This window comes from Coleofasciculus sp. A1-SPW-01 (assembly GCF_040217205.1).
Lineage (GTDB): Bacteria > Cyanobacteriota > Cyanobacteriia > Cyanobacteriales > Coleofasciculaceae > Coleofasciculus > Coleofasciculus chthonoplastes_A.
The window spans coordinates 57,672-115,342 of the sequence record NZ_JAVJNP010000110.1 but is presented as its reverse complement, the minus strand read 5'-3'; the positions used below and the strand labels follow the sequence as shown (position 1 = coordinate 115,342).

The 57,671-nt window shown below is 44.1% G+C and carries 46 protein-coding genes (2 of these 46 cut by a window edge); 35 read left to right on the top strand and 11 right to left on the bottom strand.

The window, feature by feature from the left end:
• Window positions 1–746: the 5' portion of a carotenoid oxygenase family protein gene (locus RH949_RS17115; protein WP_446354820.1), read on the bottom strand. Its footprint begins 640 nt before the window's first position; only the first 746 of its 1,386 coding nucleotides appear in the window; the start codon lies at window positions 744–746; its stop codon lies beyond the left edge, outside the window.
• A 306-nt stretch (window positions 747–1,052) separates the two neighbouring features.
• Between RH949_RS17115 and RH949_RS17110 the strand changes: the two genes are divergently transcribed.
• Window positions 1,053–2,225, top strand: a complete 1,173-nt coding sequence (locus tag RH949_RS17110) for a tetratricopeptide repeat protein (protein ID WP_446354789.1) — start codon at window positions 1,053–1,055, stop codon at window positions 2,223–2,225.
• Between the two features lie 267 nt (window positions 2,226–2,492).
• Here RH949_RS17110 and miaA read toward each other — a convergent pair whose 3' ends face one another.
• Window positions 2,493–3,422 (bottom strand): tRNA (adenosine(37)-N6)-dimethylallyltransferase MiaA, encoded by a 930-nt coding sequence (miaA, locus tag RH949_RS17105; RefSeq protein WP_446354787.1) that lies wholly within the window; start codon window positions 3,420–3,422, stop codon window positions 2,493–2,495.
• A gap of 253 nt (window positions 3,423–3,675) precedes the next feature.
• Between miaA and gyrB the strand changes: the two genes are divergently transcribed.
• Complete coding sequence (gyrB, locus tag RH949_RS17100) at window positions 3,676–6,246, top strand: DNA topoisomerase (ATP-hydrolyzing) subunit B (protein WP_446354785.1); 2,571 nt, start codon at window positions 3,676–3,678, stop codon at window positions 6,244–6,246.
• Window positions 6,247–6,486: 240 nt separating this feature from the next.
• Here the strand turns inward: gyrB and RH949_RS17095 are convergent, their stop codons facing one another.
• The 3 genes from RH949_RS17095 to RH949_RS17085 form a co-directional block, all read right to left on the bottom strand.
• Window positions 6,487–7,455 carry a PEP-CTERM sorting domain-containing protein gene (locus RH949_RS17095; protein ID WP_446354783.1) on the bottom strand — a complete coding sequence of 323 codons (969 nt, stop codon included), beginning with the start codon at window positions 7,453–7,455 and terminating at the stop codon, window positions 6,487–6,489.
• Window positions 7,456–8,046: 591 nt separating this feature from the next.
• Window positions 8,047–8,502 (bottom strand): hypothetical protein, encoded by a 456-nt coding sequence (locus RH949_RS17090; protein WP_446354781.1) that lies wholly within the window; start codon window positions 8,500–8,502, stop codon window positions 8,047–8,049.
• 235 nt (window positions 8,503–8,737) lie between these two features.
• Entirely contained in the window at window positions 8,738–11,293 is a 2,556-nt protein-coding gene (locus tag RH949_RS17085) for a sigma 54-interacting transcriptional regulator (RefSeq protein ID WP_446354779.1), read from the bottom strand.
• 423 nt (window positions 11,294–11,716) lie between these two features.
• On the opposite strand from RH949_RS17085, the gene RH949_RS17080 reads away from it, so the two are divergent.
• The 5 genes from RH949_RS17080 (at window position 11,717) to RH949_RS17060 (ending at window position 16,176) form a co-directional block, all read left to right on the top strand.
• Entirely contained in the window at window positions 11,717–12,070 is a 354-nt protein-coding gene (locus tag RH949_RS17080; protein ID WP_446354777.1) for a hypothetical protein, read from the top strand.
• A gap of 179 nt (window positions 12,071–12,249) precedes the next feature.
• Complete coding sequence (locus tag RH949_RS17075) at window positions 12,250–12,498, top strand: hypothetical protein (RefSeq protein WP_446344385.1); 249 nt, start codon at window positions 12,250–12,252, stop codon at window positions 12,496–12,498.
• 69 nt (window positions 12,499–12,567) lie between these two features.
• The gene (locus RH949_RS17070; RefSeq protein ID WP_446354775.1) at window positions 12,568–13,257 is read left to right on the top strand and encodes a class I SAM-dependent methyltransferase; all 690 of its coding nucleotides are present in this window, start codon (window positions 12,568–12,570) and stop codon (window positions 13,255–13,257) included.
• A gap of 263 nt (window positions 13,258–13,520) precedes the next feature.
• A complete protein-coding gene (locus tag RH949_RS17065; protein ID WP_044205480.1) occupies window positions 13,521–14,681 on the top strand; it encodes an RRXRR domain-containing protein in 1,161 nt (386 codons plus the stop codon).
• A gap of 136 nt (window positions 14,682–14,817) precedes the next feature.
• Window positions 14,818–16,176, top strand: a complete 1,359-nt coding sequence (locus RH949_RS17060; protein ID WP_446354772.1) for an alanine/glycine:cation symporter family protein — start codon at window positions 14,818–14,820, stop codon at window positions 16,174–16,176.
• Between the two features lie 296 nt (window positions 16,177–16,472).
• Here the strand turns inward: RH949_RS17060 and RH949_RS17055 are convergent, their stop codons facing one another.
• From RH949_RS17055 to RH949_RS17040, 4 genes are all read right to left on the bottom strand, one after another.
• Window positions 16,473–16,655: a hypothetical protein gene (locus tag RH949_RS17055; protein ID WP_044205476.1), complete on the bottom strand. Its 183-nt coding sequence runs from the start codon at window positions 16,653–16,655 to the stop codon at window positions 16,473–16,475.
• A 319-nt stretch (window positions 16,656–16,974) separates the two neighbouring features.
• Window positions 16,975–18,942 (bottom strand): AMP-dependent synthetase/ligase, encoded by a 1,968-nt coding sequence (locus tag RH949_RS17050; protein WP_446354770.1) that lies wholly within the window; start codon window positions 18,940–18,942, stop codon window positions 16,975–16,977.
• A gap of 462 nt (window positions 18,943–19,404) precedes the next feature.
• Entirely contained in the window at window positions 19,405–20,556 is a 1,152-nt protein-coding gene (gene tal, locus RH949_RS17045) for a transaldolase (RefSeq protein WP_446354768.1), read from the bottom strand.
• 313 nt (window positions 20,557–20,869) lie between these two features.
• On the bottom strand, window positions 20,870–21,001 hold the full coding sequence (locus RH949_RS17040; protein ID WP_446354766.1) for a hypothetical protein: 132 nt from the start codon (window positions 20,999–21,001) through the stop codon (window positions 20,870–20,872).
• Window positions 21,002–21,138: 137 nt separating this feature from the next.
• Between RH949_RS17040 and pyk the strand changes: the two genes are divergently transcribed.
• The 24 genes from pyk (at window position 21,139) to RH949_RS16920 (ending at window position 51,082) form a co-directional block, all read left to right on the top strand.
• Window positions 21,139–22,566: a pyruvate kinase gene (gene pyk, locus RH949_RS17035; RefSeq protein ID WP_006099251.1), complete on the top strand. Its 1,428-nt coding sequence runs from the start codon at window positions 21,139–21,141 to the stop codon at window positions 22,564–22,566.
• A gap of 865 nt (window positions 22,567–23,431) precedes the next feature.
• Complete coding sequence (locus RH949_RS17030; RefSeq protein WP_446354764.1) at window positions 23,432–24,559, top strand: glycosyltransferase family 2 protein; 1,128 nt, start codon at window positions 23,432–23,434, stop codon at window positions 24,557–24,559.
• Between the two features lie 42 nt (window positions 24,560–24,601).
• A complete protein-coding gene (locus RH949_RS17025; RefSeq protein WP_446354762.1) occupies window positions 24,602–26,062 on the top strand; it encodes an NAD(P)/FAD-dependent oxidoreductase in 1,461 nt (486 codons plus the stop codon).
• Window positions 26,063–26,224: 162 nt separating this feature from the next.
• Entirely contained in the window at window positions 26,225–27,148 is a 924-nt protein-coding gene (locus tag RH949_RS17020) for a glycosyltransferase (protein WP_446354760.1), read from the top strand.
• A 68-nt stretch (window positions 27,149–27,216) separates the two neighbouring features.
• Window positions 27,217–28,500 (top strand): glycosyltransferase, encoded by a 1,284-nt coding sequence (locus RH949_RS17015; protein ID WP_446354758.1) that lies wholly within the window; start codon window positions 27,217–27,219, stop codon window positions 28,498–28,500.
• A 30-nt stretch (window positions 28,501–28,530) separates the two neighbouring features.
• Window positions 28,531–29,586 carry a glycosyltransferase family 2 protein gene (locus RH949_RS17010; RefSeq protein WP_446354756.1) on the top strand — a complete coding sequence of 352 codons (1,056 nt, stop codon included), beginning with the start codon at window positions 28,531–28,533 and terminating at the stop codon, window positions 29,584–29,586.
• Window positions 29,587–29,747: 161 nt separating this feature from the next.
• Window positions 29,748–30,227 (top strand): hypothetical protein, encoded by a 480-nt coding sequence (locus tag RH949_RS17005; protein WP_446354754.1) that lies wholly within the window; start codon window positions 29,748–29,750, stop codon window positions 30,225–30,227.
• Between the two features lie 45 nt (window positions 30,228–30,272).
• Window positions 30,273–31,412, top strand: a complete 1,140-nt coding sequence (locus RH949_RS17000) for a hypothetical protein (RefSeq protein WP_446354752.1) — start codon at window positions 30,273–30,275, stop codon at window positions 31,410–31,412.
• A 129-nt stretch (window positions 31,413–31,541) separates the two neighbouring features.
• A complete protein-coding gene (locus tag RH949_RS16995; protein WP_446354749.1) occupies window positions 31,542–33,005 on the top strand; it encodes a lipopolysaccharide biosynthesis protein in 1,464 nt (487 codons plus the stop codon).
• A gap of 67 nt (window positions 33,006–33,072) precedes the next feature.
• Entirely contained in the window at window positions 33,073–34,695 is a 1,623-nt protein-coding gene (locus RH949_RS16990) for a hypothetical protein (protein WP_446354747.1), read from the top strand.
• Window positions 34,689–36,224 (top strand): hypothetical protein, encoded by a 1,536-nt coding sequence (locus RH949_RS16985; RefSeq protein WP_446354745.1) that lies wholly within the window; start codon window positions 34,689–34,691, stop codon window positions 36,222–36,224. Before RH949_RS16990 ends, RH949_RS16985 begins: the two co-directional genes overlap by 7 nt.
• A 31-nt stretch (window positions 36,225–36,255) precedes the next feature.
• Window positions 36,256–37,482, top strand: a complete 1,227-nt coding sequence (locus RH949_RS16980) for a hypothetical protein (RefSeq protein ID WP_446354743.1) — start codon at window positions 36,256–36,258, stop codon at window positions 37,480–37,482.
• 75 nt (window positions 37,483–37,557) lie between these two features.
• Window positions 37,558–38,271, top strand: coding sequence for a class I SAM-dependent methyltransferase (locus RH949_RS16975; RefSeq protein WP_446354741.1), 714 nt, complete (start codon window positions 37,558–37,560; stop codon window positions 38,269–38,271).
• Window positions 38,272–38,300: 29 nt separating this feature from the next.
• Complete coding sequence (locus RH949_RS16970; RefSeq protein ID WP_446354739.1) at window positions 38,301–39,227, top strand: glycosyltransferase family 2 protein; 927 nt, start codon at window positions 38,301–38,303, stop codon at window positions 39,225–39,227.
• A 41-nt stretch (window positions 39,228–39,268) separates the two neighbouring features.
• Window positions 39,269–39,652 (top strand): DUF4258 domain-containing protein, encoded by a 384-nt coding sequence (locus tag RH949_RS16965; RefSeq protein ID WP_446354737.1) that lies wholly within the window; start codon window positions 39,269–39,271, stop codon window positions 39,650–39,652.
• Between the two features lie 4 nt (window positions 39,653–39,656).
• Window positions 39,657–39,857, top strand: a complete 201-nt coding sequence (locus RH949_RS16960; protein WP_006099321.1) for a DUF2283 domain-containing protein — start codon at window positions 39,657–39,659, stop codon at window positions 39,855–39,857.
• A 312-nt stretch (window positions 39,858–40,169) separates the two neighbouring features.
• Window positions 40,170–41,903 (top strand): LIC_10190 family membrane protein, encoded by a 1,734-nt coding sequence (locus RH949_RS16955; RefSeq protein ID WP_446354735.1) that lies wholly within the window; start codon window positions 40,170–40,172, stop codon window positions 41,901–41,903.
• Window positions 41,904–42,135: 232 nt separating this feature from the next.
• On the top strand, window positions 42,136–43,497 hold the full coding sequence (locus RH949_RS16950; RefSeq protein WP_446354733.1) for a TMEM143 family protein: 1,362 nt from the start codon (window positions 42,136–42,138) through the stop codon (window positions 43,495–43,497).
• Window positions 43,498–43,669: 172 nt separating this feature from the next.
• Window positions 43,670–47,050, top strand: a complete 3,381-nt coding sequence (locus RH949_RS16945) for an ATP-binding protein (RefSeq protein WP_446354731.1) — start codon at window positions 43,670–43,672, stop codon at window positions 47,048–47,050.
• A gap of 247 nt (window positions 47,051–47,297) precedes the next feature.
• Window positions 47,298–47,456: a hypothetical protein gene (locus RH949_RS16940; RefSeq protein WP_446354729.1), complete on the top strand. Its 159-nt coding sequence runs from the start codon at window positions 47,298–47,300 to the stop codon at window positions 47,454–47,456.
• A 90-nt stretch (window positions 47,457–47,546) separates the two neighbouring features.
• On the top strand, window positions 47,547–48,014 hold the full coding sequence (locus tag RH949_RS16935; RefSeq protein ID WP_446354727.1) for a helix-turn-helix domain-containing protein: 468 nt from the start codon (window positions 47,547–47,549) through the stop codon (window positions 48,012–48,014).
• 128 nt (window positions 48,015–48,142) lie between these two features.
• Window positions 48,143–48,517, top strand: a complete 375-nt coding sequence (locus RH949_RS16930) for a hypothetical protein (protein WP_446354725.1) — start codon at window positions 48,143–48,145, stop codon at window positions 48,515–48,517.
• A 32-nt stretch (window positions 48,518–48,549) separates the two neighbouring features.
• Window positions 48,550–48,903, top strand: a complete 354-nt coding sequence (locus tag RH949_RS16925; RefSeq protein WP_446354723.1) for a hypothetical protein — start codon at window positions 48,550–48,552, stop codon at window positions 48,901–48,903.
• A gap of 115 nt (window positions 48,904–49,018) precedes the next feature.
• A complete protein-coding gene (locus tag RH949_RS16920) occupies window positions 49,019–51,082 on the top strand; it encodes a prolyl oligopeptidase family serine peptidase (protein WP_446354721.1) in 2,064 nt (687 codons plus the stop codon).
• Between the two features lie 38 nt (window positions 51,083–51,120).
• Here the strand turns inward: RH949_RS16920 and RH949_RS16915 are convergent, their stop codons facing one another.
• Window positions 51,121–51,471, bottom strand: a complete 351-nt coding sequence (locus RH949_RS16915) for a Mo-dependent nitrogenase C-terminal domain-containing protein (protein WP_446354719.1) — start codon at window positions 51,469–51,471, stop codon at window positions 51,121–51,123.
• 570 nt (window positions 51,472–52,041) lie between these two features.
• Here RH949_RS16915 and RH949_RS16910 point away from each other — a divergent pair.
• Together RH949_RS16910 and RH949_RS16905 are read left to right on the top strand one after the other, a co-directional pair.
• Complete coding sequence (locus tag RH949_RS16910; RefSeq protein ID WP_006099161.1) at window positions 52,042–52,665, top strand: hypothetical protein; 624 nt, start codon at window positions 52,042–52,044, stop codon at window positions 52,663–52,665.
• A 268-nt stretch (window positions 52,666–52,933) separates the two neighbouring features.
• The gene (locus RH949_RS16905) at window positions 52,934–53,317 is read left to right on the top strand and encodes a response regulator transcription factor (RefSeq protein ID WP_446354717.1); all 384 of its coding nucleotides are present in this window, start codon (window positions 52,934–52,936) and stop codon (window positions 53,315–53,317) included.
• 166 nt (window positions 53,318–53,483) lie between these two features.
• On the opposite strand, the gene RH949_RS16900 is transcribed toward RH949_RS16905, so the two are convergent.
• The gene (locus tag RH949_RS16900; RefSeq protein WP_446354715.1) at window positions 53,484–53,639 is read right to left on the bottom strand and encodes a DUF928 domain-containing protein; all 156 of its coding nucleotides are present in this window, start codon (window positions 53,637–53,639) and stop codon (window positions 53,484–53,486) included.
• Window positions 53,640–54,077: 438 nt separating this feature from the next.
• On the opposite strand from RH949_RS16900, the gene RH949_RS16895 reads away from it, so the two are divergent.
• Together RH949_RS16895 and RH949_RS16890 are read left to right on the top strand one after the other, a co-directional pair.
• Complete coding sequence (locus RH949_RS16895) at window positions 54,078–54,590, top strand: hypothetical protein (RefSeq protein WP_446354713.1); 513 nt, start codon at window positions 54,078–54,080, stop codon at window positions 54,588–54,590.
• Window positions 54,590–57,671, top strand: partial view of an NACHT and WD repeat domain-containing protein gene (locus RH949_RS16890; RefSeq protein WP_446354711.1) — the 5' portion only. The gene runs 578 nt beyond the window's last position; 3,082 of the gene's 3,660 nt are visible here — the first part of the coding sequence; it begins with the start codon at window positions 54,590–54,592; the stop codon falls past the right edge of the window. Before RH949_RS16895 ends, RH949_RS16890 begins: the two co-directional genes overlap by 1 nt.

The window sequence follows — 57,671 nt, the reverse complement described above, 5'->3', positions numbered from 1 at the left end:
ATACCGAACCGACTGGGACGTTCAGATTTAAACTGAAGCATAGCCTCTCCCTGGGGATTAAACACCATCGGCAGATCCATAAACAGGGTGTAATCTTGGGTAATGGCAAAATCATGCATCATTACAGGTTCAGGCAAGTCAATTGGCACAGTACGCACCAATTCACCCGATCGCGAAACAATGCTATAGGTTAAGAAGGGTGGCTGGGGAGAGTAGCCAAAAAACATCATTTCGCCTGTGACTGGATCAATCTTGGGATGTGCTGTGAAGGCAGAGGCTAACTTATCCTCGAAGGTATAAGCCCCAATCGTCTCTAATTCCGGAAGCTTAATCCCATAGGGTTCTCCCCCTTCGTACAGCGCCAGAAAATGATCCGAATGCCAGATAACCGAGGTATTGGCTCTATTTGTCAACGAGGGTGAGGACTCCTGATTCTGAACTGATGCGGTTAACCCCTCAAGAGCCTGACCTGTTTCTCGCTCTTTTTCAAACCTGGGAGTCCGGACATAGCGATCGCGGTAAGAGGCTTTACCATTACTAATCTGCACCCCATGTAACATCCCATCGCCGCCAAACCAGTGATAGTTCGCACTAGAGGGAAACTGAGGATTTGGACCATTGCGGACAAACATCCCTGATAAGTCCTGAGGAAGTTCACCAATCACGGTTAGTTCATCCGCTGTGATTTCATTCTGTACTGGGGCAAAGTTTCCTGCTAAAAACGGATTGACGGTTGTTGTACTCATATTGTTACCTACCATGGGAAGATTTTTTCCATCATCTTCTATTGTGTCTTGCTCCCAGAAAATCACGATGACTGATATGGCAAACGTCTCTAACTCCTCCACACCGACACAGCCGTTCGCCTATTTTCGCCGTCTGCTCCCGACGTGGCGTGGTCATATTCTGGCTTCTTCAGAACTGATTGGACGCTATGCACGTACTTAATTGGGTTAAAGTTATGGGTTTTCTCTGTTACAATCCTCTTTGGTCAAAATTTCTGCTGGAAAACTGGCACTGAACCCTTACCTATGCCTCTTGAGGATGTCCTGATGTCTAGCTCTGGTTGGCGTAAACCAAACACATTACACTCAATCGCGACGAGAAGATTAGCTGTGTCCAAGCCGACTCTATTTCTGGTGAGTAGCCTATTCATCACCGGACTGACGATAACCCTAACCCCTGTGGCTCACGCCAGTCAACCCCAGCTCGTTAGCCAGCTACAGCCGGAACAACAGCGGCTGCGTGAGTTACTCCGTCAAGCGCGAGACTTAGTGGATGCGGGAAATTATCCTCAGGCGATCGCAACCTATCAACAAGCCGCTAATCTAGATCGAGATAATGCCAAGATTTTCTCCGGAATCGGTTATCTCCAGGCGCGTCAGGGGAACTTCCGAGAAGCGGCTAGGGCGTATCAACAGGCAATTGCCCTGGAGCCGAATAATGCAGAATTTCAGTATGCTCTCGGTTACAGTTTAGCCAATGCCGAAGAGAATGCAGCAGCAGCAGAGGCTTATCGTCAAGCCCTAAGACTTGAACGCAACCATATTAACTCCTATTGGGGATTAGGCGTTGTCCTCCTGCGTCAAAAGGACTATGACGGAGCCATCCAAGTTTACCGCCAAGTCATCAGTCTTCAACCCAAGAATGCTCAGGCACACCAGTTACTCGGTACCGTTTTTCTCCAGCAGGGGCGTCCCCAAGAGGCGATTAAAGCACTCCAACAAGCTGAATCCTTAGCGCCTCTGGATAGTAATATTCAGCTTACATTGGGCATGGCTTGGTTAACTCAGGGTGATATCGACACCGCACTGAAGGTTTTTGACCGAGCGGCAAAACTAGAACCGAATAATAGTCAAGTTTATCTGCAAATTGGCAAAATCCTCCAAGCTCAAGAAGATTTTGTCGGTGCATTGAAAGCCTTTCAAAGAGCCGTGGCGGTTCAATCAGACTTAGTTGAAGCTCAAGCCGCTATTGGTGATATTTTACTCACCGAGGAAAATTACTTAGAAGCTATTGTCGCCTATCGACGCTTAATTGAAATTGCCCCCCAAGATGCCCAAGCCCACTATAATTTAGGATTAGCCTTAAAAGGACGAGAGCGCATAGCAGAAGCGATTACGGCTGTGGAAAAAGCGCGTGATCTCTTCCGGCGTCAGGACAATCGCGATGGTGTCAAGAAAGCCGAATCATTGCTGCAAGAGTTAAAGAAAGCGCGACGTTGAACTAAGTTGAATGTCACTGACTTAAGGCTGGTGGGCAATGCCCACCCTACAATAGATAAAGGGTTTTGGCGCTCCCCAAATGCTTATTTCAGTGCTATTCCACTTAATTTGATAGATTAGATTCGATTTGTAGTAAGCGATGCGGGTCCCATATTCTGTTTGGTTTCCTGTCGTCAACCCAATCTACAACTTATTGCACTATTTTAGCTGTACTACGCTAGTAATAAGTGATGCAAGCGCTGATGGCGCTAAAGCGCAACTACAAACCTAGCTTAAGTTCATTGATATATTGTCTCGAAATTCCTGTACACGTTGCCAAACTTGATCGACTAAATCTGGACGATCTGCATCAAACCATTGAATGTCTGGATACGCCCGAAACCAAGTTCGCTGACGCTTGGCAAATTGTCGCGTATGCACAACTGTTAACGCTTTTGCCTCAGATAAAGATATATCACCCGCTAAATAGTGTTTCATTTCCCGATACCCTAAGGTATCTAAAAGCGGCAAATCCCAGCTATATTTATCCACCAATGTTTTCACCTCTTCTATTAATCCGGCTGTCACCATCATTTCGGTGCGCTGGGTAATACGGCGGGTGAGGGCGTCAGCGTCTTGACATTGCAAACCAATTTGAAGAATGGGATAATTCGGCGGATTTTTCCCTTGCTGCTCGGATATGGGGCGTCCGGTGATGTAAAATACTTCTAATGCCCGTAATGTTCTCACTTGATCATGGGGATGAATTTTCTCAGCCGCAATGGGATCGACTTGTTGTAAAAAGCTATAGCATTGAGTTTGACCCAAACCAGAAAGCTGCGATCGCAAGTTTTCATTGGGGGCGACTCTGGGAATCTTTAATCCCCGGACTATGGCTTTAATATACAAGCCCGTACCCCCCACCAGTAATAGGGGCGAATGGAGAGATGTAATCAATTCCTGGGCTTGTTCCTGATAGTCGGCTACGGTTAATGTTTCGGTGGGAGCGCAAATATCAATCAAGTAATGGGGGACTAACTGTCGTTCGGCGACTGAAGGTTTAGCTGTGCCAATATCAAACTCTCGGTAAACTTGACGGGAATCCGCGCTTAAGATTACGGTATTTAATCGCTGCGCTAATTCTAACGCTAGCCCCGACTTCCCTGTCGCCGTCGCCCCACATATCACAATCAGTTGGGGATGCTTGTTATAGTTCATTGTTGATTGTTCATTGTTGATTGTTCATGGTTCATTGAAACAATTCTTCTCTCCCCTATCTCCCCCCTCTGCCTCTCTACCCCTCCGCTCCTCCGCTCCCCTGCCCAATCCCAAGCAAGGTCTATCCCCTCTATAAATATCTCTTCAGACTACTCTGTAGCCGCCTGTAACCCTTTTGTGTTAAAATTTTCGAGTGTTTTGTCATTTTAAAGCATATAAACCGCTCAAAGCGTTATACTGGAGAATCCCTGATATGACAAGTAGCTACAGTGCCGATCAGATTCAAGTCTTAGAAGGTCTCGAAGCGGTACGCAGACGTCCGGGAATGTACATCGGAACTACCGGACCACGGGGACTCCATCATCTAGTTTACGAGGTTGTAGACAATTCGATCGATGAGGCGCTGGCTGGCTATTGTACTCATATCGAAGTTGACTTCAACAGCGATGGTTCCGTTAGCGTGACTGACGATGGACGGGGTATTCCCACTGATACTCATTCTAAGACCGGTAAATCAGCCTTGGAAACCGTAATGACGGTGCTGCACGCGGGCGGTAAGTTTGGCGGCGGCGGGTATAAAGTGTCCGGCGGATTGCACGGGGTTGGGGTTTCTGTCGTCAACGCCCTGTCAGAATGGGTGGATGTTACGGTTTGGCGAGAGAAAAAGGTTCATACCCAGCGCTATGAACGCGGGATTGCCATGGGTGAGTTGGCGGTTAAACCCAGTAAAGAAAACCGCACGGGAACCTCGGTGACGTTCAAACCCGATACCCAAATCTTTACCAATGGGATCGAGTTTGACTACAGTACGGTAGCAGGGCGACTGCGAGAACTTGCCTATCTGAATGGCGGCGTGAGGATTACGTTTACGGATCACCGCATCTCTCCTGAACACCAAGACAGCTACCACTATGAGGGGGGTATCCAGGAATATGTGGGATACATGAATCGGCAGAAGGAACCCCTGCACCAAGAAATTATTTATGTTCAGGGTGAACGGAATAATGTGCAAGTGGAAGTGGCGCTGCAATGGTGCGTGGATGCTTACAGCGATAACCTGCTAGGATTTGCTAATAATATCCGCACAATTGACGGTGGAACGCACTTAGAGGGATTAAAGACAGTTCTGACTCGGACATTAAACGCGATCGCACGCAAGCGGAATAAACTAAAAGAGAGTGAGTCTAACCTGGGCGGCGAGAATGTTCGCGAAGGATTAACTGGCGTCATTTCCGTCAAAGTCCCTGAGCCAGAATTTGAAGGACAAACTAAAACCAAACTGGGGAATACCGAAGTCCGAGGTATCGTGGATTCCTTGGTGGGTGAAGTATTGACAGAGTACCTGGAATTTCGTCCTCAAGTCGCTGATTCTGTTTTAGAGAAAGCCATCCAAGCCTTTAAAGCCGCCGAAGCCGCACGTCGGGCGCGGGAGTTGGTACGGCGGAAGTCTGTATTAGAGTCGTCTCCCCTACCGGGTAAGTTAGCCGATTGTAGTTCCAGAGATCCGGCTGAATCGGAAATCTTCATCGTTGAGGGGGATAGTGCAGGGGGCTGTTTTGATGGCGATACGCTAGTGGCGTTAGCCGATGGGCGTTCTCTCAGCTTCAAAGAAATTGTGGCGGAACAGGCGATGGGGAAAGAGCATTTTTGCTACACGATTCGCCATGATGGAAAAATTGGGTTAGAACGGATTATCAACCCTCGGATCACAAAGGCGAATGCCCAAGTGATTCAGGTGACACTGGATAATGGAGAAACGCTGATTTGTACACCCGATCATCCCTTTATGGTACGAGATGGTAGCTATAAAGCCGCCGCCTTATTAACGCCAGAGGATTTCCTGATGTCCCTGAATGCCAAGCTATCAGAACGAAGCCGAGGGCAGAGGTTAGCAGAGATTGATGCGGCTGGGTTCAACACCCGCTTATCTGAAGTGGCGTTTTCTCGTGATGTCCAAGCCAATGCGGTATATCCAACAGTCGGGGCTGTAGGGACACCATCCTTGCGCCCTCCTCACTCTGGGCAAGATACTAAAGAATCATCAGTGGCTCTGTTGGTGCGTGAGGAGTCCCCATCCCGGAAAGACAATCATCGGGTTGTTGCTATCGAACGCCTAGAAAAACGGGTGGATGTTTACGATATTGAAGTTCCCCATACCCATAACTTTGCCCTAGCCAGTGGCGTTTTTGTTCACAATAGTGCCAAACAAGGACGCGATCGCCAATTTCAAGCGATTTTACCGCTGCGGGGTAAAATTCTCAATATTGAGAAAACCGATGATGCCAAAATTTACAAGAACACAGAAATTCAATCCCTGATTACCGCCCTGGGTTTGGGTATCAAAGGAGAGGAATTTGACCCCTCGAATCTGCGTTACCACCGCATCGTAATTATGACGGACGCGGATGTCGATGGCGCCCATATCCGCACCCTATTGCTGACCTTTTTCTACCGCTATCAACGGGCATTAGTGGATCAGGGATATATCCATATTGCCTGTCCGCCATTGTATAAAGTAGAACGCGGACGGAATCATTACTACTGTTATAGCGATCGCGAACTCACGAACCTGGTTCAAAATGAGTTCCCCGCTAACGCCAATTACACGATCCAACGGTTTAAAGGGTTGGGTGAAATGATGCCAGTACAACTCTGGGATACCACCATGAATCCGGAAACGCGGACGATGAAGCGGGTGGAGATCGAAGATGCGGCTGAAGCCGATCGCATCTTTACCGTTCTCATGGGCGATCGGGTTGCTCCCCGCCGGGAGTTCATTGAAACTTACGGTTCTCGACTGGATTTGACCGATCTGGATATCTAAGTTTCTGGGTAGCCAGGTTTAGATCCCCCTAAATCCCCCTTCAAAAGGGGGACTTTGATTACACGAATTAACATCCCCGATTTCTTGAAGAAGTCGGGGATCTGTGTACATCACGAACGACCAAAAACGCTGTATTTGATGGTTCCCCCCTTTTTAAGGGGGGCTAGGGGGGATCTCTTCTGGAGTAACCTACCCTGACACACCCTGATAACAAGAACCATCAATCAACAATTCAGATTATTAGTTAGCATTCTTCTGTTTTTTAGACTGTTGGCGCTTGAAGAATGCACCGAATCCTAATGCCATACCGGAACCCAGAATCGTTAGCGGTTCGGGAACCGATTCTGGTTCAGGCAAATCTCCGTCAAATCCAATATTGTGGTATTCCCCACTTCCGCTCACGGATTGAGTGATCAATTGTCCATCAATATGACCATTGTTAAAATCATAGTGAGCCATCGGAGCTAATACGCTGCCTATCCAAGAAAAACCCTCAGATGTTAGATATGTTGCGTCTGGCAAATTCCATAGGACATTACTGGCGAATGATTTATCAGCAGTTCCATCGAACATTATTTGAAAATTCTTTGCACTAATACTATCGCCAATAACATTAACTAAGATCGTTGAATCCGCATTGACATTAGTAATATTCAGACTACTAGCATTCGATAAGTCAGATGCATCCAAATTGAATACGTTCCGCCCGGAACCTACACCGCCCAGAGTAATATTGTTATATGCTACGTTAGTTTCACCGTTGGCATTTAAACCTCCCAATTGAGCTGAATAGTTCTTGTAGAATTGCTCGGCGGCATCAAAGTCAATGGATGGCTCTTCTAGTTTTAACTCACCATCTTTAATATTCAATCCGGGGCTAAGATTCGCTGTACCACCTACAATAGCATCACCGCCGGATATCTGATTACCGCTAGCATACGTTAGATCTCCACCAACAACTAAGACGTCACCTGAACCAGGAGATAGCTTGGTTCCGACCGAAAGGTCTAGAATAGCATTACCACTAACGCAAACTCTACCTTCGGCATCCGAAGAAGCTGTCATGTTTCCAAAGACGAATACATTACAACCTTGAGCTTCACCTTTCAAAGTGGCAGCTTGAGCAGGCATCGATAAGCTGAGGGCTGCGGTAGCTCCTAAAACTGTACTGGCACCGGTAACTGCGATTTTCGTTAAAGTCTTGTTCATTATTTTCCGAGTGTAGCTGCGTGAACGGTGGAAGTGGTTTACCCATTTAGCATTTGTTCTCATCATATTTTGATTCAGGAACAGTTGGGTAAAGCTTCTGTAAAGATGCCTTAGCTACTTTATGAAATTTTTGTAAAGATTCCGAATCGCTAGACTTTAAGGAATATTTATAAAGTTGACATAAAGAGTTCCCCAAATTTGATAAAGATTTGATGAAGAGACGTTTTGGTAACCAGAACTTGCCCCCCGATCGCGGTACTGGAATTACCCCGTTGTCTGATGGGCTCAACTATAGCGACGATCACCCGATGAGCTGTCCTCGCGTAATTTCACCGATTCCTAAACAGTTCTATCCCGGGTCTTGAGTTAGGGCTGAATGCTTAAATTGTTCATTTTATTAGATTCGCTTTTTTCTCTAAGACTCTTGACCAAGAGACATAGATTTGCTATTTTACTGCTCAAATACTGGCAAAAAAAATTATTTTTGATTAACTCTTTACATGGAGTCTGTAGAGTTTTCATCGAGTATTCCAGGGAGCAAGATGCTCCCACTACCCATGACCAAGGACAAATGACCAATGACAAATACCATCACTCCTCGTAAGGGTCAAAAATTACCTCAAATTCAGCCCCACGCATAAAGCGACGCAGTACCCGTTGGTGATCTTCAGCATCTTGACGGTTGTAAAATCGGGCTACTGTATAGCGACGCGCATCATTCAATAAACGGATAATCACCCAAGGACGGGTTAAGTCTATGGGTTGTTCAATGTCCAGCTTACTGTTGAGCGTTTCTAACTGTTCCTGTTTGAGCGCATTACGCACCAATAACATCAGTTGTTTTCGGGCGGGAGTTTCCTGATTGGGTAGAACTGTCCAACCTGCTACAGGTGCAGGTAAATAGGTTAATGTATGAGACTCTTCTGCTTTAGTGACATTCCAAGCCAGACGGCGAGATTGTTTGTGACAGTGGTATCCCTGCTGTCTGAGAACTGAACAAAGACGTTCACCTTCTTTGGTTAGGCGCAACCAGTCACTGTGCTTCATGGCGATTCTGAGAATAAAGATTAACTAGAGAATTTCTTCCCAATCCCCCAGGAAAACCAGAGAGATAGAGGTTTCGCTAGTTACCCTACTTAAGGTTTATTCCCAAAAACCTATTGCTATTGTTTTGACAAATGAATTTATTTATGGTAAAAATTTATCTTCAAAATTGTAGAGACGCGCCATGGCGCGTCTCTACAGGTTCAGGGGTGCTTGACGAATGACGAATGACGAATGACTAACGAACAATAATCGCCCAAAGGCTTATCCCCAAAGCGACTATCCCTAAATGTTGCATCAGGAGCGATCGCACGGGCTGGCTGGCAATTTTCTGCGTCAGAACCATACTCAGCAGCACACCAGAAATCAATGTCACTCCCTGTAAAAACGCAATCACCGCCGGATGCGCTACAAACACGGGTAATCCCTCACCACTTAACCCAAAAGTGGCAAAGGTTACAGGCAAAATCCGCCCTGCTTCCGTCAACCCCAACCGTAAATGGTGCGCCAGATTCGCCGCCAATACCAACGGTAAATATCCATACGCCAATTCAATCAGCGATCGCGGCTTGGGATTAGGTATCGTTAAATTGAGCGTCTGAATCAGTCGGTAAGTTAATTGAATTCCACCATAAGCAATTAAAGGAATCAACGCCGGGAGACTCAAAACCGCCAACGAAAACCAAGCGTGTGTGCCAAATTGACTCAAATCTAGGTGTAAATTCAGTTGCTGATTTAACTCCGGTAAGCGATGCAAAAACACACCGCCTAACAACAACAACAATAACGCCACCTCATAACTACGAGGAATATGAGTTGTCCACAACTCAATCCCTGGCGGGCGCAAATTTACCTCCACAGAACGGTGTGGACAGGCTTTTAAACACGTCATGCATAAAACACAATCCCGATTATCTTGTAACTGGGCGGGATGGGAATATAATGGACAGCCATTGGTTTCCATTCCTTCCCCTTTCTGGGGTCCACCCTTATAACATTGATAGGTGGTACATTCGGCTGAACAGGTTCCCTGCTGCGCCCGTAACTCCGTCATCGACAACTTGGCAAATAAACCATTCATCCCACCAATGGGACACAAATAGCGACACCAAAAGCGACGCTCGAAAATCGCCGAGAAAATCATCGCTCCCGCCGTAATTAATAAGAGTAAACAAGCGGAAAGATACGCCGTATTTTCTAAATCCCAGAGTTCTTCCCATAAGAAAATTAGGGCAAATAAGCCAAACAAAAACCAACCGCCCCAGGTTTCCGCTAATTGTCGCGACCACGGTTTTAACTGACGCGGAAATAGCCACAGGGATAATTTTTGGGTCACTTCCCCATAAATCATAAACGGACACACGGCACACCAAAGGCGTCCCACAAAGGGAAAGCCAATCAAGATGAGGGGCCACCACCATGCCCAAAAGAGATTTAAGGTGAAGTTTTCCTCACGGGTTTGCGGACCGATGAAGCCCATGATTACGACTAGGGCAAACAAGCTTAAGGTAAATCCATAGTTAATGCGATCGGGCCACCAATCACTTCGTAAAAATCGCCGCAGTTGGGGATAGGCATTTAAGAGATTAAAGCGGAATTGTTTTTTCTTACTCTGGGAGGGCCACAACAGTTCTTCCGTGAGTTCTTTGCCAGAGTCCGATTGAACCAGCGCCCGTTCCACTAAGTTTTTTAATTCCCTGAGATTACCGGGAAAATCATAGGCTTGTAACTGACGTAGGGCTTCGGGTGTAATTTTGGGTTTATTAATTCCTTTAGCGCGACATAAGAGACTAATGTAATAGTTCATCTGGTCGCTAATATCCGTTTTTCTCACCCGTAGTGGCGGAACTTTAATCACTTGCCCAACCAGAGGGTTAATGGTGGGGAGCGCCGTTTCGGTAATCATAATAATCCGGGCGCTGCACTGTTTCACCTGCGTCGATTGTTCTAGGGAACGGCGGACAGGTTGATACGTTCCAGTTTCTAATAGAGTTGCCAGTTGAGGCATTAAATCCTGGGGCAATTCATCCACATTATTGAGAATCAACGTCCCTGTGTTCAGGGAATCAATGAGTCCCGGTTTTCCCCCTTCCCGCCCAAACAGTTCCGCACCACTGGCTTGCACTTTACTACAATCGATTTTAATCACAGGTTCGCGGCGATAGGCTGAACCAAAGTGAATCAGCGCGGCGGTGTTGTCTTTTTCCAGTCCCGGTTCACCGAAAATGAGTACAGACTGGCGAGTATCGGCGGCTTGTTTGATTTGCTGGCGTAATCGCACCGCATAACGGCTTCTACCAATAATTCCCCGTTTGGCTTTGTTGACTAAATAGGGGCGCAGCGTCACTTGGCGTTCTTGTTCAACCTTGAGTTGAGACGACAGGTGTGCCAAGTCTTGGGCAAGTTGGGGTGAGAAGGCTTGGGATATTTCTGGATACTGGTGGATTAAGTCTCGGAATTGTTCGGCTGGGATGCGCCACAGGTGAGAGTCGCTGCGGGTGACGATGGTTCTTTGAGCCGATTGATTGAGAAGTAACTCCTGTAAATGAATCACAGCGCCAGGAAGCCAACTGACGCCCCAAATCGAACCCAGTTGGTTGGTTCGGTAGCCTTCAATACGCCCCTGTTGCAGAATGTAGAGATAGTCTACCGGGGTATCTTCGATCACCAGACGCTCCTGGGCATTTACCGCTAGCGCTTCCATTCGGGGCGCGATCGCCTGTAAAATTTCATCGGAGAGAATGCTAAAAGCTGTGCGTTCTCGCAGCCATGTCACTAGGTCGAGATAGGTCATCCTTTGTCCTCATCATCCAATTTAGTTTATAGTTTGTTTATCGATAATCAATGGATTCATTCCCGTAACCAACGGTAAAACACAACCAAATGATCGAGCTGGCGAATCTCTGGGTTCCTTTGACGCTTTTGGGCTTGATTATCCTAGCCGCGCTGTTTTTTAGTTGGGCAAGTTAGACAAGGTGTAAGTAGGTGGGGACAATTAAAGTTAACGGTAGGGATAGTCATTCGTCATACTCGAACAGCTCCCAGCAAGCTACGTCATTCGTCCTTGTCTCCTCCAGCTTCCCCAGCTTTCCCAGCTCCCCCAGCTTCCCCAGCTCCCCCAGCTCCCTCTGCTTCCGTACCCTATTGCCATCCACCATCCCATTATCTCTAGGTATAGGTAAAATATGCATCAGTGATTTTAGCCCCCTTGTTATCTATGAGCGGACATCTGCCGCCGATTAGTGATTTACGCGCTCGCCATACTGGCTGGGATAAACCAACGCCAGAACATCTTAAGGATATTGGCACGATTGAGTTTTTCTGGCGAAACCTGTTTGAGGCAATTTTCCATCCGGAGCAAGGCAACTGGCAATATCATTGGCAGCAGCTCTACAATCTGATTTTGGAGCGATGCCCCGAAAATGATGAACGCCGCACGACTATTTTCTACCTAGAGACGGTCAAAAACTGCTTGAAGATAGAGGGAGACTGGAAAAAATATTGGAAACGGATACTGATTTATATGGAAAATGCCAGAGATTGGGCGAGGAAATCGGTTATCCGAGGATGAGCCTGATTCTGGAAAGCGTGGGATGATTGATACACCTGTTATAGGAGATGAGGAAGATGTTAGCGAAGCGGGACAAAGTTGGGAAGATGAGAGAGTTGTGAGTTAACCAGCAAAGCATCCTGATCCACACCAGTAAATCCTGAACAAAGGAAAACGAAGGAATAGAGGAGCCGATCAGGATGCCTGAATATCAGTGGAAATTAACGATTATAGAGCGTAACTTGCTGTTATCGAATTGGATGAACCTAATTCCAGAAGCCCAAGAGCGTATGCTAGAAGAGGCGGACGAGTTGATGGCAATGTTACCCTTCTCCGATAGGCAACGGTTACTGGCGTCTTTGGAAATGCTTCAACCTCATACCCAAGCCGAGTTATACCAGAAGATTCAGCAGATTTTAGGGAGTCAGATGGAGTTACATGCCGCATAGGTAGGGTTTAGTCCAGCCCTCATCCCCAGCCCCTCTCCATCCCCCCTTGCCCCCCTTGGAGACTGTTTGATGTTTGAAAAACAACCCGAAGGATTACGGCAGAAAGTCAAATTATTGGCAACAGAAGCGCTAAACAAATCCGATCCCTCTGGATGGTTTGATCGCTTATATTCCCAAGCCAATCGTGATCCCGATCAAGTACCGTGGGCGCGTTTAAAACCCCATCCCTATTTCCAAGATTGGCTAAATAAAAATAAGCCCCAAGGGAATCATCGCTCGGCTTTAGTCATTGGCTGTGGATTAGGTGATGATGCGGAAGCCTTGGCTAGAGTGGGTTTCAACGTGACAGCCTTTGATATTTCTCCAACCGCGATCGCCTGGTGTCGGCAACGATTTCCCAATTCCCCAGTTAGCTATGTTGTCGCTGATTTGTTCGCGTTAGATCCAGCTTGGCGTCATCAGTTTGACTTGGTATTAGAATGCCGCAATATCCAAGCGTTACCATTAAATGTACGATCAACTGTGATTGATGCGATCGCGGCTTTGGTGGCTATAGAGGGAATCCTGTTATTAATCACGCGATTTCGCCAGACAGAGGCTGAACCTGATGGTCCACCTTGGGCGCTTTCTAATCAGGAACTTGCCCAATTTCAAGACTTAGGATTAGAGGAAGTTCAGCGGGATAGCTTTATTGAAGCTGAGAATCCTTCTGTACAACAGCTTCGGATTGAATATAGGAGAGCAAGAAAAGTAAGATAATCGCTATGTGCCTCGATAATCACCCATAGACCGCAAAGCAGTTCATGAACCGCGCCTTACTTCGTGAAGACGCGGATTGGCAGAGATAACCTGCCAGGAAATCATGAATAAGGGCATGAGTTGGTAGGGGATAATCACTTCCGAACGTTTCTCTAGTTCGGCTTAACTGTAGACTCAGGAATCTCTCTTGACTGGGTAATTCCAGGACACACCCCTACCAATGCCTTAAGAGACGTAAACATTTACACGAGTGGATTATATCTATGAATCGTGTTCCAGTAGTTAGCAAAGAAGGAAAACCGCTGATGCCTACTAAGCCCTCCAGGTCTAGACGGTGGGTCAAAGAAGGTAAAGCAGTGGGGAAATGGTCCGATTTGGGTGTCTATTATGTCCAACTCACCACACCACCATCGGCTGAGGAGATGCAGCCCATTTCTGTTGGAGTCGATCCGGGCAAATCTTATTCCGGTATCGGTGTCCAGTCAGCTAAATACACCCTGCTACAACTACACCTCATCCTCCCATTTGGGCGGGTGAAGAAACGGATGGAAACCCGCGCCATGTTACGACGGTCTCGTCGGGGACGAAGAATCAATCGGAATGTCCCGTTCAAACAGCGCAACCATCGACAATGCAGGTTCGATAACCGCAAACAATGTAAACTTCCCCCATCCATTAAAGCCTCACGACAACTGGAGTTAAGGGTAGTTAAAGAGTTGGCGGCTATTTTTCCAGTAGCGGCGATTGGTTATGAGCGGGTTAAAGCTGATATAGACCAAACCAAGCGCAAACGCGCCAAGTCTGGGAAAGCTTTCTCCCCGGTGATGGTTGGTCAGAATTGGGCAATATCCCAGATGGAGAAAATCGCCCCTGTCTATGTCCGGCGCGGTTGGCAAAAGGACGGGAATGGCACATTCCAACTCCGAACCCAACTAGGGCTAGAGAAAGATAAGACCAACAAGTCCATAGCTAAACCGGAAACCCATGCGGTTGATGGGGTGACGTTGGCTTGTGGGTATTTTGTCAAATATGTGCCATTTGTTGGTTTTAACTCCCATGGTTATGCCCACAAGGGCAGTGTTAACGTGACTTCTTCCCCATTCAAAATTATCACCCGTCCTGGTGCTGTGAAGCGGGGAAAAGAGTATGGCTTTTTCCGTCGCCAACTGCATTTTGAAGTCCCAGATAAGTCGGGAGACAGAAAGCGTAAAGGCGGGACAATCACACCATTTGGAGTAAGGATTGGCGATTTGGTCAGAGCAGAGAAAGCTGGGAAGTCTTACATTGGTTACGTCAGCGGATTCACTGATACCAAAAAGACTAAAAATATTTCCGTTTGTGACTACACCTGGAAGCGCATCGGGCAGTTTGTTCCCAGTAAAGTCGAGCTAATCAGGAGGAGTAACGGTCTATGCGTAGCGTAAAAAAATGGATGCCTCCATATCCCTCCTCGCCCTACGAGAGTTGAGGGCGAGGATTCCCGCGATTTTGTTGAAGAAGGGAGGATGCACTGTCACACTAAGAAGGACATATCATTGTATCCTGAGTGAGCAGACCACAGTGCAGTTTTTGACCCTAGGTATTTTTTCGATCAGTGTCCTTTGGCTGATTAGCGGTGCAGTTTTCTTTACCCTGCGGATGAAATTTATTAACATCCGGGGCTTTTGGCACGCAATTGAGGTGTTACGAGGAAAGTATGATGATCCGACAGAAGCCGGGGAGGTGTCTCATTTTCAAGCCCTGGCAACGGCGCTTTCGGCTACTGTGGGATTGGGTAATATTGCTGGAGTCGCGATCGCAATCAGTTTAGGGGGTCCCGGTGCGGTGGTGTGGATGACGCTGGGGGGACTGTTTGGGATGACGAGTAAGTTTGTTGAATGTACCCTGGGTCAGAAATATCGCGTGATTAAACCCGATGGTACGGTGGCTGGGGGTCCAATGTACTATTTGTCGGCGGGTTTGGCGGAAATGGGACATCAGAACTTGGGGAAGGTGTTGGCGGTTATTTTCTCGATTCTGGGTATTGGTGGCGCATTTGGCGGCGCAAGTATGTTTCAGGCGAACCAATCTTATGCGGCGATAACTACCGTTGTACCCTGGTTTGTGGGGCGCAGTTGGCTTTATGGCTTGATTCTGGTTACTTTCGTGGGAATGGTGATTATTGGTGGGATTAAACGGATTGGTCAAGTGGCGGGTGCGATTGTCCCGGCGATGTGTGTGATTTACTTTTTGGCGGCGCTGTGGATTCTGGTGACGAATTTTATGGATATTCCTGGCGCGATGCTGACGATTCTTAACGGCGCATTATCTCCAGAGGCGGTGGAGGGGGGAGTGTTTGGCGTGATGATTCAGGGATTAAGGCGTTCGGCATTTTCTAATGAAGCGGGGGTGGGTTCAGCCGCGATCGCCCATTCCGCCGCCAGAACCCAAGAACCTGTGCGGGAGGGGATTGTCGCTCTCTTAGAGCCGTTTATTGATACAGTAGTGATCTGTAATATGACGGCGTTAGTGATTGTGATTACAGGCGTCTATCGCAATCCCGAATTTGCCCAACTCAGTGGTGCAGAAGTCACCTCAGTCGCCTTTGGTACAGCGATTTCCTGGTTTCCCCTGATGCTTGCGATCGCGATTTTCTTTTTTGCTTTCTCGACGATGATTTCCTGGAGTTATTACGGCGAACGCTGTTGGGATTATTTGTTTGGGCAGAACAATTTAATCATCTATAAGGTGTTATTTATCCTGGCGGTTTTTACGGGGGCGGTTTTAAGTTCCGGTGTGGTGATTAATTTTAGCGATGGTATGTTAATCGCCATGTCGTTTCCCAATTTACTCGGCGCTTATTTTTTATCGGGTCAAGTGGCTGGGGATTTAGATAAGTATATGCGGCAATTAAATAAAGGATTGGCTACAGCGCAATAAGTGGTGATTGTTCATGGTTCATTGTTCTTAAAAATAAGGGCGGGTTTTGTTGTTTCTTTATTGGTGAAGAGGGCGGGTTTTGTTGTTTCTTTATTGGTGAGGAGGGCGGGTTTTGTTTTTCCGTTATTGGTGAGGAGGGCGGGTTTTGTTTTTCCGTTATTGGTGAGGAGGGCGGGTTTTGTTTTTCCGTTATTGGTGAAGAGGGCGGGTTTTGTTTTTCCGTTATCGGTGGATATCTGAATTGATTCCCTAAACCCGCCCCTACAATTTTCCCTAAACCCGCCCCTACAATTGATTTATGAGGTTATGTCCCACTGAATCTCATAACTCCCTCCCGCATTATCGCCTGTAATCACGACCCAGTAGTTTCCGGTTTCTTCTGCCTCAAATTTATACTCGCGATCGCGATTTGTTTCTATCCTTTTTAGCACCTCTTTATCGGGTTCGAGGATTCTGATCTCTAAATCGCCTTTCGTCACCTCCGACTGAACGTCGAGGACAACTTCATTTCCGGCATCAACCTCAATTTTCCGTCGCTCTGTCCCCGTGAATGTGTTATATCAGTTTGCTCTGCTATGCGGTACATTGTCGATCCCCCTAAATCCCCCTTAAAAAGGGGGACTTTGATCTACTGTACTTTATTACAGCGCAAAGAGCTGTATAGGAGACTGTTGTCTGAGTTGGAAGATTCCTACTGAACCAACCCACTCTCAGAGAACTAGAACAGGCAGATAGTCCAATCAAAACTAATCCGAATAGTAAGGATTGAATTCCAGATTTAATTCCCATCATCGCGGCTTAAGCAAACATCTCATCAATCAAATCTTGATACTGTTCTCTAACAACATGACGCTTAACTTTTAGCGTCTGAGTTAACATGCCATTTTCTTGAGAAAAGGGTTCTGAAATCAGACGAAATACACCAATTCTGTCATTGGGATTATAACCAGGACGGTTTTTCGCTTCTCGATTGATTTCTTGGCGGAAAAATTCCTGAACAGGTTTGCTATTTAAGTCAATCGTTTCCTCACCGGAAGCAGATTCCCCATCCGGGAGTTGCAGGTGATACTGATTCTGTGCCGCCCACCCCTGTAAGTTATCGAAATTTGGTACAATTAAAGCGCCTAGCGATCGCTGATCTTGACCCACCACCACCATCTGATCAATATAACGACTCCGCATACAGGCATTTTCAATCGGTTTCGGTTCGACATTCTCACCATTACTGAGGACAATTGTATCCTTTGCCCGTCCGGTTAAAACTAAGTCCTCTTGAACCGTTAACCAGCCTAAGTCTTCGGTATTAAACCATCCTTGGGCATCAATTACTTTATCCGTGGCTTCTGGGTTGCGATAATAACCTTGCATGATTTGAGATCCCCGCGCCCAAACTAATCCTTTTTCTCCTTGGAGAAGGGTTTCTCTGGTGTCTGGATCAACAATACGAATTTCTGTCTCTAGAATCGGTTTACCCGCAGAACCCCGGAGGTTATGCCAAGAACGACGGGCGGTGAGAACGGGCGAGGTTTCAGTTAAACCATAGCCTTCGAGTACCTCAATACCAATTATTTCATAAAAATCATCTAATTTCTGGGCAAGTGCGCCGCCTCCACAGATGGTTTGCTTTAAGTTTGCACCGATTTGTTCGCGGATTTTCTGATAGATGAATCGGTCTGCTAATGCATGAATTAGAACCAATGTCAACCATTGCAGTCTAGCCCAGAGGCGTTGGAATCCAGAGGGCTGCTGATGTTCTAAACTTAAGCCATGGACAAGGCGACGGGCTTTAATAAAGCGATCGCTAATCGAGAATAGGGCATTAACTAGGCGCTGTTTTCCGGCAGATTCTTTACTTAGCTGCTTTTGCACCGTCTCATAAATCGATTCCAATAAACGGGGAACCGAGACAAAATAGTTCGGGTGTTGGGCATTCAGATCCCGCTTAACATGGCGCAGCGTGGTATAAATCAGGGTACAGCCTTGGGAGAGGGCAAAGTATTCAATGGCGCGTTCATAGACATGCCAAGTGGGGAGAATACTCAAGACGCGATCGCCTGCTTCTAACTGTACAATTGCACCCAAGCTGGTAACTTGATGTAACAGGTTGCCATGACTGAGCATAACGCCCTTGGGTTTCCCGGTGGTGCCAGACGTGTAAACTAGGGTAGCGAGGGTGTCAGGGGTTTGTTCAATCGGTTGGAATGTGTGATTGTTTCCCTGTTCCAACACCTGGGGAAAATTGAGGATATTCAACTCCGACTCAGCGTCGGGTTCCTGATCCGATAATAAAATAACCAGTTGAATCGGCAAATCATGCAAATGCTGATCCAGCTTAGTTAAGGTATCCTGATTTTCCACAACTAAGGCAGTCGCTTCGCTATCTTTAAGGATATAGAGAAGTTCCTCTTGTTCAGCTTGAGAACTCCGCACCACATCAACCGCCCCAGTGGTCATAATACCTTGGTCAGCAATAAACCAGCGGGAACTATTTTCCGAAAACAAAGCTACCCGATCGCCCGCCGAGACGCCTAATGCTTGTAATCCAGCCGCAAACTGCTGAATTTGCTGCCACATCTGGGCAAAGGTTAGCTTGACTTCGGGTTTGGCGTAAGGGTTTTCTAAGGCGACAGTATCCCCAAATCGCTGGGCGGCTAACGACCAAACTTGGGGTAATGCTGATATGGTGTTGTAATCGGCTTGGTGTTCCAGATTTTGGCGTTCTGGGGGTGTGGGTTTAGACGCGATCGCAATAGCTGGGGCATTCATAGGAATTTTGATTGTGTAGGGGTGGGTTTAGGGACATTGGTGTCAACTTAAGACTTTGTATAACTAGGGCTCAAAGTTTAGATCCCCCTAAATCCCCCTTCAAAAGGGGGACTTTGATTAATTTCTGGTTCCCCCCATGGAACAAAAAGCGAAGCATCCTTTGGTCTCCCCCTTTTTAAGGGGGACGGAAGGGGGATCAAAAAGGGGGGCTAGGGGGGATCTCTTATTAAGTAAGGGTTCCAGCCTTAAGTTGATACGGATGGTTTAGGGACTAATATTAATTGTCTTTCCTAGCTTGGTTGCAAAACCCGCCCTTTGTTTAAGTTTGACGTTTGAATTTGTAGGGGCGGGTTTAGGGACTAATATTAATTGTCCTTCCTAGCTTAGTTGCAAAACCCGCCCTTTGTTTAAGTTTGACGTTTGAATTTGTAGAGGCGGGTTTCACAGTTAGCCAGCGTTTCATCAAACTGGCGTAAGCTGTTCAGCTTTCTCTTCAATCGATTTCATCAACGAATCAAAGGGTTTCGCAAACTTTTCAATCCCTTCCTCAACCAGTTCTGCCATAACTTGGTCATAGTCGATCTGAATATCAGGTTCACCCAGACTTTCCAGCGTCTTCTGCGCTTTATCAGCCTCAGTTTCTACCCGATTGGGTGCGACATCAGCATGATCCTCACAAGCTTCAATTGTATCCGGGGGTAGAGTATTTATCGTGTTTTGACCAATCAACTCATTCACATACATGACATCACTGTAGTCCGGATTTTTAGTGCTGGTACTTGCCCAGAGCACCCGTTGTATATTTGCTCCTTGTTCAGCTAGGGCTTTAAAGCGATCGCTCTCGATAATTTCCTTGAACCGTTGATAGGCAACCTTAGCATTCGCGATCGCGACTTTTCCTTTCAGTTCCCGTAAGCGGGCTTCTTCATTCAATTCCTCTGTACCAATCCGCTTGAGTCTCTCATCAATGCGATTATCAACCTTAGTATCGATGCGACTGAGGAAGAAACTCGCTACTGACGCAATATTCTCAATCGGTTTACCAGCAGCAACTCGTGCTTCTAAGCCACGAACATAAGCCCAAGCCGATTCCACGTAACTCTCCACGGAAAACAGGAGAGTGATATTAACGTTAATCCCTTCAGAAATTGCCTGTTCAATCGCCGGGAATCCTTCTTTCGTTCCCGGAATTTTAATAAACACATTATCCCGGTCAATGGCGCGGAAAAAGCGTCGAGCTTCTTCAACCGTGCGTTGGGTATCCCGCGCTAAGTGAGGGGAGACTTCAATACTGACAAAGCCGTCGGTTCCGCCAGACTCATCGTAGATAGGGCGGAAGATGTCGCAGGCGTTGCGGATATCTTCAAAGATCAGGGATTCGTAAATCTCTGATGTAGATTTTCCGCCTTTGATCCCCGCTTCGATATCGCTATCGTAAACTCGGTTATTCGACACCGCCTTAGCAAAGGACTTGGGATTTGAAGTAATCCCGCTGATTCCACGAGTCTCAATCTTGTTTTTCAATTCACCGGATTCGATTAGCTGGCGATCCAGATAATCCATCCAGATACTTTGACCGTATTCTTTAATTTTGAAAATTGGATTATTAGCCATTATGATTTTATATTCTCCTTAATTACTTGAGCTACTTACAGTTATTCAAGACAAGCAAGATGCCAAGTGTTTGATATTGGCAATTTATATAACTTGATGCTCGTTAGGTTTTAAAACAAGGGTTTAGCGCCTCACTAACCCACCTCAGATGTCTGAGAGGACGGGAAAATGCTGGACACTCAATAACAAGCCTACTAATTTTTAGCAGAGGATTACTTCTACCGGAAGTCAGGGTTAAGGGAAGGGTAGCTGATTAGGATTGCCGGAAAAATCTGCCCATAGTTGTAACTGGTCATTCGTCATTGGTCATTCGTCATTCGTTTACTCCCTCATCTCCCTCATCTTCCCCAGCTCCCCCAGCTCCCTCTGCTCCCCCAGCTCTCCCAGCTTCCCCAGCTCCCCACACCCGACACCCCCTTTTCCAGAAAGTTGATCTATTCTTCATGACAGGTGTTCTCCTGCGCCATCCCGGATCACAAATCATCCGGTTAGGCGAACGTTCAATTGGTAGGGGTGTGTAGACCCTGAAAATTAAACGCTACAGAGAACATCTGTTCTATTACCGTTATGACCCAGTATCTTATGCGTCGCACTAAAATTATCTGTACCATTGGACCGGCTACCGCCTCACCCGAACGCCTCGATGCCTTAATCGAAGCGGGGATGGATGTTTCCCGGTTAAACTTTTCCCACGGTTCCCATGAGTTTCACGGACAGACGATTCAGCAACTCCGAGCAATTAGTAGCCAACATCGCAAACCCCTCGCCTTGCTGCAAGATTTATGCGGACCGAAAATTCGTCTGGGAAAACTGCCTCCCGATGGGATTAAGGTGCAAACGGGTGATGAAGTAACCTTTGTGTTAAATGAGGAAGGCAACAACCCGGATGAGATTCCCTTACCCATTCCCACCCTGTTTGCTATGGTGCGCGTGGGTGAACCGATTTCAATTAATGATGGTCGAGTCAAGCTGATAGTCACGGAACGGGATACAGATAGTATTCGGGCATTGGTGAAAATTGGTGGACTCTTGTCTTCTAAAAAGGGGGTTAACTTACCTGAAACCTATTTACCTGTCACCTCCGTCACCGAAAAAGACATGACCGATTTACGGTTTGGGTTGCAATCGGGTATCGACTGGGTGGCGGTGTCTTTTGTGCGAAGCGCCAGTGATTTAGAACCCGTGCGGCGGATGATTGAAGCCGCAGGCGCGAAAACCCGTGTGATTGCCAAAATTGAAAAACGGGAAGCGGTGGAAAACTTAGAGGAAATCCTCCAGGTTGCGGATGGAATTATGATTGCTCGCGGTGACTTGGGGGTAGAGACGCCATTGGATCGGGTACCTTTAATTCAAAAAGAAATTACTCGTCGCTGCAACCAACTCGGTAAACCTGTGATTACAGCCACCCAGATGCTAGAGTCAATGATCAACGCTCCTGATCCGACGCGGGCTGAAGCCACAGATGTCGCCAACTCAATTTTAGATGGGACGGATGCGGTAATGCTTTCGGGTGAAACCGCCGTGGGAGAATATCCCATCGCTGCTGTGGAAATGATGAACAATATAGCTATCCAGACGGAAAAAGCCCTAGCCGAAGGATTGCAAACCGCGTCAGAGTTTCCCAGTTGCAGTATTAGCACCACCGAATCCGTAGCCGAAGCCGCTTGTCATATTGCCAGTCAATTAGGCGCACGGGGAATTATGTGCAACACCTCATCCGGCGGTTCCGCCCGACTGGTGTCTAAGTATCGCCCCAAAACCCCGATTATTGCCTTTACGCCAGAAGAAAGTACCTATCGTCAGTTGGCTTTGTCTTGGGGAGTGCAACCTTATCTGATTACCCCTGTATACAATGCCGAACAGATGTTAACTAATGTGGTAAATGCTGCGGTGGAGATGGAGTTAGCCGAATACGGGGACAAAGTGGTAATTACCTCCGGTGTTCCCATTGGTACGCCAGGAACCACGAGTCTGATCAAAGTCCACAAGATTGGACAGGCGATCGCCTAAAATGTGACTGGTCATTGGTCTTATGTCATGTAGAGGCGACCCACACCGCATCAATGTCCATGTAGGGGCGACCCGCCTGCATTAATTCACAACGGTAGTTCACTCAATAGGCTCGGGTCGCCCTGCGCCCACAGGTTTAAGCGATCGCCTAAAATGTGACTGGTCATTGGTGATTGGTCATTGGTCTTATGTCATGTAGAGGCGACCCACACCGCGTCAATATCCATGTAGGGGCGACCCGCCTGCATTAATTCACAACGGTAGTCCACTCAATAGGCTCGGGTCGCCCTGCGCCCACAGGTTTAAGCGATCGCGTAAAATGTCATCGGTCATTGGTGATTGGTGATTGGTCTTATGTCATGTAGGGGCGATCCACACCGCGTCAATGCCCATGTAGGGGCGACCCGCCTCCATTAATTCACAACGGTAGTCCTATCCAAAAACTCGGGTCGCCCTCTGATCCATTGGTATTGGTATCGACTGGAGATAAACCCCTCCCTAACCCTCCCCTTGACAAGGGGAGGGAATAAGACCGTTTCCCAGAAATAACCAGATTTGAATACTCTGAACGCTTAAGTTATTTTAAGTTTTATTTCCGTATCAGACGTTACATTCGAGCAACCTTCACGAAAACTTCATACAATCACCCCAAATACGCGAATTTTGTGAAGATTCCGTAAAGAAAATCAATAGGAGCGATCGCTCACCCCAAAGCTTGATTAAGATTTGAGAAGTATATCTTCAGGATTTCTGACATATAGCTTGACTAGAATACCAGCAACACTGTCTATCTAACCCCAGATGGATGCTGTCAGCAAAGCTAACTATTAAGCTAGCCCCAACAAGCCCCACGACTATGAGCCAGATGACACGTTCTACCGCAACACCGACAATATCGGTAATCATCCCAGTCTATAACGGTGGTGAAGCCTTTCGTCGTTGTCTTTCCAGTCTAGCGAAAGCCTCACCCCAGCCCTTGGAAGTGATTGTCGTCGCTGACGGGGATACTGACGGCTCTGGGCAGTTCGCTCAAGACTTCGGTGCTAAAGTAATTCAAGTTCCCACCTCTGGCGGACCGGCGAAAGCTCGCAACTTAGGCGCTAGAGCAGCTAGTGGTGATATCCTTTTCTTCGTCGATGCCGATGTCGAAGTTCATGACAACACCATTGGTAAAGTCGCGACAACCTTCAGTCAGGAATCTGAACTCGCCGCCCTAATTGGCTCCTACGATGATCAGCCGGGTGCGCCTAATTTCTTATCTCAGTATAAAAATTTATTTCATCACTACACCCACCAAACCGGATCAGAAGACGCTTCAACCTTCTGGGGCGCTTGTGGTGCAATCCGGCGGGATATTTTCTTAGCTGTCGGCGGCTTTGATCAGAGTTACCGTCTCCCTTGTGTAGAAGATATTGAATTAGGCAATAGACTCAAAAGCAGAGGGTATCAAATTGGCTTGCGAAAGACTATCCAAGTCAAACATCTGAAATGCTGGAGAACCTACTCCCTGCTGAGAGCGGATATCTTTTATCGGGCAATCCCTTGGACAGCGATCATATTACGCGATCGCGAAATGGTCAATGACTTAAATCTCAACCTCTCCAACCGCATCAGTGTAGTCTTGGTATATACCTTATTAGCGGCACTAATCGCCGTTTGGTGGATACCGACTGCATGGGTTGGCATCGCGGGATTGAGTCTAGGGCTATTGGCAATCAACGCCTCCGTCTATCAATTCTTTTATCAAAAACGCGGTTTCCTCTTCGCCCTGCAAACCGTACCCTGGCACTGGCTGTACTATTTTTATAGCGGATTAGCCTTTGCGATCGGTCTAGTTCGTCACCATTGGCAAACTTATCAACCAACTATCTCAACCTGGAAAACAGTCCCCGGCAACTTGTTAGCGATTGAACAACGAATCTTTGCGTCAATTTCTCGTGAATTAGTCGGTGCCTCAATTTTAGTTTCTCTAGTAATCGGCAACTCTTTCTAATCCTCTAAATATCTAAACCCTAAAAAATTAGGAGGAAAATCCTTGACCCATTATCCAGTTGTCATTATTGGAGGCGGTCCTGCTGGCTTGACGGCGGGTTACGAACTGCTCAAGAAGGGAATTAAACCCATTGTCCTAGAAAAAGCCGATAAAGTCGGTGGAATTTCCCGCACAGAGACGTACAAAGACTATCGCTTTGACATTGGCGGTCATCGCTTTTTCACTAAAGTTGGTGAAGTCGATCGGTTTTGGCATGAAATTCTAGAAGACGAATTTATCCAAGTCCCGCGTCTTTCCCGCATTTACTATCAGGGCAAGTTTTACAACTATCCCCTTTCTCTATTCAACGCCCTATCCAATCTTGGCATCATTCAAAGTTTCCTAATTCTGGTGAGTTACTTAAGAGCAAAACTCAGAGCTAAACTAAACCCGGATTTTGAACCGGAAACGTTTGAAGAGTGGGTAATTGACTGCTTTGGGCGTCGCCTTTATCGAATCTTCTTCAAGACTTATACCGAGAAAGTGTGGGGAATTCCTTGTACTCAAATTCGCGCTGACTGGGCAGCACAGCGCATTCAAAATATGTCTCTCAAACGAGCGGTAATCAACGCCGTTTTCAAAAGTCAAAATGCCAAAAGCTTAATTAAAGAATTTAAGTATCCGATTTTGGGACCGGGAATGATGTGGGAACGTTGCCAGGAAAAGCTAGAGAGTCAAGGTGCTCCGGTGTATCTGCATACAACCGTGACTCGCATCGAACGGGAAGGCACTCGGATTAAGAGGATCACGGCAAAACAAGGGGATGAAACACTCCAATTTACAGGCGACCATTTCATTTCTAGTATGCCTGTAACTGCCCTTCTGTATCGACTCGACCCCCCGCCCCCTGACTATGTATTAGAAGCGGCAAAGGGTCTCAAGTATCGGGATTTTCTGATTGTCTCCCTGATTGTAAATCAGCCCGACCTATTTCCCGACAACTGGATTTATATTCATAGCCCAGAATTCCAAGTTGGACGCATTCAAAACTTCAAGAATTGGAGTCCGGCGATGGTGCCTGATCCGAGTAAAACCTGCTTGGGGATGGAATATTTTTGTAGCGAAGGTGATCCACTTTGGGAATTGTCGGATGTTGAGCTGATTGAGTTAGCCAGTCGTGAGGCGATTGATCTAAATATAGGTGTTAATCAGGGTGATGTTGAAGACGGCGTGGTTATCCGTCAACATAAAGCCTATCCCGTTTATGACGGCGAATACCGTAAACATCTTCAAGTCATTCAAGAGTATATCCAGACCTTTGAAAATCTGCAAACCGTGGGTCGCAATGGTATGCACCGATACAACAATCAAGACCACTCCATGCTAACAGCAATGCTAGCCGTGAAAAACATCCTCGGCGAAAATCACGATTTGTGGAATGTCAATGTTGAGCGGTCTTACCACGAGGAGTTTACTACAGAGGAGTCGCCCAAAAAGCCCCAGCAACAGCTTGTGGCAAAGTAAACAAACTTTCGAGTTTTGAGTCTGTAGGGGCGCGTTTCACCACTATCTTTTCGGTTGCACCCAGATGGGACTAAACCCGCCCCGATGCAGATTTCTAGACTATAAACCGCCTGTCCCTATAGAGTTGATTGAATAAAAAATCACCGCTTTCTCGCCAAGGAAATGGAATCTAATTCTCATCCATTTGTGTCCGTCATCATTCCCGTCTATAATGACGCAGAGCGTCTAAAACTCTGTTTAGACGCTCTGGAAAATCAGACCTATACCAAAACAGGATATGAAGTGATTGTTGTCGATAATGCATCCGATGAAGCCACAGATATTAAAGGGGTAGTCGCTCAATTTGGGCAAGCGATCGCGGCTTATGAAAGTACGCCGGGTTCTTATGCGGCTCGGAACAAAGGGATATCCTTGGCGAAAGGTGAGGTGATTGCTTTTACCGATGCTGACTGTATTCCAGCATCGGATTGGATTGAAAAAGGTGTAAGTAACTTTCTACAAGATCCAAACAGGGGTTTAGTTGCTGGCAAAATTGAAATTTTCTTCAAAGATTCCAACCAAATAACCGCAATTGAACTTTATGAGAGCATTACAGCATTTCCCCAAAAGGAACTCCTAGAAAAGTATCAGTACGGTGCAGCAGCAAATATTTTTACATCTAGATATGTGCTTGAACGAGTAGGACTTTTTGACGAACGATTCAAATCAAATGGCGATGTGGAGTGGGGTAGGCGCGTTTTCTCTCAGGGGTATAAGCCGATTTATGCAGATGACACTTGTGTAGCTCATCCAGCCAGACATTCTCTTCGGCAACTGTATAAAAGAACAATTAGATTGGCTGGTGGACTCTACGCTCTACAGAAAAAGAGTCAGGAGAAGGGATTAAAATGGAAAGTAAAATTCATAATATTTTTAATCAAAAATTTAATTCCACCCATTCAATTTTGTGGCAATACATTTTTAGACAAAAGATTAAAAAGATTTGATTGTAAACTTAAAGTTTGCCTGGTGATGTTCATCGTCAGGTATCTTAGTGGTTTTGAAATTTTAAGATTGAGTATGGGAGGTGTGGCGGCAAGAGAATAGGATGTAATAAAAATGAGGTATTATGTATACCAAGCAAGATGAGTCAGTCAAAAGTCAAAAAATATTTTATGAAAATTGCGTTCATTGTTGATAAATTCCCCAGTCTTTCACAAACATTTATTTTAAATCAAGTTACGGGTTTACTTGATCGCGGACATGAGGTTGATATTTATGCCAGTGAACGAGGAAGTACATCTAAAGTTCATCCGGCTGTGGAAAACTACCATCTCTGTGATCGCACCTACTATTTGCCCCAAATTCCTGAAAATTTGTTAGGGCGCGTTTTCAAAGGAATTGGATTGCTGCTCGCCAATGGCTATAAAGACCCGGGGTGTTTGTTAAAGGCGTTCAATGTGTTCAAGTATGGTAAGCAAGCTATGTCATTATGGTTACTCTACACAGTGATACCGTCATTCAAAAAATCTTATGACATCATTCATTGTCAGTTTGGAACCCAAAGTTACCGGGGTATGTCGTTTCGTAATATCAATACTCCAGACGCTAAACTAATAACTACATTTCGCGGAGACGATATTAGCCGATTTGTTCGAGAAAAAGGAACAGAAATTTATAATGAATTATTTAAGACAGGAGACTTTTTTATGGTAAATTGTGATTTTTTTAGACAACGAGCGATCGCGCTGGGCTGTGATGGGAATAAGATAGTCGTGCATCGGTCTGGACTCGACTGTAGTCGGTTTCCGTTCCGTCCACGCCATTTGCCTGCTGATGGTCAAATTCGGATTACCACCATAGGTCGCTTGGTGGAAAAGAAAGGGATAGAATATAGCATTCGCGCCGTAGCCAAACAGGTAAGAGTAACGCCAAATCTAGAATACAATATTCTGGGGGACGGATGTTTGCGGGAAAGCTTACAAGAATTAATTGATCATCTAAACGTCGGTAATGTTATCCACTTACTGGGATGGAAAACTGAACAAGAGATTATTGAAATTATCAATAACTCTCAGATTTTTATTGCTCCTAGCGTAACGGCTAAAGATGGCAACCAAGACGCACCGATTAATGTTTTAAAAGAAGCTATGGCGATGGGGTTACCTGTTATTAGTACCTATCACGGGGGTATCCCGGAATTGGTCGAAGATGGAGTTTCAGGTTTCTTGGTTCCCGAACGCGATGCTGATGCGTTAGCAGAAAAGTTAGGCTATCTCATTGACCATCCAGAAATTTGGTCGGAGATGGGAAAAGCCGGACAAGCTTGTGTAAAAGCCCACTATGATTTAGACAAGCTCAATGATAGGCTGGTTGAAATCTATCAGCAACTATTAGCAACAAGTAAAGGAAACGGACAGCCAAGGGAGCAAGCTCAACTCGTAAGTCCAACACTATAAGCATATCGTAAATTGCCGGAGGAATTAGACATGGAATTGTCACCTACAGTAGCCGAGACAAAAGTCACCATTATTGTTGTTCCGCGCGAACGTTTTAGCTGTACTCGCCAGTCATTAGAAAGCATCTATGAATACACCCAGATTCCTTTTAACTTAGTCTACGTGGATGGAAATTCTCCAGCGAAGGTGCGGCATTATCTAGAGAAACAGGCGCAGGAGAAAGGCTTTGAAATAATTCGGACAGACTACTACCTTTCGCCAAATCAAGCCAGAAACCTGGGTCTGAGTTACGCAAAAACCAAGTATCTGGTCTTTTTTGATAACGATGTCATCGTCTCTCCCGGTTGGCTACATCAGTTAGTCCAATGTGCTGAACAAACCAACGCTACAGTCGTTGGACCTTTAATGTGTCAAGAGCAACCCTTGCACGAAATCGTTCACTGTGCTGGCGGGGAATCCCACGTTTGGGTTGATAAAACGGGTAAGCGGCGTTTTCGGGAGAAGATGTATTTGCAAGGGAAACGGGTAGAAGATGTGCGCGATCGCTTGCAACGGACACAAACGGAACTGGCAGAGTTTCACTGTGTACTGGTTCGCCGGGACATTTTTGAGAAAATTGGTTGGCTTGATCAGGCGATGCTTAATACCAAGGAACACTTAGATTTCTGTATGAGTGTTGTTCAAGCTGGGGGTACTGTGTACTTCGAGCCTGACTGTATTGTCACCTACGTACCGGGTCCTCCTTTGGATTTAACAGACTTACACTACTATATGTTGCGTTGGAGTGATGACTGGACATTAAATAGCCTCAATCGCTTACGACAGAAGTGGAACCTATCCGAGGATAGCTACTTTACCTGTAAATACAAAAAACTGGGATGGCGGCGCTACGGAACAATTATCGATCCCTTGGCTCGCCGTCTAACCCTCGGTTTGGGGAGTAATCTGGTGGCAAGAGCGATCGCCTATTTCGAGCATTTCTTTAACCGCTATCTCACAGACCACCATGCTAACCAACAACTTCAACTGGAGAAAACTCAACCCCCAATTCATCCATCTCAACCCACTGTCAGTACGCAAAGTTAATCTTTCCTAATTATGTGGAAAAAACATAAGCATCACCAAACGACGTGCAATTTATTGAGGGGCAGCTACTCTAGCAACAGCAGGTGTAGTGGGATGGCTTCGTCATCGCACTACCCTCAAATTTCGTGCTGATATTGGGGGCATAATTTAAAGATTTTATTATGAATGTTATTGAAAAAAGAAAGCTATTACTTGTAAAAATATTACTCTTATTGATTTTACTAAGTATGGCGATAGTGGGTAAGCGTATTAGATTATGGCCAATAGTAACTTGGTCAGTATATAGCACATATTCCGAAGAATTTCCCGCATCTAATGTATCTACTATTGAATTGCGAGTTATTAGTTCAACAGGCAAAACTTATACCTTTTCTCCTCCTCAGTTATCATCTATGGAAAGAGATAATGTGGCTAAAAAAATTATCGAAAAAGCTTTTGATGATACAGATTTAGACCAAGAACAATCTCGTACTGCTTTAGTAAGTATGGTACAAAATAAGTTATTCAATATAGATATTAAAAGAATTGAAAAATGGCAAATAGTATGGGATAATGTTGAGCCTTTAAAAGTTCCTCCATTAAATCGGAATTACCCAACACAGGAATTGATTTTAGGAAGTTTTGACACTCTACCTAGATAAAAAAATAACTTGTTATTAATCATAAGTTAAACTATTAGATTGCCAATGTTAAAGATTGCTCAAAAAATTAATACAAGACTGGATCGGTGGTTTACTAAATCTGAGCCTAATGCCGCAGGAAGACTAGGTTTATTCAGAGTCATTTATTCTTTGTTTTATTTATGGTATTTAAGTGAACACCATTTTTTTTTATTAGGTAAAATACCAGATAGTTACTACATTCATAAAATACTATTGATAGAATTATTGCCACAGCCTTTACCTCCGTTTTTTTTGACATTTATAGAATCTGCTTTAGTTACTGGAATAATATTATTAATGTTTGGTGTAAAGGCGAGATTTGCCACAGTAATAGTATTAATTTTAGGGTGTTTTCGTGAAGCCATTTACTCCAGTATAGATTATGAAAAAGGAATTGTATTTTTAGTATTCTACATACCTTTATTTATGTTAATCAACGGTCGATGGGGTGAAACTTATTCCTTAGATTCAGTATTAAAAAACAGAAAAAATAATCTAGATCTGGTTAAAAATTCAGATTCATCATGGGATTATTTCCTAGTTCCTAGATGTATTTTGATAATTTTGTCTGCTTTATTTTTATCATCTGCTATTTTCAAAATATTGGGTACATGGCTGTCTTATTCAGAGCTAATTGCTAATTTTATGTTACATCAAAGTATTAAAGCAACTATCTATTCTCTACCGTCAAATTCTTTAGTACCATTTTTGTCACAACAACCTCTAATTTATAATTCTATACGTTTATTTATATTAGTATTTGAATTTTGCTTTTTTGTGAGCTTATTTAACAGAAATACGAGGAATTTGTTTGTGGCAATGGCTTTAATTTTTCATGCGACAAATGCATTATGGTTTGTTGTAACTTTTACTCCTGTATTGATTGTTTATTTACTTTATGTTGATTTACAATCAATCAAAGAAAAGGTTTTGCCTAGAGAAAATAACTGGTTTAACAATATAGAATCTAATTATTTAATTATTGCTGCAATTGCGGTGGCAGTAACTATAGGGATTTTTTGGAATGCTCATTTAGGAATCCGTTCCATAATCAACCTAGGAGGGTTTCTAAACTGGCGTACTATTTGGTATCCGGTTTTTCCTTTATCTATAATTTGGTTTGTGATGAGTTTGATTAACCTCTTTAAAGTGAATCGCTTTTAGGGTCTTTAATATAGCAGTAAATCAGGGAAACTTTTTCATTATATTTCATCATGTAAATTTATCTAGTAAATTGTTGTAGTTTTCCCATTCTGTGGTAAGGCAACTATTGCGATAATTTTAACTTCAGATATGAGTATCAAACAAAAAGCGATCAAAAGTGTAGTCTGGTCAGCAATTCAAAATTGGGGAACTCAAGCTATTTCCCTTGTTGTTTTTTTTGTTTTAGCGCGTGTCCTGCAACCCGAAGATTTTGGTTTGGTTGCACTGGCGAATGTATTTTTAGCATTCATGCAGATATTTTTAGAACAAGGGTTTGCTCAAGCATTAGTTCAACGGGAACCACTTGAACCAGAACATCTAGATACTGCTTTTTGGACAAATTTAGGAATAGGGGTAATTTTAACTGTTCTTGGTGTGATTAGTGCCAGTTTTGTTGCCGATAGATTTTCTGAACCTGAACTCACCCCTATCCTAAAATGCTTCTCACTCTTGTTCATCATTTCTGCTTTGTCTAAAGTGCAGCAAGCTATTTTAGAACGTAATTTTGCTTTCAAAGCGATTGCTGCCCGTTGGTTACTAGGGACAATCATAGGTGGCTGTGTTGGGGTAACTATGGCGGTGAATGGCTTTGGAGTTTGGAGTCTTGTCGCACAGCAAATTTTCCATGAATTCGTTGGTACTGTAGTTTTGTGGCTATCAAGTGACTGGCGACCTAAGTTTCGGTTTTCCAATTCTCATTTTCAGCAGTTATTTGGGTTTGGTATCAATATATTAGGCTTTAATTTTTTGAATTTTTTTAATAATAGAATTAACGATTTTTTGATTGGTTATTTTATCTCTCCTGTAGCATTAGGTTATTATACTATTGCTTACCGAGTGTTGCGGGTAATGACTCAATTATTAGTAAAAACCACTAAGGACGTTAGTTTCCCAACTTTCTCACGGTTACAGTCGGATATCGAGCGGTTTCAGAAGGCATTTTATCAAGCAACTCAATTAACTAGCTTAGTCGCTTTTCCCTGTTTTTTGGGAATGGCAACTCTCGCACCAGAATTAGTGCAACTGTTATTTGGGGAACAATGGCTGCCTGCTATTCCCTTAATGCAAATATTGGCGTTTATGGGAATTTTACGTTCCGTTTCTTTCTTTAAAAGCTCGGTTTTTTTAGCAATGGGAAAACCTTCCTGGTGGTTTTGGTTAAGTATTCTTAATGCAGTGTCAAATTTTGTGGCATTTGCCATCGCTATCCCCTGGGGCATGATGGCAGTTGTTTCGGCTTATGTAATTCGCGGTTATCTAGTGTTTCCTGTGGGACAGTGGGCAGTAAGTCTTTTAATTAAAACTCCATTACTGACTTATCTTGGTCAGTTTGTAGCCCCATTAGTCAGTTCATTAATCATGGCGATCGCTATTCTGGGCACTAAACAATTACTCATTCCACAACTAACGCCCTTTTTAATTATAGTAGTTTGTTCAATACTTGGTATCATAGTTTATGGAACAGGTATCCGTTTGTTTGCCCCTCAACTGTTTAATCAGTTACTAGAACTTACTCATCTAGCCCTATCAAAACCCCCTCAAACAAAAAACTAAGCTAGCTTGAGAAACTCTAGCCAAGGCATTTAATTATCATTAGGTGGTACAATACACAAATAGTGGTATGGATAAAAAAATGAATAAAGATATAACAAAATCAAATAGTCATCCTGGGAGGCTCAACTACTTTTCCGTATTTGCAATTCTCTATATGACTAGCTTTATGTGTGAGATGACAGAAAACTGGAAACATCCAGGATTTACTTGGTTTTTTGTATTTCTAATTACTGCTCTCGTCTTCACTCAAATAACCAGGTTAAAGTTTCTGTTGTTTCTGCTCTCTACCACTGCTTATGTATTAATTTTTCGATTCCCTGAAGTAGCAAACCACGTCAATTTTATTCTGTTTTTAAATCTTTCCCTAATAGTTTGTATTTTTTATTCTTGGCAGCAACCAAACTCGACGGATGAAGATTATCTGCAAATAATGCTGCCTTTTTTAAGGTTTTCCTTAGTCTTGGTCTATTTCCTAGCAGGTTTCCACAAGTTTAACCAAGACTTCTTCAATCCGAATGTTTCTTGCGCGGGTGGTCTACTGGTGACTGGGTTTATACCGATGTTGACTTCAAAGGTTTTGGGTATTCCCTCAATACTTTTCCTGGCAGGGAGCCTTGCTATTTTAATTGGCAAACTATGGGGCAACTCTTTACGGTCTTTACCTCGACAAGTGCAGTTTTTCCTGTTAACGCTTCTGACATTAATAGCGGTTATTTTGGGTAGCGTTTTCCTGAAGATGCAGGGACAATTTCCAGTCGGTTTCAAAGCAGCGATCGTAATATCGTTAGCAATTGTGGTAATTCTTTGGGAATTAGTGGGAGGTCTACTGCTGATAGTTCCTAGATTTCAAGGACTGATTCTATTGTTTTCCTGGGTGATGCATGCTTCTCTTGCTCTAATTGGTTTTGTCGATTTCGGAACTCTAGCGTTTGCTCTCCTGTTTGTTTTCATTCCACCAAATTATCTGAACCTGCTATTCGATAATCCTCATGTAAAACTGGGTAAATACAATATTCATAGAGTATATGGTTACTTTTTAATATTACTCCTAGGTAGCTTTCTGTCTCTGATTCATTATCGGCTCAACATTGACTTGGGAGATATGAATCTTCTCAATGGATTGCTACTTGACTTTGCTGAAGTTATATTTATTTTGCCAATTTTACAAAACCTTTGTTCTGCAAATCGACTGCCTTGGACAGGAGTACCTTTATGGACAAAAGACACACCAAAGTTTACTAGCATTTTAATACTATTAGTGTTCTTGTATGCCATGACACCTTATTTGGGCTTGCGCACGGCTGGGAATTTTTCAATGTTCAGTAACCTGCGTACAGAAGGAGAAACTTCCAATCACCTGCTATTAGCTAGCAACCCACTCAAGATATGGGGCTATCAAGAAGATGTGGTGGAGGTTCTAGAAATTGATGATGAGGCAGCAAAAGTAGGTCATAAATATAGACCGCTCAAGGGTTATAAACTACCTGTAATTGAATTTAAAAAACTCATCTACAAGTGGACAAAAGCTAACTATACGGTTCCGATGACGTTTATATATGATGATGTCACTTATTCAAGTCAAGATATTGTTAACGACCCTACTTGGCGTACCCCCAAACGAAATTGGGAAATGTATCTCATGGATTTTCGGATTATTCAGCCTGAAGGACCGAATCAATGTCGATGGTAGCTAAAAATTTAACAGATTCCCTCTTGTCTATTCTTAATAAAATAATGCGTAGTCATCACCGTCAATTTGTTATTGGTTCAGATCCATTTTATGCCGATAATACCTGGTGTTGTCATCAGTTATCATCATCCCTCTGGGTTTCTCACTGTCCAGATTTGCGAGTCGGTTGGACTGAGGATTTGGATGGAGTCAAATGGGGAGTTTTAGGATTAGCAATAGAATCAATTCAAGAAAAATTAGACCCTCTTAAAGAAGTTGCTAAAACTAATACTACCAAAGTTCCCAATATCTATTCTAGTTGGTCAGGTCGTTGGGTTTTAGTTGGAAATAATCAAATTCATCCAGATGCTAGTAGCTTACTCGGCTGTTTTCATGGCATTATTAACAGCAAAATTTGGGTTTCAAGTAGCCCAGTATTACTAGCTCAAATTTTATTTCCAGATCGAAAACCCTTAGTTGATTCTAGAGTTTTGGAATATGAGGTGGGTATTTCTTGGTTTACACCACCGCGCTCCCGTTTTTCCGGCATTCAACGTCTTTTACCCAGTCAAATTATCGATTTTAAGGAACAAAAAATTAAACCTCGACCTTTAATGCCACCTATAGATACCTCCCGTAACTATACAGAAATTATAGATTTAGTTAAATCTACCTTAATAACAATTATCAAAAGATTACCAGAAGTTAGTCAAGAAATTTGGTTAGGATTAACTGCAGGTTATGATTCCCGTTTAATGTTAGTTCTTAGTCGTGTTGCTGAGGTTGAGATTAAACCTTTTACCCGTATGGCGGCCAGAACATCCGTTGCCGACCTAATTTTACCCCCAGAATTAGCTTGTAAGTGTGGTTATCATCATGTTTTTCTGCAAGTGGGTAAACGAGATACTCAACGTCAAAAATTAGTGGTAGAACATAGTGGGGGTCATATTTCTGAAGGAGATGCAGAACCTTTTATTAAAGGAGTACGTCAAGGGATGACAGGAATTTCCTTTGGGGGACATGGATTTGCGATCGCCAGTGGGTTTGCCAGATTACCAACCCTACCAGCAACGTTTGACAACCCAGAAATAGGGGCAAAGCAAATTGCTCAACTTTTCCAAGAATCTGCTAATTCTACAGCAACAGCAGGTTTGCAAGAATGGTTAACTTGGGTAGAAAAATATCCCCAAGATAATTTAGACTGGCGCGATCGCTTTTATCTTGAACAAAGACAAGCAGGTTGGTTATCTTCTAAAGAACAAATTTATGATTTAGGACAATTAGAAAGATTTCCTATCCTCAATTGCGCTTACATTTATTCTCTTTTACTGAGTATAAATAAAGAACAGCGCATTGGTTCTTTAGTCCAAGAGGATTTAATTGGTCAAGTTATGCCTGAGTTGTTAGAATATCCATTTAATCCTGATGATTTTTATTTTGGAATAGGGAGAATAATTAGAAGTAAATCTTGGAATATACCTGAATATGTTTATGGAAAGTTAGCTAATAAATTGCGGTGGTTATCCCGTTCTCTAATGTTGCCTAGTTAAAAGTTACCGAACTCAAAAAAATAATAAACAAATGATTGACAAAATTTGGGCAAAGTACCATAAAATGATTCTAGGAATAGCGATCGCACTGATGAGTGCTGCTGCCCTTCCCCGGCTTGTATACGAGTTTACACGGCTACTCTGGCTGTCTGATCCAAGTGGAGCGATTGACTTAAAGCAGCGTTACCAAGAGGTACATTTTTGGTTTTCTGGAGAACCTGTCTATAGCCAACTCAACAGCGCTGTTTATCCCCCTGCAAGCTATGCCATGCTTTTGCCCTTCCTTGGCTATTCGTCACTGACTGTCGCCAAATGGATCTGGGCACTCACATCCATCGTTGCACTCATTTGGCTCGCCAACCTGCTGATTAACCAGACTCAGACAAAAAACGTTATAGAGCGCATTCTGGTGGTTATGACTCCCTTAGCCATGTACGCGACAGGTATTACTATTGGTAACGGTCAACTCACCATCCATATCCTGGTGAGTTTAGTGGCTGGCTTGACTCTAATGTGCCAAAGAAAAACTGGCTGGGGTAAAGATTTATTGGCAAGCTTACTCATCGTCGTGGCACTGGTCAAACCAACTCTAGCCGTTCCCTTTTTCTGGATTGTACTCTTCGTACCTGGTAGAGTGCGACCGACTTTAATGGTCGGGTTAGGATATGTTGCACTGGCTTGGCTAGCAGCAGCGTTTCAAGAGTCCGATATCTTTTCTCTTCACCATGACTGGCTTGCCTATGGCATAAAAGCTGCGGCTTGGAGTTCAGCAGGGGGTGGTGCAGAGGGTGGTGATGGCGGTTTAGGTGGCGATATCGGGTACGGCGATTTGCATAGCTTAATGGGAACACTGGGGCTAAGTGAATGGAATTTCCCAGTGTCTATACTGGTTTTGTTAGCCCTAGGCTGCTGGGTGTATTGGCATCGTTATGTAGATTTGTGGCTTTTGGTTGGTGTCGTGGCAATTGTGGCACGGGTTTGGACTTACCATCGCGTATACGACGATATGCTAATTTTGCTGCCCATGGTGACACTATTTCGCATTGCCAAGCAAGATGCCAAAAGCGATACGGATCGGGTAGTTAGCGGTATGTTATTCGCGATCGCTCTTATCGCTTCCCTTGTCCCAGCCAGTTTACGTCTTCTCCCCTCACCCTGGGATCTATTTTTCAAAGCTGGACAAACTACTATCTGGATGGTCATGCTGATTTTCCTTCTTGTTCAAGCGCAATGTAAAAAACAGATGCAAGTAAGCTGATAACTTTGACTTGAGACGATCGCACTTTTGCCTAACCTGATAATCACAAAATACAACTTCGATTAACAATTAAACATGAATACACTCCTAGAACAAATTTATAAAACCTCTAAGGTTGAGGATGCAGAGGGAAAGAAGATCAATCCTTTTCCCACGGCTACACCCCAAGACGTTGCCATTATTCTCCAAGAGCAGGTCAAGAAATATAATGCCCAAAACACTCTAGAAATTGGCATGGCTTATGGATTGTCAACTCTGGCAATTTGTCAAGCCCATCACGAAAAAGGCACAGGAAGCCATACCGCTATTGACCCCTCTCAAAGCAAAAGTTGGAAATCTATTGGTCTGTTAAATATTAAAAGAGCCGGTTTAGAAGATAGATTTCGATTTATTGAATCCCCTTCTTATACGGCTTTACCCCAACTGTTAGTCGCCGAAGAAAAATTTGACTTTGCATTTATTGACGGTAATCATTTATTCGATTATGCTTTATTGGATTTCTTTTATATTGACAAACTTCTTCAGGTGGGAGGTTACATTATGTTTGATGACCTGTGGATGCCTAGTGTAAGAAAAGCGGTATCGTTTGTTTTGAGGAATAGAGCGTATAAATTAGTGAAAATTAAAACGGACGCTAGTTTTTCTCTACGGTTTTATCGGATTATTAGACGTATAAGTCAGACTCCTATTAACGTTGAAACCAGACTGAAATTTATTCCGAATAACGTATGTTTGGTACAGAAGATAGCTAATGATAAACGTCGTTGGGATTTTCACCATTCCTTCTAGTACAAACAATTGGGTCTATTAAACTTACGATGAAACAAGAACAGATTTTCTTCTCGATTATTATTCCCACCTACAATCGCCCAGAACGCTTAACAACTTGTCTGGACGCGATCGCATATCTAGACTATACCCGCGATCGCTTTGAGGTGATCGTGGTTGACGATGGTAGCCATACGCCCATCGAACCTGTGGTTACTCCCTTTCGCCAACAGCTAGATATCACCTTGATTACCCAATCCAACGCGGGTCCAGCGACGGCGAGGAACACAGGTGCAGCCAAGGCTAAAGGGAAGTTCCTCGTCTTTACTGACGATGACTGTACACCTGATCCAGATTGGCTAAAAGCCCTCGCTCATCACTTTACCACCGCACCCGATCGCTTGATTGGAGGTCGAGCCATTAATGCGCTTCCAGATAACCTATTTTCAACCGCTAGCCAGTTACTGATTGATTACCTCTACGACTACTACAATACCGATCCCAATCAAGCCACCTTCTTCGCCTCCAACAACTTCGCCCTTGCTAAAGAAACGTTTCATCAGTTAGGCGGCTTCGACATCACCTTTCCCCTAGCAGCGGGAGAGGATCGGGAATGGTGCGATCGCTGGTTAAACCATGGCTACCGGATGATTTATGCGCCAAAAGCTCAAGTTTACCATGCTCATCATTTAACACTTAAACGCTTCTGGCGACAGCATTTTAATTATGGGCGGGGTGCATTTCACTTTCACCAACTTCGTGCTAAACGTAACCTAGACAAGATGAAAGTAGAACCTTTATCCTTTTATTCCAACCTACTGATTTATCCATTTTTCCAGCACTCTAAACAACCCAGTGTATTACTTTCTATATTGCTTTTCTTGTCACAGATAGCCAATGTCGTGGGTTTTTTCTGGGAACGATCAGCTCAAACCTCAACAGTTAAACATCAACCCTCACAAACAGCCTGTGATTAACGCTATAAGGTAATCAGCGATCACGCTAGTCATGACTAGAGGTGCTGAATGCTCTATTTTCTTATCACTTGGCTTTTTCTGATCAGTGTTTGTCTCTCCATTGGCACAGCCATTGTGAATCGGTTGTAGAATTTGAAGAATATTTAAAAGCTGGGAACTCGATGAGGACAATACACAGAAATGCAGATTGCTTGGACAAGACGGAGCGTCAGCAAGAATGGCAACAACGATTAGAGATCACTCGCGAAGAAGTTGAAACAGTATTGATGAATCCTCAACAAGTTATAGTAGAAGATGATGTCTTCGTTGCACAATCTAGGCGTGGAGGTGGTTTACTGAGAGTTATCTTTGTTGAAATTGGTAACACCAAACGCATTTTGACCTTGTACTGGACAAATCAAGTCAATCGATACTGGCAGGGGTAAACTGATGAATGTTAAATATGATTCAGATGCAGATATTCTCATCTTTGTTTTGCGTGATGCTTTTCCAGCCAATGCTATTTCTGAACCAGGCGGCGTGATTGTTAGTTATGACGAAACTGGTGAACCTATTAGTATCGAGTTTCTCAATGCCTCTCAACGCCAATTGTTTAATCCTCAGGAAACGAACCTAATCATTTCTACTTGAATGCTGGAAAGTGAACAAATAGAGTTTGGGGAGATAGGGAAGAGGTAATTAGTGCTTATCCGAAAGGAGTTCCCAACAAATAAGTATGTCCTGTAGGGGCGAGTCGCTGGATTATCTTGCATGGGGAAGCCTATTAATTTGATCGACTCGCCCTCATCTGTCATCTGGAAGCATATAACAATGTGGCACCAGCAATAAAATTGCTACAGTTTACGCAGTCTAATAACGTACCTTTTGGGCTTAAAGTAGATAAAAATGAAAAATAGCGACGATCGCGCTAGTCATGACTAGAGGTGCTGAATGCTTTATTTTATGATTACCTGGCTTTTTCTGATTGGTGTTTGTTTCTCAATTGGCACAGCTATTGTGCATTGGTTGAAAGCCGATCGCATTGATCGTAGAGGCGATCGCTTCATCGCCGCCGTCTGGCTGGGAATCGTTGTCCTGTGCGTCTCTATGCTGGCAACCTCACTGATTTTACCGTTATCCAGCGCCGTTGGTTTCGCCCTTGTCCTCGGTTTAGTCGCCCTATCTCTCCTGTCTCAGTCAACCCGGCGTGAACTAGCGGCGGTGCGATCGCACCTTTCTCCCAGCCTTATCGTTGGATTTATTACCTTAGAACTAATTATTGCTGCTTTTACCAGTCAAAAAATAGTCTGGTTTGACACCGGACTTTATCACTTTGGTTCTATGCGATGGATGTCTCAATTTGGCGCGGTTAATGGATTAGCACTCATTCATGGCAAATTTGGCTTTACCTCTTCTTGGTTTGCTCTCGCTGCACCACTTACATCTCCAATTTTTGGCAGTCGAGTCAGTGCGATTACCAATGGTTTTGTCTTCCTTATCGCTATTTTACAGTCTCTAATTACGCTGAATCAAATAGTCAGCCGCAAAGGACGCTTATCAGACTGGTTTTTATTCATATTTTCCGCGATCGCCATTCTCGTTTATACAGGAACCGCGTTTACAGGTTCACCAATACTCATCTCATTTTCTCCTGATGTAACTGTAGCGTTTCTGATTGGCGTGACAGCCTGGACAATTCTGGTGATTTCACACAGCGCTCAATCTTCTTTACAGGATACTGATGCCAAAACGCCTCTTTTCGATGCCAAAACTATTCCCCTAATCCTATCAGTCGGAGCCATAACTGTTAAGCTTTCGGCGCTACCGCTGCTCCCCATAGGATTTCTTTTTTATCTAATGGGTAATCAGTTTAAACTACAAATTAAGCGGCTATTGACAGGCGGTGCTATTACTCTATTAATCCTATCACCCATGGTTTTATATAGCCTGACCACATCCGGATGTCCCCTGTATCCTTCAACTTTTATGTGCCTCGACCTGCCTTGGTCAGTTCCCATCGAAAAAGCCATAAATGAAACTAAGCCTATCAAGTTTTGGTGGGTATTTTCGGATTCAGATGAGTCGGGAGTGACGGCTATCGCGTTAGGCGTTTGGCGATGGTTAAAAGGTTCGATTAAATCTCAAATAATGGCATTTATTACAATTTTTGTTATTATTTTTTCTATCCCTATATTCCGACAATTTAAAAAACACCTCAAATTAGGAACTGCCTGGATATTATTATTAGGATTACTCGGTATTACCTTTATTATGCTGCAAAGTCCTTTACTCCGGTTTGGCTTGGGCTATTTTCTGCTTATCCCGGCTTTATTTAGCGCTATATATGGTCAAACTCTGTTGGAGAAAATTCCCTCTAAATTGACCCAGCCACTGTTTCGATTCACTCATACCCTAAAACAACCTCAAACAATCCTGTTGACTTCCCTATTTTTCCTTGGCTTAACTACCGTTGGTCTGATTCAGGGCAATGCTCAATCACGATTGATTTTACCTCCTCCCTTACCCAGTGTTAATCTAGTATCTGATCAAGTAAATGATGTGGATTATGTCTATCCAGCCAACTGGACAGTCCGATGCTGGGCATCTCCCTTACCCTGTTCAGCCGTACCGATTAAAAATATCAGGCTTCGCGACCCATCACAAGGAATTGTTGCTGGGTTTGTGTCTGTGAAATAAGTGCCTGGACATCAATTTTGTCGGACTGAGTTAAAGATTGTCAAAACCATGCTCTCTTTCCAACGTGAAGGGTCAAAACTCTCGCACTCAGTCGGGGCGGGTTTAGTTACATCTAGGTGCTAAGGAAAGGATAGTGGTGAAACCCGCCCCTACACAATCACGCGCCGTATCCGACTAGCGAGGCGAAGGGTCATTTCTGTTCCCTTTTCCCTAGTCTCAACTGTAAACTTTAATGAAAGTCCGACTACTTAGTCTATTGTCAGATATGGCAACTTATCAAGACCGAGAAGCGTTTATTCCCTATCGCCGCAGCGACTTAATCGAACTGTGCCTAGACGATGGACAGTTACCTAAGGAGAAGGTGCAACAGTTCCGGGAATTCTGTACCCTACTTTCCGCCTATTATCATTTTAAATTTCATGTCTATTTGGAACGGTTAAAAGATAATTATGATCCGTTCAACCCGGATGCTGATACTCAAACCCGGATTGAACTCACTCCCGATAAGTTAGCTGAACGCGAAGCGAATGTGGTGACCGACTTTCAGACGATTCTCGAACGCGCCAATTATGTTCCCCTCTCTCCGAAGAGTTTACAACGCGCCTTTAAGGAAAAGTCCTTAATTCAACTGAAAACTGATGTTGATTTTGATGAATTTGACCAACTCATCTGCTACTGTCGCGGAGATCATGAAAAAACAATTCAGGTCAAAAAGTTTTTAAAGAAAAAAGACAAAACAATAAATCTTTTTGAACGAGTTGTTTTATTGATCAAATTCAAAGACGCCGATTATTTCAAGCACAAAGGCGATGAACTAGATTCTATCCAGTTCACACCAGGGAAGATGTATCTCTATTTTTACAAGAATATCCCTAAGTTTGACTTGGAACTCCTTTTCCCCAATATCAAAATTAGCATGACCTGGAAAGACCGCCTCTTCTTAATCGTTCCGGCTATTGGCGCTGCTATTCCAGTCATCTTGAGAGTTCTGCCTAAACTTCTTGTTGTGATTGCAGCTATTTTATTTTTTACCATGGGACCATCGGTTCTGGACACGATTCAGGCAAGTGAAGAGGATGTTCGCAATATTATGCCCGTGCTCGTCGCTGTGTTATCGCTACTGGTGACATTAGGGGGGTTTGCCTATAAACAGTATAGCAATTATAAGAGTAAGCAGATTAAATTCCGTCAAACTGTAACCGAAACCCTGTTTTTTAAGAATATGGCAAATAATGCCAGCGTGTTTCATGCCTTAATTGATGCGGCAGAAGAAGAGGAATGTAAAGAGATCATTCTAGTTTATTACCATCTTTTAATTAGCCATAATCTCCTAACTCCTGCACAGTTGGACAACCAAATTGAAAGTTGGATGGATAATAAGTTTGGCACAAAGATAGATTTTGATATCAATGGTCCGATTCATAATTTAGAGAATATCCGGGGGAAACTGATGCAAGATGGCAAAGATACGGCAAGTCTCCCGGAAATTCCGTTATTGACGAAAGATAAGCGAGGATGTTGTCAGGTTCTGCCTTTAGATGATGCTAAACGATTAATCGATTACATTTGGGATCATATCTTTCTCTACACCTGAATCATTAAGCACTTCGCTGAGGCAACAGCGGGTTTATTCATATCTCTTGTGAGAGAAAAAACAATAGTAGTCAAACCCGTCCCTACAGACAGACGCGCCATGGCACGTCTTGAACACTTCAAAAATTGCTACCCTGCAAGGAGAGATAATAGCGCCCATAGAGAGGGATACAATGAGGTTTAGAGTCAGATGTAACCGTACTCGGATTGCCTTAACACTAGGTGCTTTCTGGCTGGCTGTACTGTTTGGCTTACTGCTTTTGCGGACGCCGCATCAGCTTCCGTCTCAGCGTTTCACCGAGTCGCCGCCTATCCAATTGACTCAAGGATGGCAATATCGGTGGGGAAATTCTCCCGTCAAAGAGAATGGCGTTCCGGTTTGGACACAGGAGGATGGGTCTAATTCTGCTTGGCAACCCTTTCAAGTTCCGGGGAAAATTGAAGTTCCAAAAGGGAAAAATATTGCTTGGTTGCGGGTTAAATTACCCCCAGGTCAATGGCAATATCCGAGTTTAGACCGACGTGGTATTCCTTATCTAGAAGCCTATTTGGATAGTCAGCTTATCGAAAAATTTGCTGTAGTTAATGGTTCAAATCAGCTTAAATTACTCAATCCCTATTGGTTCCTTATTCCATTGGACGCCAATTTTGTAGGAAAAACACTTTATTTTAAACTTCATGTAACAAACCAGGAGCATATTCGAGTTGGAACCTATCGCTCAGTCAGCCTAGGTTCTCAACGGACGTTGATGCAAAATTTAGTTCAACAAAATATCAGTAAGTTTGTTTTGGGCTGCTTTTTTACCCTAATCGGCTTGGTGGCTATTGGCTTGTCTTGGCAGCAAAAGGAATGGAAATCCTACTTTTTATTTGGGATTTTAGCCACGGTCATTGGTGTATTTAGCATTTTAGGCAATGAACTCACGTTTCTATTCTTTCCGTTGCCGCGATCGCTAATTATTTATACCTACTTTGCTTCGTTCTATTTAGTGCCTGTGGTTATCTGTCTATTTTTTGAGCAGATATTTGGGCGAGGCTACAAGGGAATCGTGCGGCGGTTATGGCAAGTTAACTTAGTTTGTGCCATGATTGCCTTTACGTTACTCGTCATCCAATTAGAGTATGTCAAACCGATTAATACTTTTCTGCAATTTTCCCTATTAGCAACAATTATTATTATCCTGATCGTTGCTCTGAAATTTTCGGTGCGGGGCAATGTCGAGGCAAAGCTATTTACTGCCGGATTTATTATTTTTTGCCTTTTGGGAATTCATGACCTTTTAGTGGGAATTAAAGACCTATACAATCAGCAAGAACTTTACCCTTGGGGAATGTTAGTCTTTATCCTCTGTCTGGGATTGATTTTAGAACGTCGGTTTATGGAAGCCCGCGTGCGGCTGCAAGCGTATTCCCAAGAATTAGAGTCCAAAAATGCGACATTAGAACGCATGGATAAGCTTAAAGATGAGTTTTTAGCCAATACATCCCATGAACTGAGAACGCCATTAAATGGCATGATTGGCATTGCTGAATCGATGATTGATGGTGCGACAGGTTCCTTGACAGAGGAACAACGAACGAATCTGTCGATGGTGGTATCGAGTGGTCGGCGTCTGTCTCATTTGATTAACGATATCTTAGATTTTGCTAAACTGAAACATAAAACCATTGAACTGCAAATTAAATCAGTAGGAATTCGGGAAGTCACCGATATTGTCTTGCGACTGTCTCAACCTTTATTGGGTCAAAAACCTATCCAGCTTATCAATAGGATTGGCATGGACATTCCCCCGGTTAAAGCGGATGAAAATCGGGTGCAACAGATTTTGTATAACCTGGTGGGAAACGCGATTAAATTTACTGATAAAGGGGTAGTAGAGGTTTCCGCCAACGTGGTGAACTCTTGCTTAGAGATTACAGTTGCAGATAGGGGAATTGGTATTCCTGAGACGCAACTCCCGCGAATTTTTGAGTCCTTTGAACAAGCAGATGGATCAACGGCGCGGGAATATGGGGGGACAGGTTTGGGATTGGCAATTACCAAACAGTTGGTGGAATTACATGGGGGTCAGATTTGGGTGGAGTCAACATTGGGGGTGGGTTCCCGATTTACATTTACTTTACCGCTATCTGAACCTGTTGAATCATTCGATTCTGATAACTTGACGGCACCTCAACCTGTAGAATCTGCTACTCCAACTCTATGGAAAGGGTTAACCAGGAATGGAAGTGCAACAGAGGTTAACACAAACCCAATTGTCACCGATGAAATAACCACGACTGCGGCTGAATTTGCGGTAAATCAGAACAAGTTAAAAATTTTAGTCGTGGATGATGAACCTATTAATATTCAGGTTTTGGTGAATCATTTATATTTAGAGAATTATGCGATTACCCAAGCCTCTAATGGGATGGAGGCATTAAACATTATTCAAAGAGGATTTAAACCGGATCTAATTTTACTGGATGTGATGATGCCTCGGATGACAGGGTATGAGGTGTGTCAAAAAATTCGCGAACAGTTCCCGCCGAATGAACTTCCGGTGGTGCTGCTAACGGCAAAGAATCAAGTCTCGGATTTGGTGGAAGGGTTGGAATCGGGGGCGAATGATTATCTGACGAAACCGATTTATAAAAAGGAACTATTGGCACGGATTAAAACTCATATCCATTTATCGAAAATTAACTTAGCATATGGTCGTTTTGTGCCGCGTGAGTTTTTGCGATTCCTACAAAAAGAAAGCATTTTGGATGTGCAACTTGGTGATCAGGTTCTGGAAAACATGACAGTTTTGTTTTCTGACATTCGCGACTTTACCAGTTTGTCGGAAAATATGTCACCCAAGGATAATTTTAACTTTATCAACTCCTACCTGAAACGAGTCGGTCCTGTGATCCGCAATCATCAGGGATTTATTGATAAATATATTGGGGATGCGGTGATGGCGCTGTTTCCAGAGTCAGCCCAAGCAGCGGTGAGGGCAGCGGTGGAAATGCAACGACAAGTGGTGATTTATAATCAACATCGTGGCAGTCTTAGCTATGCCCCGATTGCTATTGGTGTGGGGTTGCATACGGGAACATTAATGTTAGGCACAATTGGCGAAGAACAGCGGATGGAAAGCACGGTGATTGCCGATGCTGTGAATTTGGCATCTCGGTTAGAGGGGTTAACTAAGGTTTATGGGGCTGGCATTTTAATCAGTGAACAAACGCTATCTTGTTTGGAACAACCTGGGGAGTTTCCTTATCGATTTTTAGGGAAAGTGCAGGTGAAAGGGAAAAAGACGGCGGTGGGTTTGTATGAAGTGTACGATGGTGATCCCCAATCGTTGAGTCAGTTAAAGACTAAAACTCGTGGGGAGTTTGAGCAAGGGGTTTGTCTGTATCATCAGGATCAGTTTGCTGAGGCGCTGGCGATTTTTCAGTCTATTGTGCAAGTCAGTTCTCGTGATCAAGCGGCTAAATTATATGTGAAACGTTGCCAGCAAATGCAGATTTATGGCATGTCTCAGGATTGGCATGACGTGGAAACGTTAAATGATACGTTGTGAATAAAGATCATGAAACGGGTTAAAATTGGTTTGCTACTGACAGTTACAACGGTTTTCTGGCAGGCAGAGTTAGCCTACAGCTCAATCCCTAGAACAGTTAGAAAAAGTTAGGGAAGACGCTCAGGAGACAATAAATCGTGCGATCGCGGCTGTACCGAAGTATGCTAAAGCCTACAAAAACTTAGGCTTAGAAGATATTCTGCTCATAGAAACCGAGACTCTTCCAGAACCAACGGATGAGTTGAACATGACAACCAAAGCTATTGCTGTAGCTGACTACAATCTCGGTATTATGCTGCTGAATCGAGCCATACTCATCGGTGATCCGGATTCCATGGAAGAAGCCGTAACTTTTGTTTCGGATATTGCGATTATCTGGCGGTATCGTTATACTGATAGATACTGAATGTATCTTGTACCGTGTATACACGGTGTAAATAGAGTATACACACTGTACTTCGGTACTTACCCTAATGCTTTATCTTACGCAAGAATCATGCCGAAAGAACATAGGACTTCTGTGCAGTTTACGGCTGAGGAGCGTGAAACATCACATATTAAACGATTAGAACGCCTTTTGAATGCACAGGAATCACAGCCCCGATTGGTAGGAAGCAGCGGAGAAGAGATTCTACTGCCTGATTCTGTCTACCAAGCACTACGGCAAGTCATACACGCAATGGCATCTGGGCAAGGGATAACCCTTGTTCCCAATGATCGTGAAATGACAACTCAACAGGCTGCTGACTTCTTAAATGTGTCGCGCCCTTATCTGATCAAACTGCTGGAACAGGGAGACATCTCTTACACAAAAGTTGGAGCGCATCGGCGTATTCGCTCCCAAGATATCATGGCATACAAGCAACAACGAGATGCTCAACGTCACCAGCACCTCAGTGAATTTACGGCTTTCCTACAGGATGAAGGGTTTTATGATCAGGAAAGTCATGAAATCGAGCGATAAACATTGTGCTTCATCGAGTTGTTTTAGATGCTTGTGTTATTTTTCCAATGCCCTTGTGTGACACTTTACTCCGTGCTGCTGAAGCATAATTTTATCGTCCTTACTTTTCCCAAGAAATACTAGATGAGGTGACTCGTAATCTGGTCAAGCAGGAAAAAATGACAGAGGCTAAAGCAGCACGATACCAGTCACACATAAAAAGTGCATTTCCAGAGGCAATGGTTGAACTATCTGATCAGTTAGTCAACCTGATGACCAATCATCCGAAAGATCGCCATGTTGTGGCGGCTGCGGTAAAGGCAAAAGCTGAAGTAATTGTTACCTTCAACTTGAAGGATTTTCCCCAGAAGTCTCTTGAACCTTTTGGGGTTGAGGCACAGCATCCAGACGATTTTTTGCTTGAGCTTTGTGAAAATTGTACAGCAAGCTCACTGTTACAGATTATCAAAGAGCAAGCAGAAGCTCTTAAACGACCACCCAATACCCTTAAGGGAGCGGCGTAAAAATAAAGTACCAGTGAGGAAAGCTGAAATTCATGAACTCAGCCAAGTCTCCTTGGTACATTATTAAGTCGCAAGTCCCTAAGGACGTACTGGGTAGGCTGAGTAGGCAAGTTCCCAATTTTGCCGGAAAAATACTATGTCAAGAGTATGGCAATGATGTTGCTAAAATTGCCAGAAAGACTTTGAATAAAGCCGGACAGACATTAGCGGATGGAGAACAAATCTATGAAGGAAAGCAGTACTGTTTGCGACAAAAACAAGGGACTCTGACAATTATAGACAAAAGGGGTAGGGGAGAGATACTCAAATCAGAGCGTGGTAAGCTAGAAGGCAATCTTTCATTAGACGATATTGATAAGTTTCAAGACGTTGGTCAGATCTTATGAGAGACTCGTGTTTTGGTATGGTAATCTTTACGCGATCGCGTCCCATCCTCCACACGCTTCCTAACCCCTACCCAAAGAGTGCTACCCTAGAAAACACTGCCTCATATTCCCGACTATGCCATCTTCTCACCAACCTCTGAACTACCCCACCACCCGCCAAGCTGATCAAGTAGACGACTATCATGGCACGAACGTCGCTGATCCCTATCGCTGGTTAGAAGATCCCGACTCCGACGAAACCAAAGCCTGGGTAGAAGCGCAAAATAAAGTCACCTTCGGCTATCTCGAAGACATCCCCCAGCGGGAATCCCTGAAGCAGCGCATCACCAAACTCTGGAATTACGAAAAATATGGCATTCCCTATAAAGAAGGGAACCGCTACTTCTATTTCAAAAATGATGGACTACAGAACCAAAGCGTTCTCTACACCTTAACCTCTCTCGATGGAGAACCCAGACTCCTGATTGACCCCAATACCCTCTCCGAAGACGGCACTATCGCCCTATCGGGTATCGCGATTAGTGACGACGGGAACCGCATGGCGTATGGTTTATCCACCTCCGGTTCCGACTGGCAAGAATGGAAAGTGCGGGATGTGGAAACCGGAGAAGATTTATCCGATCATCTCAAATGGGTAAAGTTTTCCGGTGCATCCTGGACAACGGATAATCAAGGCTTTTTCTATAGCCGTTATGACGAACCCAACGATGCCACAAAATTAGAAGATGCTAATTATTATCACAAACTCTATTATCACAAACTCGGCACAGACCAATCCGATGATTTGCTAATTTACCATCGTCCTGACCAAAAGGAATGGATGTTTAATGGCTCGGTGACAGAAGATGGGCATTATCTGATTATTTATGTCAGTCAAGGAACTGATCCCAAGAATCTAGTTTTCTACAAAGACTTACAAACTCCCGACTCTCCTATCGTCGAATTAATTTCAGAGTTTGAAGCGAATTTCAGTCTGATTGACAATGACGGGTCAATCTTCTGGGTTCAAACTGACTTAGACGCACCAAGAGGTCGGGTGATTGCCATTGATATTCATAACCCAGGGCGAGAGAACTGGCAAGAAATTATTCCCCAAGCTGAAGAAACATTAGAAGATGTCGGGGTTCTGAATAACCAGTTTGTCGCCGATTACCTCAAAGATGCCCGTTCTTCGATTAAGATTTTTGACCTCAATGGTGCCTTTGTCCGGGAGGTAGAATTACCGGGAATTGGTTCAGCCGGGGGATTCGGCGGGAAGCGCTATGATACGGAAACCTTCTATGTGTTTACCAGTTTCACCACCCCAGCCACGATTTACCGCTACGATATGGTAACCGGGGAACGTTCCCTATTTCGCCAACCGACAGTAGATTTTGATCCGACTCAATACGAAACGCGGCAGGTGTTTTACCGGAGTAAAGATGGGACACAAGTGCCGATGTTTATTACCCACAAAAAGGGATTAACATTGGATGGCAATAATCCCACCTATCTCTATGGTTACGGTGGGTTTAATATCTCCCTAACTCCCAGTTTTTCGATTAGTAATCTGGTGTGGATGGAGATGGGAGGCGTGTATGCGATTCCGAATCTCCGAGGCGGTGGAGAGTATGGCGAAGATTGGCATCAAGCAGGAATAAAGCTGAATAAGCAAAATGTGTTTGATGATTTTATTTCAGCAGCGGAATGGTTAATTGAGAATCACTATACTCGACCGCAAAAACTGGCAATTGGTGGCGGAAGTAATGGCGGTTTATTAGTCGGGGCTTGTATGACTCAGCGTCCCGATTTATTCCGTGCTGCACTTCCTTCAGTTGGGGTTATGGATATGCTGCGCTTCCATAAGTTTACGATTGGTTGGGCGTGGTGTTCTGATTATGGTTCACCGGAAAATCAGGAGGAGTTTAAGGCGCTGTATGCCTATTCTCCGTTACACAATCTCAAGCCAGGAACGGCTTATCCAGCCACATTAATTACGACGGCGGATCATGATGACCGCGTGGTTCCAGCCCATAGTTTCAAGTTTGCAGCAGCGTTACAAGCGGCACATTCTGGGGATAATCCGGTCTTAATTCGCATTGAAACAAAGGCGGGTCATGGTGCGGGAAAACCAACGGCTAAGATTATTGAAGAGATTGCCGATAAGTGGGCATTTTTGCTGCGAGTCATGGATTTTTAGTCTCGAATGACGAATGACAAAGGACAACGGACGAATGACTAACAATAAGCACTGATATCTTCCCCACATTGATCAGCCAAGTAGCATAGGGCGCGAAAGCGGAGGCTAACGAATTCATCATAGAAAGGATTGAGTTTGCACAAGGGAGGAATGTGAGCAACCCGCCGCCCAAAGAAACAGATATCGCGTTCAAAGGGACATTGGGCGGGAATCATTTTGCAGAATAATCTAGCTTTGGTGGGGTTGTGAATTTCGATGTTCTCTAACCATTGCTTGATGGTTTGCAGTGGCTTGATGGGTTGTTGGGGCGAGGTGGGAGGGGTGATGGGGTTTGTCTTGGCTTCAACAGGGGTAGAATTGATCAGTCCGTTTTGGTAGGTGGTATACATGGTTTGATTTGCTCCGTATGTGTGGTTTATTTGTCTCTATTCATAATTTAACCCAATTTAGCGGTAGCGCAAATATAAAAAACTATTATCATTGATTAGCTCTGCTTGTAGGCATCGTCCTGTTGGGGGCAGATTGGCGGCGGGGGAAGCGGGGGAAGCGGGGAAGCCGGGGAAGCTGAGGGAAGCTGAGGGAGCAGGGGAAGCTGAGAGAGCAATGATACATTTTCCCTGATAGCGGTGTAAGGGTATGAATTAAAAGTTGGGCGAGTCGCCAACTTTAAGTGTTTATAACTTTAAGTGTTTATATTTCCGTGGAATATTGTACTGATCGCAACACTTTATAATAGTAGTTATTAAGCTAGGGTGCGCGATGATGATGTTAACGTTACCAGTACCTGTTGCTTGTCAGCGTTAGAACAACTGAGAACTGAAGCTAAAAGATGATTCAGATTACCGGACTAGATGCGAGATGTTCTTGGTCAAATCTGGCGCTGTTGGCGTGGTAAAGGATTAAGTTTTAATCCTTCGCTTCGCTCAAGAACAGGGTTTTGATAATAAGGATAATTCGCAATGAGACAACTCTACAGCAAATCTTGGTTCATTGGCGCGATCGCGACTGGATTAATGAGTACCTTGGCAACGTCTGTGCAAGCTCAGGATATCTTTGATAATCGGGCTGTGCAATTCCCAGAGGATACGATTGTGGAATTTGAATTCCTGCAATCTCATGGATCATACCAAGCCGCGCTTGGTGTACGGAATGAAACAACCGGGGAAGAAACGATTCTGTTTCAGGAAGTCAAACCCTATGATGCTTTTGGCACAAACCAGCCGATACAAACCTCTCCTGGTCAAAATGATCTGGGAACGCAAGCGGATTTTGTCGGAACAGTTGAGGGGGGAACGATATCAAATCAATTCAACGAGTTTATGTTTAAAGCCAATAACCGCTATGTTTTCTTTCTCGAATCGGTAAGTCCTACGGGTCAAACCCGACGCCGTATTGTTTCGACCCAAAACTTGGCTCAGTTTAATGGTCGTTTGGACGGGGGGAGAAAGGGTAATATTACAGGAAGTCGCGTGTCTTGGGAAGATGGAGGACGGGTAGAGGTTGGCAATGATGATGATTTCGATGATTTTGTGATTGAGGCAGGGGGATATTTAATTGATTTGAATTGTCCACCGATTCGGTAATCTTAAGTTTATTTGACGGATGCCTGAGTGACGGTTCCAGATGTAGTCGGCTACCTCTGGAACGTCCCCATCTCCCTTATCCTCCTGAGAGAAGCGAAAGAACAGCGGTGCAGGGTACGTCACGATCATTCCTGCACCCTGCACTCCCAAATTCAGCCAGATTGCGGAACTTGAGTGACCTGAAATCAGCCTTATGACGATATTTTGCCGCTCAGAGTAAATGTTATAATACCTAAAAGCTAGAGAGCCATAGTAGGTATAGGTTGTTATGAGTACAGTGTTAGTCGTAGAGGACGATCTCACCCAACAACATTTGCTCTCTAAGCTGCTTGAGCGTGTAGGGCTGACAGTGATTGTGGCTGGGGATGGGGTGGAGGCGCTGGAGAAAATTCAGCAATTTCACCCAAATTTGGTGATTTTGGATATTGTCCTTCCCCGGATGAATGGCTATGAAGTCTGTCGTCGTCTGAAATCGGAACCTGACACTGAGAATATTCCGGTGTTAATGTGTTCGGCGAAAAAAGAGGATTTTGACCGCTACTGGGGAATGAAGCAAGGCGCGGATGCTTACTTAGCCAAGCCTTGTCATCCCCAAGAAATTGTCGAGACTGTAAAGAAATTATTAAAGTCCCATCATCAAGCGGCAAGCTGATGGGCAATCGTCATTCGTCATGGCTTGAGGAATATTTACAATTAACTAATTCTAGAACTTAACATTAAGTCAGGGCGGGTTTCGTCACATCTGGGAAGACAATGATAGGAGTAAAACCGCCCCAGAAAGAAGCGCCAGAAAGAAGCGCCATGGCACATCTCTACATTCAACACTCAAAACGTCCTAACCCCACAGATTGCAAAAGCCCTGCCAACACATCAGGATGAGTATGACGTAATTGTAGCGCGATAGCGAGTGACTCATGCCAAATTCCGGCTTCTGCATAGAGTTGGGCTTGCTGGAGGAAATCTCCTGTCTCCAACTGACTGACGGACTAATTCTGTGGCTAATTCTCGACGCTACTCTATTTTTGAAGAGGTAGAATATAATAAGTATAAGTAGCACCGCTCTAAATACAGCGTTTTCCGACTTGCTCATCTGTTCGGCATTTAATTAAACCTTATAAATGCCAAGAATGGCAAAATCCTTGTAGTGCGAGCATCTTGCTCGCTGCTAATACCCAATTTAAATGCATGACAGCTTATAATCCACCAACACAAGAGTAGGAAAAAACTATTCCCTGGTGACTGGACTACACTGTGTTAGAAAGTGCTGTAAATCCTAGCTCCAAGCTTAACAATTCACGGGGCAGACCATTTTTCAAAAGTAAGTTGCATACACCCTCTAGAAGTCTTTGAGAGGAAGATGAGTTATTTTTCGGTAAATGCTTCCAAGATTTTGACCTATGCCTACTTGACCTATGCCTACTTACAGTGTCGGTGATGTTTTAGACATCATCAAAACTTTAACTCCTGAACAGAAGCTAGAATTACAGGGGCAAATCCCTAGTGTTTTAGCGACTATCCCGTCGGACTCAACACGTCCTGCGAAGAGTCAAAGCATGAGTGGAGTCAATATTACGGGAAGTAGTGATATTGATCTGAGTCAACTTCAAGCTGATGGGGGGAGCCAGATCAACCAAAGCAAGGCTCAAGCAACATTGCCAAATGCTGATTTGCAGGAAGCCCTGGAGTTATTACAAAGGTTGAAGCAGGCGATCGCCTGCCATGATAAACTTAATCCTCTGGTCAAAGAAGCGGCAGAGGCAAAGATCCAGACGATCCAGAAAGAAGCCGAAAAAGCACAACCTGATAAAGATTTAGTCAGTCAAGCAATTTCAACCTTGAAAAAAGGATTGGAAGGTGTGGAAAAACTGGCAGAACCGGTAGCTAAAGTAGCTAGTTTAGTGGCGAAAGCTTGGATGGTAACCTGATGATACAGGAATTTCCCCTAAATCCCCAAGATGGCGGGAGTGAACAGACTATGCACGATGTATCTGTAGTCAATAGTCAAAATGTGACGTTCAATCAGACGCAAATTATCCAGATCTCAGTGGAAGAGGTCAAGACTCGGACATTGATTACGACATCACCCTATAAGGGATTGAAAACCTTTGATCTGGGGGATAAGGAGCGGTTTTTCGGTCGAGATCAATGTCTTACCAGTTTGGTGAATGAGTTAGAACAAACTAACCTGATCTTGCTTTTGGGAGCATCGGGAAGTGGCAAGTCTTCCGTCATTCGAGCCGGTTTAATTCCTTGGTTGGCTCAAAAATGGGGTAGTAATTTTGTCAGTCTAGTCTTTACGCCGGATCGAGACCCGTTTGATTCACTCTATGGCAGTTTGTTAGGCAAGTATAAACAATCAGACGCACAGCTTGCCCGTCTTGTCAAGCCGGAAACATTAACTCAAGTAGTGCGATCGCTCAAACATCAAGATGACTACTGGTTTATCCTGATCGATCAGTTTGAGGAGTTATTTACCACTACTAAATCAGACAAGCGGGATGTTTTTATCCAAGGGTTAGTCAACCTTGTGAATACCTTAGGTAAAAAGGGCGATCGCTCAATTAAACTGGTGGCAACAATGCGGGCAGATTTCCTGGATCACTTGAGTCCCTATCCGGCTCTGATTAAACTGACCGATAAACATCGTCCGATGATTGCTGATTTGCAAGTGGATGAATTACGCTTAGCCATTGAGCAACCTGCTGCCCATCATGGCGTGGTTTTTGAACCAGGATTAGTGAAAGAAATTATTGATGATGTACAGGGACAAGCCGGATATTTACCCCTGTTGCAATATACCTTAAATTTGCTCTGGGAGATGGAAGTTCAGACTGAGAGCATTGAGGCTCGGACGCTCAATCTTAGCAACTATCACAAGTTAGGTGGGGTGCGGGGCGCACTCCAGCAGCATATTGATCGCATCTACAGTGCTTTGTCTGACGCCGAACAACTCGCGACTCAGAGAATTTTCCTCAAGTTAGTTGATATTGGCACAGATACAAAATCTGGAACAGACTGGAAACCTGTACGACGACGCGCTAACCGCTCAGAATTTAGCGCTCCACTGGAGCAAACTGTTTTAACTCAGTTAGTGAATCAAAACCTGCTGGTGAGTAATCGGGTAAAAGAGTCTCAAGACAGTACAATCGAGATCGCCCATGAAGTGTTACTTACCTCTTGGAAAACTCTAAATACTTGGATCACGGAAAACCGTCAGGCGATCGCCCTGCGTAACCGTTTGAACGATGATGTGATTCAGTGGCAAAAGACACAATCATCGGAGGATTTGTGGTCAGGATCTCGCTTAGAGCAGGCTTTAGAACTGAGACTGAATGAAACTTTTAATCAGGTTCTTGGAGGGTTTAGTCCAACCACAAACCAGTTTTTAGATGAAAGTCGGGATAAGCGCGATCATCTGGAAAAAGAGAAGCTGAGAAGGACTCAGTTAACAGCGATCGCTGCTGTCATAGTCGCAGCGTTATTGGGCGTTTTCTGGTTAAGAGCTGAACGATTGCGCCAGGAAACCAAACTAAGACAAGATATTGCTACGGCTAGAAATTTACTCATAACACAACCAACTCAAGGTTTGGTATCAGCAATTCAAGCAGTTGGCGCAAGTTACTCTAATTTTACTGATTTATTAGGAGCTGCTGAATCCAGTCTTTATAGCGCATTAGAAGCATCCAGAGAAGTTAATATTCTTCGAGGGCATGATGGAGCAGTTACTTCTGTAGCAATTAGCAAGAATAACCTCATTGCTAGTGCAGGAATTGATGGCAAGATTTGCCTTTGGAAAAAAACTGCCGATAATTCACTCGGTTGTCAAAAGTTGCAAGATCATAGCGGAGCAGTATTGACCATTACTTTCAGTCCTGATGGAAAAAACCTGGTAAGTGGTGGGGAAGATGGACAAATTTTGGTATGGAATCTAGAAAATTACGCTGCATCACCTATTTTACAAACTCCGAACTCACCCATTCGGGCTTTGGTGTTTCATCCACAACACAATAATACTCTCTACAGTGGTGGGGATGACGGTACGGTAAGGGAATTCAATATTAATCCTAGTCAAGACAGTGCTGATGTTCGGGTGATTGGTAATCGTCCAGGTGCTGTGACTGCGATCGCTGTCAATCCTGAAGGGAAGACTCTTGTAGTAGGAGGAGAAGGACATTCCTTAAGACTTTGGAATTTGGAAAGACTAGATATTGAACCACAAATATTAAGTGTAGTAGGGCGTAATGAGCCAGAACTGGCAGATATGCGACAAGTTGTTGGGCAAGTAACATCTATCGTTTTTGCTAAAGATACATCGAATCATCAGTTAATTGCTAGTACAGCACTGGGGAATGAACCCCATCGAGATACTATTCACATCCTCAGCATTGACCAGTCAAATGATTATACTCAACCAGTTAGTATTCAAGCCCATGAGTTTAATTCCTATGCATTAGCTTTTAATCCTGAAAATAACCAAATAATTAGTGCTGGCGATGATGGAACTATAAGATTTTTTCAGTTTTCGTATAGACTTAATAAATGGAATGAGCTTGACTATCCATTACTAGGGCATAGCGGTGGACGCATCAATGAAGGAAAAACTGATTTATTGAATAGATATGGAGGCTTAGAACAGCCTAATATAAACACTCTAGCTCTTAGTGATAATTATAATACTATTGTCAGTGGTGGAAATGATGGAACTGTTATAATTTGGGATATTGAACCTTTCACTGGCATTAGAAAATCAAAAGTAATTGACGATATTAAAGGGTATGAATTAAAGACGGTAAAGGTTAATATATACGAGTCGATTGATGATCCCATTCGGCGGTTTAACCCCTCTGATTTAAATACAGGATGGTTAGAAATAACCCAGGAAAGAGCATATTTAATATTGCGAAAAGTTGCAGATACATCAGCCGAACCCAAATTTAACCAAAAACTCTATCCTGAATATTTTTTCAGTGATGATGCCCAATATATCGCAACGGTAGATAAAAATA

Coding starts and splice junctions, on each gene's coding strand:
- RH949_RS17110 (WP_446354789.1), top strand. CDS start 1,053: ATGTCTAGCTCTGGTTGGCGTAAACCAAACACATTACACTCAATCGCG.
- miaA (WP_446354787.1), bottom strand. CDS start 3,422: ATGAACTATAACAAGCATCCCCAACTGATTGTGATATGTGGGGCGACG.
- gyrB (WP_446354785.1), top strand. CDS start 3,676: ATGACAAGTAGCTACAGTGCCGATCAGATTCAAGTCTTAGAAGGTCTC.
- RH949_RS17095 (WP_446354783.1), bottom strand. CDS start 7,455: ATGAACAAGACTTTAACGAAAATCGCAGTTACCGGTGCCAGTACAGTT.
- RH949_RS17090 (WP_446354781.1), bottom strand. CDS start 8,502: ATGAAGCACAGTGACTGGTTGCGCCTAACCAAAGAAGGTGAACGTCTT.
- RH949_RS17085 (WP_446354779.1), bottom strand. CDS start 11,293: ATGACCTATCTCGACCTAGTGACATGGCTGCGAGAACGCACAGCTTTT.
- RH949_RS17080 (WP_446354777.1), top strand. CDS start 11,717: ATGAGCGGACATCTGCCGCCGATTAGTGATTTACGCGCTCGCCATACT.
- RH949_RS17075 (WP_446344385.1), top strand. CDS start 12,250: ATGCCTGAATATCAGTGGAAATTAACGATTATAGAGCGTAACTTGCTG.
- RH949_RS17070 (WP_446354775.1), top strand. CDS start 12,568: ATGTTTGAAAAACAACCCGAAGGATTACGGCAGAAAGTCAAATTATTG.
- RH949_RS17065 (WP_044205480.1), top strand. CDS start 13,521: ATGAATCGTGTTCCAGTAGTTAGCAAAGAAGGAAAACCGCTGATGCCT.
- RH949_RS17050 (WP_446354770.1), bottom strand. CDS start 18,942: ATGAATGCCCCAGCTATTGCGATCGCGTCTAAACCCACACCCCCAGAA.
- tal (WP_446354768.1), bottom strand. CDS start 20,556: ATGGCTAATAATCCAATTTTCAAAATTAAAGAATACGGTCAAAGTATC.
- RH949_RS17040 (WP_446354766.1), bottom strand. CDS start 21,001: ATGAAGAATAGATCAACTTTCTGGAAAAGGGGGTGTCGGGTGTGGGGA.
- pyk (WP_006099251.1), top strand. CDS start 21,139: ATGCGTCGCACTAAAATTATCTGTACCATTGGACCGGCTACCGCCTCA.
- RH949_RS17030 (WP_446354764.1), top strand. CDS start 23,432: ATGACACGTTCTACCGCAACACCGACAATATCGGTAATCATCCCAGTC.
- RH949_RS17020 (WP_446354760.1), top strand. CDS start 26,225: ATGGAATCTAATTCTCATCCATTTGTGTCCGTCATCATTCCCGTCTAT.
- RH949_RS17015 (WP_446354758.1), top strand. CDS start 27,217: ATGAAAATTGCGTTCATTGTTGATAAATTCCCCAGTCTTTCACAAACA.
- RH949_RS17010 (WP_446354756.1), top strand. CDS start 28,531: ATGGAATTGTCACCTACAGTAGCCGAGACAAAAGTCACCATTATTGTT.
- RH949_RS17005 (WP_446354754.1), top strand. CDS start 29,748: ATGAATGTTATTGAAAAAAGAAAGCTATTACTTGTAAAAATATTACTC.
- RH949_RS17000 (WP_446354752.1), top strand. CDS start 30,273: ATGTTAAAGATTGCTCAAAAAATTAATACAAGACTGGATCGGTGGTTT.
- RH949_RS16995 (WP_446354749.1), top strand. CDS start 31,542: ATGAGTATCAAACAAAAAGCGATCAAAAGTGTAGTCTGGTCAGCAATT.
- RH949_RS16990 (WP_446354747.1), top strand. CDS start 33,073: ATGGATAAAAAAATGAATAAAGATATAACAAAATCAAATAGTCATCCT.
- RH949_RS16985 (WP_446354745.1), top strand. CDS start 34,689: ATGGTAGCTAAAAATTTAACAGATTCCCTCTTGTCTATTCTTAATAAA.
- RH949_RS16980 (WP_446354743.1), top strand. CDS start 36,256: ATGATTGACAAAATTTGGGCAAAGTACCATAAAATGATTCTAGGAATA.
- RH949_RS16975 (WP_446354741.1), top strand. CDS start 37,558: ATGAATACACTCCTAGAACAAATTTATAAAACCTCTAAGGTTGAGGAT.
- RH949_RS16970 (WP_446354739.1), top strand. CDS start 38,301: ATGAAACAAGAACAGATTTTCTTCTCGATTATTATTCCCACCTACAAT.
- RH949_RS16960 (WP_006099321.1), top strand. CDS start 39,657: ATGAATGTTAAATATGATTCAGATGCAGATATTCTCATCTTTGTTTTG.
- RH949_RS16955 (WP_446354735.1), top strand. CDS start 40,170: ATGATTACCTGGCTTTTTCTGATTGGTGTTTGTTTCTCAATTGGCACA.
- RH949_RS16950 (WP_446354733.1), top strand. CDS start 42,136: ATGAAAGTCCGACTACTTAGTCTATTGTCAGATATGGCAACTTATCAA.
- RH949_RS16945 (WP_446354731.1), top strand. CDS start 43,670: ATGAGGTTTAGAGTCAGATGTAACCGTACTCGGATTGCCTTAACACTA.
- RH949_RS16940 (WP_446354729.1), top strand. CDS start 47,298: ATGACAACCAAAGCTATTGCTGTAGCTGACTACAATCTCGGTATTATG.
- RH949_RS16935 (WP_446354727.1), top strand. CDS start 47,547: ATGCCGAAAGAACATAGGACTTCTGTGCAGTTTACGGCTGAGGAGCGT.
- RH949_RS16925 (WP_446354723.1), top strand. CDS start 48,550: ATGAACTCAGCCAAGTCTCCTTGGTACATTATTAAGTCGCAAGTCCCT.
- RH949_RS16920 (WP_446354721.1), top strand. CDS start 49,019: ATGCCATCTTCTCACCAACCTCTGAACTACCCCACCACCCGCCAAGCT.
- RH949_RS16915 (WP_446354719.1), bottom strand. CDS start 51,471: ATGTATACCACCTACCAAAACGGACTGATCAATTCTACCCCTGTTGAA.
- RH949_RS16910 (WP_006099161.1), top strand. CDS start 52,042: ATGAGACAACTCTACAGCAAATCTTGGTTCATTGGCGCGATCGCGACT.
- RH949_RS16905 (WP_446354717.1), top strand. CDS start 52,934: ATGAGTACAGTGTTAGTCGTAGAGGACGATCTCACCCAACAACATTTG.
- RH949_RS16895 (WP_446354713.1), top strand. CDS start 54,078: ATGCCTACTTACAGTGTCGGTGATGTTTTAGACATCATCAAAACTTTA.